Origin of the sequence: Aeromonas sp. 55A (assembly GCF_051919665.1) — a bacterium.
GTDB lineage: Bacteria > Pseudomonadota > Gammaproteobacteria > Enterobacterales > Aeromonadaceae > Aeromonas > Aeromonas veronii.
Window position 1 is genome coordinate 513410 of sequence record NZ_JBQBEH010000008.1, and the last position, 57671, is coordinate 571080.

Consider the following 57671-nt stretch of genomic DNA (forward strand, 5'->3'; position numbering starts at 1 on the left):
GGCTCGGCTGCTGCCACTTCACCGCCAGCAACCAGTAGAGGTTGAACCCCAGCAGGTGAGCCCACTGCCACATGGTCAGTGACCGCTTACTGGTACATCACCCGACCAGCCAGCGGGCCCCGGCTTGGCGGCCTCCAGCTGCACCAGACTGATGGTGCGCTCCCAGAATCCCCCCTCGCAATAGGCAAAGTAGAAGTGCCACAGCCGGATGAAATCCTGGCTGTAACCGAGCTTGGGCAGCTCGGGCGCCAGCGCCAGAAACCGCTCGCACCAGTGAGCCAGGGTACGGGCATAGTGATGACCGTGATCGTGCAACCGCACCAGCTGCATGTCGGTCTCCCGCGCCAGCAACCCCGCCATCTGGGAGACGCTCGGCAGGCAGCCACCGGGGAAGATGTAGCGCTGGATGAAATCGACTCCGCGCAGATATTGGGCATGGCGCTGATCGGCGATGGTGATGGCCTGAATGAGCAGGCGGCCACCGGGCTTGAGCAGCCGTGACAACTGGCGGAAATAGTCGGGCAGGAAGGCGTGCCCCACCGCCTCGATCATCTCGATGGAGACCAGCTTGTCATAGGTCCCCTCCAGCTTGCGGTAATCCTCCAGCAGCAAGGTGATGCGATCCCCCAGCCCCTCCCGCGCAATCCACTCCTTGGCATAGTCATGCTGGGCCCGGGAGATGGTAGTAGTGGTCACCCGGCAGCCATAGTGGCGGGCGGCATAGACAGCGAGGCCGCCCCAGCCGGTGCCGATCTCCAGCAGATGATCTTCAGGGCCCAGCTCCAGCCGTTCGCAGATGGTGCGCAACTTGGCTTGCTGCCCCTCTTCCAGAGTGGCGTCGGCGCTCGGATAGATGGCGCTCGAGTACTGCATATGGCTGTCGAGAAACCCCTGATAGAGGGTATTGCCGAGATCGTAGTGGGCGGCGATGTTGGAGCGCGAACCGGTCAGGGTATTGCGGTTGAGCCAGTGGCGCACCTTGTTGAAGGGGAAACTGAGCCAGCCGAGGCGCCGCTCGAGGGAGTCAAGCAGGGTCAGGTTGCGGGCCAGCAGCCGCACCAGCGCCACCGGATCCGGGCTGGTCCAGAGCCCCTCCACCCAGGTTTCTCCGGCGGCAATGCTGCCCCCCAGCAGCAGGCGGCGATAGAAGGCCGGATCCTGCACCACCAGTTCGGCATGCAGATCGGTGCCCGCCACGCCAAAGCTGTGGCGCTCACCGCCATCCCGCAGCAGCAGCTGGCCATGTTCGAGGCGCCCCAGCAGATTGAGCAGCAGTTGTCTTGCCCCCTTGTCGATGAAAGAGGCAGAGAGGGTTGATTGAGCAAGTTCCATTAGCGGCTCTCCGGATGGGTAAAAATCGGTGTTCGTTTGATAAAAAGACGCAGGGCCTGCCAGTAGATCCCGAGCAGCACCTTCATGGTCATCCATGGCCAGCGGGCCAGCAGGGCCACCAGCCCCTTGCGCGACAAGGGTTCGCGCGTGAGCGCCAGGGTTGCGTCAAACAGCTTGGCTTCACCGGATACGGGATGACTCTCGATATGGATCAGTGTCTCCTGCGCGGGCGGCCTGATGCGCCAGTGATAACGCATCGCCAGCCCCATGAAAGGGGAGACGTGAAAATCCTTGTCATGGGGTGCCAGCGCCGCCAGATCCAGCAAGTAGTAGTGACGCTCGTTCCAGGGGGTGTTGGAGACCTCTGCCAGCAGATAGCGCGCCTCGCCCTGCCGGTAGCAGAAGTAGAAGTTGACCGGGCTGAAGTAGAACCCCAGACAGCGCACGTTGCCGAGCAGCAGCACCCGCCCCTCGGGGTCGGCATCGCCCCCCAGCTCGCTCACCTTCTGCCACACCGCCTGCTTGAGGCTTCCCTCACTCCCCTTGAGATAGTCATGGCGGTGAAACGAAAGCAGCCCCGAGCGCTCCACACCGAACCAGCGCCCCTGATCGAGCTGCGGCAGCTCGTCGAGATCCAGTCCCAGCATAAAGAGGCTGTAGGAGAAGGCGTGAGCCCGCGGTGCAAAACGGCGGTGGCGCACCGAGCCCTGCCAGATGGCGCTGGTCACGCCAGCCAGTTCGTCTGTACGCTCATGTTCGGTGGCCACGGTGGCGCCGTTCATAGCTCGGCCCCGAAGCGCCTGGCGACATCCAGCGCGCTGCGCACCCCATCCTCATGGAAGCCGTTGTACCAGTAGGCGCCGCAGAAGTGGGTGTGCTGCTGACCACAGATCTCCGCGCGCCGCTGCTGGGCGGCAATAGAGGCCTGATTGAACACTGGATGGTGGTAGACGAAGCGGCGCAGTACCTTGCTCTCATCCACCTTGCCCTTGGGATTGAGGCTGACACAGAAGGGCTCCGGCGAGTTCACCCCCTGCAGGATGTTCATGTTGTAGCTCACCAGTGGCCGCGCCTCGTCATTGCCATCGAGCTGATAGTTCCAGCTGGCCCATGCCTTGCGGCGGGTGGGCAGGCAGCGGGCATCGGTATGGAGCCAGACATCGTTGGCCTGATAGGGCATGTCGCCGAGAATAGCCTGCTCCCGCTCGCCGGGATCCGCAAGCAGCGCCAGCGCCTGATCGCTGTGGCAGGCAAAGATCACCTCGTCAAACCGCTCCTCGCCGTAACGGCTCTGGATCACCACGCCATCCGCGTCCCGCCGTACGCTCTGCACCGGACAGGCGAGGCGGATCTGCGACTGCCAACCCGCGGTAAGGGGGCCGATATATTCCCGCGAGCCCCCCGGGATCACGTACCACTGGGGGCGATTGGCCACATCCAGCAGGCCGTGGTTGGCAAAAAAGCGCAGGAAGAAGCCAAGGGGGAAGGCGCGCATATCGGCCAGGGTCGATGACCAGATCGCAGCTCCCATCGGCAAGATGTAGTGGCGGGCGAAGTAGTCGCTAAACTCCCCCGCCAGCAGAAAGTCTCCCAGCGTCAGCTCGGGGCCAGCACCCTGATGTTGACCATCTGCCAGCCAGGCCCGTGCCTCCCGGTTGAACCGCAAAATCTCGCCAACAAAACCGTAGAAACGGGGGCTCAACAGATTGCTGCGCTGGGCAAACAGGGTATCAAGGTTATGGCCGTTATACTCCAGCCCCTCCGGGCTCTTCACCGAGAAGCTCATCTCGGCCGGTTGGCGCGCCATGCCGATCCGTGCCAGCAACTTCAAGAAGTTGGGGTAGGTGCGATCGTTGAAGACGATAAAGCCGGTGTCGATGGCATAGCTGCGGCCAGCCTGATTCACATCGACAGTGGCGGTGTGACCGCCCAGAGTCGGCGCCGCCTCGAACAGGGTTATGTCATGGAGTTTGTGGAGCAGAAAACCGGCGGTGAGCCCCGAGATCCCTGAACCGACGATGGCGATCTTTTTCTTCATGAATGGCTTCCTTTCGATACGAGTGCGCGGCCAAGGCGCAGCCAGAGCCCCACCGGCAGCGCACCGAGCAGGCGCAGCAACCAGATGAAACGGCGGGGAAAGTGGATCTGGTGACGACCAGCGGTCAGCCCGTCCATGATGGTGCGGGAGGCCTGTTCCACCGTCACCAGACAGGGCATGGGAAAATCATTTTTAGCGGTGAGCGGCGTCTGGACAAAGCCGGGGCGGATCAGGGTCACTCCGATCCCTTTGCTGGCCAAATCGAGGCGCAAGGTATCCGCCAGATAGTCGAGGGCCGCCTTGGAGGCACCATACGCCTCGGCTCGCGGCAGCGGCAGCCAGCTCACCGACGAGCTGACGATGGCCAGCCGAGATCCCGCCCCTAACAGCGGCAAGAAGGCGGCCAGCGCATGGCCGGTGGCGGTCAGATTGGTCTCAATCACCCGGGCAAACAGCTCGCTGTCAAACCCCTCAGCCACATCCATGTACTCGCAGTTGCCTGCGTTGAGGATTAGCAGATCAAGGGATGGCAGCATGGCGGCCACCCCGCTCATTGCGGCCATATCCCGGGCATCGAACTGCAGCGGCGTGACGCCATCCAGCCCCAGCGCCTGCAGCCGTTCGCCATCGCGGCCACAACCCCACACCTGCCAGCCTGCCCGCCGGTAATCGAGCGCCAACTGGCGACCGATGCCGGAGGTCGCGCCTGTAATAAGCACCCGGCCGCTCATGCGCCAAGCCTCATCTTGATGGTGCGCACCACGGGCCCGAGCAGCGGCAACTGCTCGTAGAGCATGGCGCCCAGGTCAAAATAGTCCCTGTGCTGGCACACCTTGCCCGCCTCGTCAAATTCGAGGCGGGTGGCCCCCTCCACCGTCACCGGCTCACCACCACGCAATCTGGGGTGAGAGAAGGTCATGGTCCAGCCGAGCCAGGCCTGCGGCCCCTGCTGCTGCTGACTGGTGATGACGAAGCGACAGTAGGCGAGGCGCTGATAGAGAGCGGCAAAATAGTCGCCAAGGGCCGCCAGCCCCTCGATACGGTGGGCCGGATCGGTAAAGAGCACCTGTTCGGCATAGACCTCGGGCAAGCGGTGCAACTGCTGTTTGTCCAATTGCTGATAGAGGCCAATAAAGCGGGCCAGCGGCTCGTTCATCCTATTTCTCCAGAGAGCGAAACATCTCGATGGCTCTCACCCGGGCAACGGCGTGATCCACCATGGGAGCCGGATAATCCTGTCGCCCCTTGAGTCGCAGCCAGTCGTGGGGCTGATGCACATAAGCGGCGGGAATATCGGCAAGTTCAGTTACCCAGGTACGGATAAACTCCCCTTGTGGATCAAATCGTTGCCCCTGAGTAGTGGGGTTGAACACCCGAAAATAGGGCGCCGCGTCGGCGCCGGTCCCCGCCGCCCACTGCCAGCCACCGTTGTTGGCCGCCAGATCCCCGTCGATGAGCCGACTCATGAAGTAATCCTCCCCGAGCCGCCAGTGGATATGGAGATCCTTGGTGAGAAAGCTCGCCACTATCATCCGCAGCCGGTTGTGCATCCAGCCGGTGGCGTTGAGGCAGCGCATCGCCGCATCGACGATGGGGTAGCCGGTGCGCCCCTCGCACCAGGCGGCGAAGGCATCTGGGTCCCAGCTCCACGGCAAGGCCGCCGTCTCGGGCTTGAAGGGGCGATTCATGGAGAGGGTCGGGATCAGCACCAGCAGGTGGCGATAGAACTCACGCCAGATAAGTTCGTTGAGCCAGACAAAGCCGGGCTGAGCCTTGGACTGGGGCCGATAGCCAAGCCGCTGCTGAAGCGCCGCCACACACTGACGAGGACTGATGATGCCCGCCGCCAGATAGGGGGAAAGCACAGAGGTGCCCGCGATGGCAGGAAAATCCCGGGTCTCGCCATAGTCGAGCACCGCCTGCTCCAGAAAAATGTTCAAACGACGCAGAGCTTCCACCTCGCCCACAGGCCAGCGGGGGTCTGCCGTCAGTTCGCCAAGGGCGGCATCGACGAAGTCCCGCTCGGCCAGCGGCTGCCACGGCAGCGGCTCACCACGAGCAGTGGGCGCGCGATGAATGACAAACCCCTCCTCGTCGAGGGCCTTGAGCCAGGCACGGCTAAAAGGAGTGAAGACCTTGAACATCTCACCCGACCCGGTCAGCACCCGCCCCGGTGGCAACATGCAGCAGCCGTTGAGCCAGTGACAACTCACCGCCTGCTCTGCCAGCGCGGCGCTGACGGCGTGATCGCGGCGCTGCTCATCGATCTCGATAGCCTGATTGGCGTAGAGCTGGGTCACCCCCAGCTCGCGGCAGAGGTCTGCCAGCGCAGCGGGCGCCTCGGTAAAGGTTTCCACTCGCAGCAGATGAAGCGGAATGCCAAGGGCCGCCAGCTCGCGCCCCAACTCATCCACCTGCGCCAACATAAAGCGCTGACGGACGGGGGCCATTTTGTGCTGCCGCCACTGGGCAGGAGAGATGATAAAGAGCGCGGCGACCGGTTCATCACCGGCGCAGGCACTCTTGCCACAACAAGCGCGTAGCGCCGGGTTATCGGCAAGGCGCAGATCGTTGCGAAACCAGACCAGCTTCATGATTTTTTCCTCCCGCGTCCGCTGGCGCCAGCCGCAGCAGGCGCGTTCGCCATCAGCTCGGCAAGGCTCGCCTGCCAGCCGTGTGCTTTAAGCCACTCATCATCGTAGAGACGGCCCAGTTCGCCAAACAGGCGCGTGCCTGCAGGCCACCCGGCGGCCAGCTCCGGTTTGCCAAGACCAGCTCCCAGCAGTACCAGCCAGGGGGTAACGGCACGCCCCTCCAGCAAGCTGGCATGGCGAGGCTCTACCGCTCCCAGCAGTTGCACCTCATAGCCTTGACCGATCAGCTCGTAAGCGGCCCACACCAGATCGAGGGGGCCGACCTGTCCCCAGCTCACCAAGGTGATCGGCACGCCCTTCTCCTGCTCGATCAGGTGGCGGGCGAAGCGGGTATGGAACCAGCCCAGCCACACCTGTTGCAGCAGCTCGCCATCGGGCCGCTCGCGCCACAACCCCAGCAGCCGCTCCACCAGCGGTTGCAGTATCCGGCTGCGCACCAGATCGAACGGGTAGCTAGCCAGCAAATCGTTGAGCTCAGCCTCCGCCTTGCGCTGGTTGAAGGCGAGTAACGCCTGACTGAACTGCTCCAGAGTCTGCTGCCAGTGATCGCTCACCGGCTCGGAATGGGGTTCGCTCAGGAGCCCCTTCACCTGCCCGATACTCACTCCCCGCTCCAGCCAGCTCAGGATCTCGCCGATTTGGCGGATATCCTGCTCGCTGTAGAGGCGGTGGCCCTTTTCGGTGCGGGCCGGTTGCACCAGACCATAGCGGCGCTGCCAGGCGCGCAGGGTCACGGCGTTGACGCCAGTGAGACGGGAGACCTCGCGAATGGGGTAGATCCCCTCATCAGCGAGATGAGCAACTTCTTGCGATAAATCAGACATACAACGTCCATCAAACAGAGGTGTAAAGCGCCCGGTGCAAATCATGCACCGGGGCAACAGAACGGATTCAGAGTCCGTAACGCAATTTGAGCGTATCGGGGTGCGGATTGAGATAAACCTGCTCGGCGAGATAGGGATTGGGGTACTCGCGCAGGTAGTGGCGGATCAGGGTGAGCGGCACCAGCAAGGGGAAGATGCCGGTGCGGTACTTGTCGATGGTATCGGCAAGCTCCTGCTTCTGGGCCGGGGTCAGCACCCGCTTGAAGTAGCCCTGCAGGTGCATCAGCACATTGGTGTGGCTGCGACGGTTGGCCCGCAGGGTCAGCGCGGTCATCAATCCCTTAATGTAGTTGTCAGCCACCTCCTGCAAATTGGTGGACTTGCCCAGATTGCCGAGCAGCTTGCCGAGCGCCCGGTAGTGGGTGGTTGCGTGGGAGAGCACCAGATACTTGTAGCGGGAGTGGAAGCGGATCAGCGCAGAGGCGGTGATACCGCGGGCACAGAGTTGCTGCCAGTCGTGGTAGGCGAAGACCCGCAGCACAAAGTTCTCCCGCAGGATGGGATCACAGAGCCGACCATCCTCTTCCACCGGCAGCAGGGGGTTGGCCTCCATCAACGCCTTGGCAAAGAGGCCGATCCCCTCCTTGGCGCTCCCCTCGTTGTTGGCGCCATAGACCTTGACCCGCTCCATACCGCAGCTGGGTGATTTGGCACAAAGGATATAACCGGAGATAAAGTCGAGCTGGCGTGCCTTCTGCTCGCTGAAGGCAATCAGCTTTTGGGTGACATCGAAACTACCGTTGCTCGCCTCGGCACGGATCTCGCCGTTGCGCTTGACCAGCCGGATGGCGGCACGGGGCGCCCCCAGACCAATGGCCATCTCGGGGCAGACGGGGTGATAGTCAAAGTGAGCGCCAAGATCCCGTTCGCAGAAGCTGGAGCGCTTGTGGCCCCCGTCGAAACGCACCTCTTGTCCCAGCAGGCAAGCACTGATACCGACTTTAATCTTGTACATGATGGCACTCCTTGTATAAGTCTTGATTCAGTTATAGCAGTTATACAAAAAAATGGAAGTTGTATAACTATTGCCGACTGATACGACACAAGGAGAAAAAAGAGATCACCGGAAAACGAAAAAACCCATGGCGAACGCCATGGGTAAAAATCAAGACACTACGGACTACTGGAAGGAGGATCAGAAGCTGTACTTCACACCCAGGCTGGAGATGGAGCCTTTCTGCAGATCCCAGCTGCGATAGGTGTAGTCGGCAGTCAGCGCCCAGTTCTGGTTGAGCTTGTAAGCACCGCCTACCTTGAAGTCATGCATATCGTCGGTCATGTTGGCGTAACGGTAAGCCGTGGAAAGCTCGATGTCGCCGATGTCGTAGCGCAGACCCACTTCACCGTACATGCTGCCACTGCTCTTGCGGCTCACCAGATCCCAGCCCTTGACGTCATACGCCTGCTCGCGCTCCATGGTGTAACCCATCAGACCGGTTTCACCGTAGAGGTTCAAGCCGGTGCTAAGCGGGGTGAAAACACCGATACCCAGGCTGCCGATACCCATGCTGTCATTGCCGTGCTGGGCAGAGGAGCCCTCGGAGAGCAGACGACCGTAGAAGTTGTTGGAGAACGATTTGGAGAGATCCAGCGTCACACCGCCAAAATCGCGAGTGCCCTGATTGCTGGCATCACGTGGGAACAGCGGGTTGTTGTTCAGATAGTCGGATTTGGTGTGCGCCCAGGTGGCGGAACCCTTGGCGTAGCTGAAGGCATCCTGCGCCATGACGGAAGTAGAGGCAAACCCGGCCAGAACCAGAAGAGAGACAGTTGCTTTTTTCATGATGATAACTCCATGTGATTGGGCCCGTTGCTAGCGAGCTGGTATGGAGTCATTGTGCGATCAGGTTCCCGGCTTGCCGAGCTGCAAGCTGTTGCAAAACCATGTCAGATGTAAGCAGATATTGCAGGGGGTGTCAGCGGCAACAAGTTGCCGGCCCAAGCGGTTTGCATGGGCCGGAACAACGCCAAATCAGCGGAAGACCACCTCGTCAATTTCGACCCGCACCAGCGGCTGACCAGTCAATCCGGCAGGACGGGGGATCTCGAGGGCCAGTGACGGACGGGCTTGCCCCTTGCGCAGATAGGTTTCCGGCAGGCGATTCTCGGCAACCCAGAAGCGGGCCTCCTGACGGCTCAGCTGCACCCCGTCAGCACTGAACAGGGTCACCATGCCACGCACCCCGACCACATTGCGGGTACCGGTATTGCTCACCATAAAGGTCAGCACCAGCGGGTCAGATCCCTCGATCTTGTCCAGCTTGACCACCACACCGTCACGCGCCATCTGGGCAAGCAGTTCCGGATTGGCCTTGGCCTGATCGGTCAGCACCGGAGCAGCGACGGCCACCACGGCCCCAGCCTTCCCATCAGCAGCCACGCCCTGCACGGGCTCGGCCGGTTTGACCACCAGATACTCCCAGGTGAAGTCGTCGTTGAGCTGAACCTGCCGACCATCGGGCAGCGTCACCTGAGAAAGAGGGGCAGCCTGCGCCAATACGGGGGAGAGGCACAGGGCAATCAGCAGACGGGAGAAGGGTTTCATAGGGCGAAGCTCGGTAACGGGTGAAAAGGCGACAGTATAAACAGTCCCGTCGCCCCTTGCCTATGACAGCACTCACGTTCTGACCCCCGCATCGCTTGCCCGCAGGCTAGATGGCGAGATCGTGCCGCTCTTTCTGTGCCATATCTAGGGTCACCAGATCGAACTTGCTCCCCTTGAGGGCAGACAAAATATCCGATTGCATATCAAAGGCCTGCGCACGCTGATGCTCGGGCAGACGCACCCGGGCCAGGGTGGTGGAACAGTCGCACAGGGTATGGAAAAAGACTTGTGCCTCGTCCAGCCCCATGTCGGCCAGCATCTGCTCGGCCTGATCCACCATTCGCAGATAACGCTGCTCAAGCTGCCGTGGATTGGTGAAGCGATTGCTGAGGCAACCGTTGCTCCCCTTGCCCCAACGACCGAGCTGACGCTTGTTGAAGCCGTAACGATAATCGCGGCGCATCAATCCGTTGTCGGCAAAAAACCAGATGGAGTTGGCAGGCAGAGACCCGAACTGGGCAAGATAATCATCACGCTCCTCCACCGCTGCCGGAACCAGCAACGACAGATGAGCCCATTCCGGACGAGTCTGCACATACTCACCAATGCGACGAACCGGGTCGATCAGCCCTTCAATATTTGGCAGGCGATCGCAAAAGACGATCTCGTCACTCTTGATGACCCAGTGATCGATGCCATAACGCTGGCAATAACGGCGGGCTCGGGCCACTTCACTGCGACTGCGGGTCGGATTATCGAGGGTAATTGCGTGGATTTTCACACCGGCAGCGCGGCACAGCTCGATGCTGTAGCAGGATTCCAACCGTCCCGAAAAAGAGACAACCAGCTCGTCAAAACTTGCCAGTCGCTCAATCAGCAGCTGTTCCCTGGCTTGAAAAGAGTGATCATATCCCTGATTCAGTACAACTACATTGGCACCCATTAAACAGCTCCGGATGATGAACAGGTGCAGTATTGTGCGGCAAACAAACTGAATAGACCCTTAAAGAGTCTGGTTAAAATTAAAACTTGATGATTATTTCCTGTGATTCTGCTGCTAAATCTTCATTTTGGGCGTCATAAATTCGTAATCTTGCTTGGTGAACCCGATGGGCTCGCAAGAAACCCTGCGCCTGATCCAGCGAGGTGAAGGTCAGGAGCCCTCCCTCGCTGTCGGTCAGGCAGAGGCACTCCCCTTCTGCCTCAACACAGAGCTGATAACCGCTGCCATCCTTGCAGGCGATGATCAGGGTCGCCTCGGGATAGTGACTGAGCCAATTGCGAAACCGGCCATGCTCCATAGTGCTCCTAGAGGGGCATCACCCCCTGCCGGTGGCGGGCAAACAGCCCAGCTCACCCAGTTGCTGGCGGCAACTCGCCGCGTCGGTAAAGACGATCCCCCTGATACCGAGGGCCTCGGCGGCCGCGATGTTGGCGGGACTGTCATCGATGAAGATGCACTCTGCCGGTTTCAGATCGAACGACACCAGCAGATAGCGGTAAATATCCGGCTCCGGCTTCATCATCCGCACCCGCGCCGACACCACCTTGCCGCTGAAGAAGCGCCAGAAATCCTGATGCTGCTCCAGCCAGTCGATGCTGGCATGACCCATGTTGGAGAGGGCATACAGGGTGTGCCCCGCCCCGTGCAGCTCGGCTATCAGGGTTAGCATAGCGGGATCTGGCAGCAGGGAAGCGGGAACTGCCTGTAAAATAGCCAGATTCTCCGCCGTCGAGAGGCCAGTGCGCGCTTGCGCTTCCCGGGCCATGGTGTGGAGCGACATGGTGCCTCTGTCTACCTCCAGCCAATCCGGGTGGTTAAAGAGCTGCTCGGCCAACTGTTCGGCCCCTTGCGGACCACGCACGGAACGCACTATGCCTACCGGATCCCAGCTCACCACCACCCGTCCCAGATCGAAAATAATCGCCATCGTCTTTACCTCCCCCACTGGGTTTCAGTCATAAAAACAGAGTCAATAGAACATCATTCATACGCCATTTTCTTAACCGGATACCCTGCCCCCATCCCCGCCCGCGGGCAAGTTTTACTTGCATCAGACCGGCAAATCCCTTAATGGTTATGACGTTACTTCAAGGACACACCTATGCACGCACCATTCTTCTTTGCTTTCTCGTTTATCCGGCCCGCTTGAGGGAAGGCCTGTCGTCGTGTGAACAGAAAGCAAAGACGAATCGAGCCTCCCCTAGCGGAGGCTTTTTTTTGCATTAATATCAATCGATTACTTGGATAGGGAACAATCATGGCAACGCTCGACGAGATCAGACAAGACATCACCCGGTTGGATCAGGAGCTGCTTGCCCTGCTGGCGAAACGCAAAACCCTCAGCATCGAGGTCGCCCGTGCCAAGCAAGCCAACCCGCGCCCCATTCGTGACCACCAGCGGGAGCAGGAGCTGCTGGTCGCCCTGATCCAGAAAGGGCGCGTGCTGGGGTTGGATGCCCAGTACATCACCCGCATCTATCACACCATCATCGAAGACTCTGTGCTCTCCCAGCAGGCCTATCTTCAGAGCCTGCTCAACCCGGAGCAGCAGGAGCCGATGACCAGCGTCGCCTATCTGGGACCGCGCGGTTCCTATTCAAGCCTGGCCGCCCGCAAATATCTGGCGCGCTACAAGGATCAGGTGATCGAAGTAAACTGCCAGAACTTCCGTGAAGTACTGGATGCGGTGGAGTCAGGCCGCGCCGCCTTCGGTGTGCTACCCATCGAGAACACCAGCTCGGGCTCCATCAACGAAGTCTATGACGTGATGCAGCATACCAGCCTCTCCATCGTTGGTGAGCTCACCTACCCCATCGAGCACTGCATTCTCACCGCCGTGCCGACCGAGTTAAGCCGCATCAAGACCTTCTATGCCCACCCGCAGGTGTTTCAGCAGTGCTCCCACTATCTGAGCAAGCTGGAAGGAGCTCGTCACGAGATCTGCGACTCCTCCTCCAGCGCCATGATGAAGGTCAAAGAGCTGGCGAGCTCAGAGGCGGCAGCCATCGGCAGCGCGGCCGGCGGCGAGCTGTATGGGCTGGACGTGCTGGCCGAGCAGCTGGCCAACCAGAAGGAGAACTACAGCCGCTTCATCGTGGTGGCGCGCAAGCCCATCGACGTGGCACCGCAGATCCCGGCCAAGACCACCCTCATCATGTCCACCTCCCAGAAACCGGGCTCGCTGGTGGAAGCGCTGCTGGTACTGCGCAACCACGAGATAAACATGACCAAACTGGAGTCCCGTCCGGTGCAGGGCAACCCGTGGGAAGAGATGTTCTACCTGGATGTCTCCGCCAACCTGCAGACCCCGGCGATGCAGGCAGCACTGGTGGAGCTGACCAAGATCACTCGCTATATCAAGGTGCTTGGCTGCTACCCGAGCGAGGATGTGAAACCCACCGCAGTGCCGCCGGTGCTGATGGGGAGCTAACCAGTCCACAACGACAAAAGGCGAGCACCCTGCTCGCCTTTTTTTGATGCCTGTTTTCAGGTCAGGCAATAACTCAGAACTGACCGGCCATCAGCTGATTGATGTTGTAGAGGGCGCGGGTATCGAGCTCCATCTCGGTGGCATAGGTGTTGCCGCGTGGATAAGAGGCCACCACCCGGGCACCGCGCACCACGCCTGCTACCGACACATCGAGTGAATTGGAGGTCTGGGTCAGGTCACGATAGCTGCTCTGACCGCGCACCTGCTGACCATTGAGCTGCTCGGCCAGCTCGCGATAAGCATCCATCTTGGAGGCGCGAATGGCTTGCAACATTTTCTCAGACTGGGAAGGGCCGGGCTGGATGTCGATCACCGCATACCCCACCGCCTTGAGCACCGGAAAATCATCGGGCTTGCCACCCTGGGTGTAATCCACGACCCGGTTACCACTGCAACCGGTGAGCAAGAGTGCCAACAGGCAACCAAACAGGATCTTCATGACTCGCTCCTCACGGGGTCAGATTGACCAGATGACCGCCCGGCCGCGCCTGGCTGTCACGCATCAGATAACCGCGATTGATCGATGCCCGACCAAACGAATTGTTGGCACCGAACAGATATTTTTGCGGGATCAGGCTCTGAGCCGTGGTCTCCACCATTTTGGTACGCATGTCGATGATGCGTGCGTTGACCAGAATCCCCTTGCTGTTGCGGCTGAAGGTGCCGACCAGAATGCGGGAGATGGGCAGGCGGGAAGAGAGCTCCTTGTAGTTGCGGCTCAAAACAAAGTCACCCTGTGGCGTCACCTTGATGCTACCGGTCAGCTTGAAGTCCACCACCACCTCGCCGCGGCGGTTGAGCTCGTAGATAAAGCTCTCCTCAATCTGCTGCCCCATCCAGTTGGTATCCTGCAGGGTATCGAGATCGACGAATGAGGCTACCGCGATGGGCTCGGTCAGGGTGGTCAGCGATTTGCGCTCCATCAGCTGATCGGTCATACGCGCCACCAGCCAGTTGAGCTCCATCCCCTGCGCCGCCTGGCGGGGGTCACCCTGATCCCGATTGATAGGGTCGGAGCCGCACCCGGTCAATGCCAGGGCGATCGCCAACGCCGTGATGAGTTTGTTCATGGATACCTTTCCTGTATCTGCACCTGACTTATTATCGGACGCGCCGGACAAACCTTGAGCCGGGAATGAGGCATGATTCTTGCTGAAAGCTTCGCTGTTGAGCCAATCTCTGGCGGATGGTCAGAAAAACGTCATCGAACAACTGGTGTGATCCATGTCGGCCCGCCATGTCCTCTTCAAGAGAAGGGGCTACGAGTCGCCTAATCAAGGTATCTGTTATGAAATTACCGCTGCTGTTGACCCTGCTGCTGGCCAGCCTGAGCGCCCGCGCCGAGCTTATCGAAGCGCAGGGCAGCGCCGCCATTCTGGGGGGCGATGAGGTCTATGCCCGCGAGCAGGCGACCCGCGACGCCCTGCGTCAGGCGCTGCTGGCTAGCGGCGCGGCCGTTTCCAGCGTCCAGCGTCTGGAAAATGGCAGCCTGCGATCCGAGCAGATCCAGATCCGCTCCGGCGGCGACATTCGCCAGTACCGGCTCAAGCGGGAAGAGGTGCGCAACGGTCGCATGTATATCACGCTAGTGGCCGACATTCAGGCCGAGCGCCAGATCTGCCAGACCCAGCACTTCGCCAAGGATTTGACATTGGTCAGGCTACGCCTGCGCTACCCCGATCAGGCCAGCTATGGCGCCATGGACGACATGCCGGAAAATCTCTCGCGCCGGCTGTTCGAAACCCTCGCCAACGCACCGCAAGGGGTCGCGGTGCGCCAGTGGCTGGATGAAAACCTGCGCATTGATCCGCTCCACCTGCAACAGGGAGATCGCAGCGCCCTCGAAGAGATCAAGGCGCTTAGCCTGCGCACCGACAGCCAGTATCTGGTACTCGGCAGCATCGATGATCTCTCCATCGAGCCACAGGGCAACCAGCTGACCAGCTGGTATGAGGATCCGGTGCGCAACTTTCGCATGCAGCTCTACCTGTTCGACGGTATCAACGGCAGTCTGATCAACCGCAAGGTCTACGAAGGACGTGCCACCTGGACCTTTGGCAAGCGGGAACAGGTGGGCAGCAGCAGCGGCCAGTTCTGGCAGTCGAGCTATGGCCAAGAGGTCAACTACCAGTTGCAGCAGGCGGCTCAGGATCTGGTGGCCCAGCTTACCTGCGCCCCGGTCACCGCCCGGGTGGTCGGCCAGAACGAACGCGGTCCCTACATCAATCTGGGACGGCGCAACGGCGTCAAACTTGGCGACCAGTTCCGCATCCAGCACAACGCCGACTTCATCGACCCCTACGGCAAGTCGCGCATGATGCGCAATCCGGCCGACGGTCTGTTCGAGGTGGTGCAGGTATTCGACGATGGCGCCATCATCAGCAGCCAGAACAAATATACGCCGTTTAACATCCAGAATGGGGATTTGGCTGTATTGGAATAGGTGCCAGAGAGTTACCGGCGCTTACGGCATCTCCCGAGTTTCCCGTTGTTATGGTTCACCAGTGGATTGGTATCGGTCAGTTTCCCAACACCTGACGCAACCTCTCCTGCGCAACGCCCACCAGCAGGTCGGGCTGGAACTTGGAGATAAAGCGATCACAACCCACCTTCTTGACCATGGCTTCGTTGAAGTTGCCGCTCAGGGAGGTATTGAGGGTAATAAAGAGATCGGACATGCGCGGATCACTGCGCACCTCGTGGGTCAGCCGGTAGCCGTCCATCTCAGGCATCTCGGCATCGGTGATCATCAGCAGGATCTCGTTGGTCACCTTCTTGCCAGCATCGCACCACCCCTTGAGCAGGGTCAGCGCCTGCAAGCCATCCTGACACTCGATAACCTCGAGTCCCAGCTGGCCAAGAGTCTCACGCACCTGGGTGCGGGCGGTGCTGGAATCATCGACGATCAGCACCTTGCGGCCGTGCATCTCGGGCAGGATCTCCCGATCCAGCACCTCTTCAGAGATCCGGATGTCATAGGTGATGATCTCCGCCAGCACCTTCTCCACATCGATGATCTCGACGATCTGATCCACTCCATCTTCGGGAATGCGGGTGATGGCGGTGAGGTAGTTGGCGCGCCCGGCGGAGCGTGGCGGCGGCAGTATGTCCTTCCAGGTCATGTTGACGATATTGGCCACCTGCCCCACCAGAAAGCCCTGAATGGTGCGGTTGTACTCGGTGATGATGAGGTTGGATTCACTGTCGATGGGCATGGGACGCATGCCGATGGCGCTGCGCAGGTTGATCACCGGGATCGAGGTACCGCGGATATTGGCCACCCCGCTGATATTGTGATGAGAGCCCGGCATCTTGCTCAGATGGGGCAACTTGACCACTTCCCGTACCTTGAAGACGTTGATGGCGAACATCTGACGGGTGCCGAGACGAAACATCAACAACTCGAGTCGGTTTTCACCCACCAGTTGAGTTCGTTGATCAACGGAATCCAATATACTCGCCATACGCTGATATCCATCTGATTATTAATCGACTCTATTATAGAGGCTGCCCGCCAGGAAAGGCAGGCGCATTTTCAACCAGAGCGACCAACCAGACAAAAAAAGTGAGGCCGAAGCCTCACTTATCTCATTGATTTTAAAATCAATAGCTACAGACAGACTTCCAGCTGCCATCGGTTGCCTTGGGCTCGCTGCTGGTCCACCAGTTCGCCTGCCACACTACCTTGTTATGGGTGATGCGATCGCCGCCATTGGCATGATCCCCCTGCGGCCAGCTCGGATAGGCCTTGTAGGCCGCCGGATTGACGTTCTGGCTGCTGCAGCTGGTACCCGGATTCTCGCCGCCACCCGAGCCCAGCACGGCCTCCGGCAGGGTCGGGAACTCGGCCTTGAGACCAATGGTCTGGCTGCCACTGATGATGCGCATACCGCTCGGCACGCCAGCGGCGGGCAGGTAGTAAGTCATGGCGACTTCAATCTCGGCCCCCGGCGCCAGAGTCTGCCAACCCGGCAGGTTCATGGCGACCTTGTGGAAGTCCTTCTCATTGGCAATGCCTTCCGAATTGTCGTTGCCACCGCTCTCCACCACTTTCAGGCCCATGCCACTCTGATCCGTGATGGTGTCAGAGGTGGAAGTGGGCACCAGAAACTCGATGCGCGCGCCGCCCGGAATAGTCTGGGTCGACTTGTTGACCAGCTTGAGTTTCGGGTTGATCGGGTAGTTGGAGTCCCCTTCCTTGAAGCCGGAGAGGCTGACCTGGATGTCGAGCTGGGCACTCGGCGCGGCCAGATCATTCTGCTTGGTGTTGTAAGGGGTTGCCTTGGCAAACTTCTCATAAGCCAGGGTGGTCAGGGTACTGCCCATGCCGTACTCGTTCTTGGCCGGATCGAAGGCGTAGTCACCCGCCATCTCCCAGAACATCACGCCACCCAGACCACGCTTGATGATGTAGTCGAGCTTGTGGCCCATGGACTCTTCATCTTCGGTTGAGAGGAACACCTTCTTCTCTTCATTCCACAGCCAGGGCGCGTGGGCCTTGTCATCGTAGTAACGCACATACTTGCCCTGCATCACGTGAGCCGGATTGTTGGGATCCAGACCCCAGGCAGTGCCATAACTTGGCAATGTGGTGATGCCGAGGCTGGCCGCATTCTCCAGGTTCTTGGCATGCCACATCGGCACGGCGCCACCGCCGATCTCTTTGCCGTTCTTGTCGAGATCATGCCAGATGTTGTCGATGCCGACCGCCCCGTTGCCGCACGGAATGGTGCTGCCACCTGTGCCCGGCTGGCACTCGTTCTGGCTCGGCAGGGCTGCCTTGCCACCCAGCCCATGACTGCCACCGCTCACCCCCTGCCAACCGCGGGTGTAATAGGGCACGCCAACGTTGATCTTGCCAGCCGCCAGCGCACCGCGGAAGTAGTGGGCAGACCAGGCGGCGTTGAGGTAACCGATACCGCCAAACTGGGTCTGGGTATAGACGCCCCAGTGAGAGAGCTCGGGGTCAGCATTGTTGTCGAACAGGGCCGCATTGTGACCGACAAAGTGGTTCCAGGCGCCGTGGAAGTCGTAGGTCATCAGGTTGACGTAGTCGAGGTACTGGGTGACCTGGAAGTTCTCCATCCCGCGTAGCAGATAGGCCGAGGCCGGTGAGGCGATGGTCAGCATATACTTGCGGCCATCTTCGTTACCGGCGTTGTCGAGCCGCGCCCGCAAGGTCTTCATCAGCACCTCGTAGTTGGCAAACAGCTTGGCCCGGCACTGGTTGGAGAGCGGGAAGTCGTTGGGGTTGCCCGCATCCTTCATCGAGGTGGGGTATTCGTAGTCGATATCGACCCCGTCAAAACCGTACTGGCGGATAAAGCTCACCGCCGAGTCAGCCAGGGTGTTGATACCGGTAGTATTGACCGAGCAGTCACCCTTGGTAGTGGCGGTGTAGAAGCCGCGGGTATCGGCCCAGCCGCCGACCGAGATGAGGGTCTTCACGTCCGGATACTGCTTCTTGTACTTCGACAACAGGTTGAAGTGGCCCTTGTAGGCGAATTCAGGATCCATCTCGGCACCCGGCACGCCATCCCAAGTCATCTTGGTGGCTGCATCGTCCACCTTGATGGTGTGGCTCTGCTCATCCACCGCCGCAAAGGCATAGTTGATGTGGGTGATCTTGTTCCATGGAATATCGCTCACCAGATAGGCAGGCAGGCCGTTCTTGCCGGTGCGCCAGGAGGTGAAGTAGCCGATAACCCGACGGGCATGGTCATCCCCCATGCACTCGTAACCATCCGGACGATAGATCTGGCGAATGTCACAAGAGAGGTTGCCACCGGTGGGCGGCAGCGCGGCCTCCTCGACATTGACGGTCACCGCCGCCGACTCACCGCTCAGATTGGTCTTGTCAGTAGCCACCAGCTTGAGGGCGGCACTGCCTTTGACATCCGGCGTCCAGTTCACCTGCCAGGGGGCAGTGGTATCTTCGCCCACCTTCTTGCCGTCGACATAGAGCTCGACTTTGGCCACATCGTTGTTGGCATCGGTAACGTTACCGCTCACCGCCACACTGCGACCCAGCGTCACCTTGGCGCCATTGGCCGGGCTGCTGATGCTCGCCTTGGGCGCCTCTGGCGCGACCACGGCGGCGACGTTGAAGCTGGAATCCGCCTCGCTCAGCACCTTGCCATCTTTATCCAGCGCGCGAGCTTTGAGGGTATGGGCCCCTACTCCGGCGGCGCTCCAGCTGGCACTCCAGGGCGAGGCGCTGGCCGTGGCCACCAGCTTGCCGTCGACAAGGTATTCCACTTTAACCAGCGCCGTCACCGGGCCGCTCAAGGTCACCGCCAGCGCCACACTGGTACCTTCGTTGAAGCTGGCGCCAGCAGCTGGCGAGCTGACGGCTACGCCGAGTGCAGGAGGGGGCACCTCGCCACCATAGGGCTTCCAGGCATCTGCCCAGACTACACCTACCCCCGGCTCATAGTGATAGGGGGATGCCCCGCACCAGCCTGAATAGGGAAATTCTTTGCATTCATAGAGGGCACCGACGTTGCTGACGATATCGCCAGCCTTGTAGGCAGTACCGGATTTATAGGCGGGATAAGCGGCCTGAGCCCAGGCGGGCGCAGCCGCAAGGGCGACCAGCATGGCAAGCCTGCTGGGTCTGAAGAGCTGTTGCATATTGTTATCTTCCTTGTTTTGTCTTGGCTTGGTCACCAAGGCAAAGAACAATCGCAACCTGCATGATGGGCGCAGACAACTGGCAATGGACCTGCCACAAAAACCACCCCTCACCCAGGGAAACCCCGCTATCTGGATCCACGATCGAGACCGGAAGCATTGCGCCCCCGCATCACTGCCGGTTTGCCCTTTACCTGGGTTCCGTGAGGAACGAACCCTGTATAGGAAGGCGACAAAATCCCCTCAATCTTTATTCTCAAAGAGAATTATCCCCTGCCACGAAAGCGTCATGATCACAGGGTTAAAATTGATTTAATTATCAAAAAAATCATATCGTTACTGGGATCATAAAAACGCTTTCCCGCACCTTCCCAGATTCATTTAATGTGCGTTGGCTCACTGGTACGACATGCCAGAAATGTGACAATGCGCGCCCTTGGTCAACGAGCCAAGGCTATGGAATCACTGGCAAAAATAAAAAGGAACACCTATGAAAGGTACTCGTACCCTGCTGTCGCTGGCCGTGGGGCTGGCACTTGCATCCTCAGGTGCCCATGCGGCATTTGTCTGCCCGTCCGATCCGGCTCAACTCACCCCCATCCCGACCATTCAGGGCACAGGCTCCGCCAGCGCGCTGGCCACCCAGACCGTGACCGACAAGAACGGCAATGTGACCGGTAAAATCAGCACGGGCACCTTCAACGTTCGCGGTATCGTGACAACGCTGGGCCAAAGTCTGACCAAGGGTTTCTATCTGACCGACCCGGTGGGTGATGGCAATCCGGCCACCTCTGATGGCATCTTTGTCTATCTAAACGACAAGGAGTTTGCGACCAACTATGCCGACATCAAACCGGGGGCAGAACTCTGCCTTGAAGCCAAGGTCGAGGAGTATTACGGCGGCACCCAGCTCAAACCCACCTTCGAATCCAGCAAAGCCCGCCTGCAGGTCACAGCGCAAGGACTGGCGGTGCCGACCAGCGTACTGCAGGTCAATGAAGGGGAAACGCTGGCGCAAGCGCTCAATCGCCACGAAGGGATGCGGGTACGTCTCGACAGCAGCAGTGACCTGCACCTGACCCGCAACTACGGCTTCGACTACAAGGTCTATCGCAACAACGTAGAGTTGGCCCACAAAACCCCGCTGATCAAACCGACCCAACTTCATGTTGCCAGCAGTGCGGACGCTGTCGCACTGGCTACCAAAAATGGCAGCAACCGTCTGGTAGTTGAGTCTGATTACAAAGCACCGGATGGCGTACTGCCCTGGTTCCCGAGCTGGGATGCCGATCAGGGATATCTGCGCATCGGTGATCAACTGACAGGGCTGGAGGGGGTAATCGTCTATAACAAAGATGCCTTCCGTCTGGTAGTACCGAGCGATGTCACCCTGACTGCCGGTGCTCTGCTGCGCAGCCCTGAAGAGGATCGTCAAGACGCGCCGGCTCGCCTCGCTGGCAGCGATCTGCGGATCGGCAGCTTCAACGTACTCAACTACTTCACCAGTCACTCCAGCATTGGCGGCGCACTCAATATCCTGTGCAAGGATCAGGCGGATGCCGACAACGCCAAAGGTTGCAACCGGGGTGCCAAGAGCCAGCCCGAGTTCGAGAAACAGCGCACCAAGATCGTCAATGCCATTACCGCAATGGATGCCGATCTGCTCGGCCTGATGGAGATGGAGAACAACGGCTTCGAGGATAACTCGGCCCTCCACAATCTGGTGACCCGCCTCAACGAACAGCAGAAGGATGCGAGCAAACACTACGCCTATGTGCGTCTGCCGGTCACGGCACTTACCGATGGCAAGTTCTTCGGCGGCGATGCCATCATGGTGGCGATGCTCTACCGTCCTGCCCTGCTCACCCCCAGCGGAGATGCCAGCGTCATCAAGCTGCCGGAGCAGCGCTACACCACTGGTGGTGTGGCCAAGACAGCCGGTCAGCGCGACTCGCTGCTTCAGACCTTCACCCTCGCCAAGAGCAAGGAGCCGCTGACACTGGTGGTCAACCACCTCAAATCCAAGGGGTCAGGCTGCTACGAAAATGGCGATGGCAAGACAGAACCGGCCGACCTGCAGGGCAAGTGCACCGAGTTCCGGGTCTCTGCCGCCAAGGTGCTGGGTGAGGCGGTCAGCAAACTGCCGGGCCAGGTGCTGCTGGTTGGCGACTTCAACTCCTACGCCAAGGAAGATCCGATCCGGGTGCTGACCGACTACAACCCGGCCACCAGCGAGCGGAAGATCGTATCGGCCTCCCACACCTTTATCGGTGAGCAGTCCTATGAACAGCTCGGTCGCGAAGTGACTCGCAGCTACGGCCTGATCGATCTCAACGTCAAATTCAACAAGGAGAAAGCCATCTCCTACAGCTACGACGGGGAACTGGGCACCCTGGACTACGCCCTCGCCAACCCGGCGCTGGCCAGCAAGGTGGCAGGTGTCGCCGACTGGCACATCAACTCCTTCGAAAGCTCCCTGTTCGAATACGGCAGCCAGTACACCGGCTCCCTGCTCAAGTCTGACAACCCCTTCAGTGCCTCCGACCATGATCCCATCATCGTCGACCTGAGACTGGAGAGCGATGCCACCAAACCGGACACCTCCTCAGGCGGTGGTGCACTGGGACTCGGCCTGCTGGCCCTGTTGCCGCTGGCCTGGCGACGTCGCCGTTAACCACAGGCGCATTTGAAGAGTGCAAGCAAAGCCCGCGACTCTCGCGGGCTTTTTCATTCAGGTCATTGGATTTACAAATGAAAGGCGCAGAGGTATGGAGAAAATAAATGATGGAGTGTCTAGTCCTGAAATAGGTTTACACATTTTCAACTAGCATTTCTCTACTCAGAACCCCCTATGCACCGCATCGGGGGTTCTGTATTTCAACGCATGATGCGGCCGCTCTGCGTTGTAAATATCCACCGCTTCACGCACCATTTCCCGCGCTTGCGTCAAATCCTGCGGGCTTTGCAGCAATAACTCTCCTTTCAAAATCCCGTTCACCCGCTCCGCCAACGCATTCTGATAACAGTCATACCCATCCGTCATCGAGCATTTCACCCCGTACCGTTCATGCAATGACTGATACAGTCCCGAGCAATACTGCACGCCGCGGTCAGAGTGATGGATGAGTTCACCGTCGCCACGCCGTTGCTTCAGTGCTTTCCTGAACGCCATCGCCACCGACTCGGCATGCATTCCTTCGTGTACGTGGTGGCCTACTATCTTGCGTGAGTACGCATCCGTCACCAGGCTCAGGTACAGCGGCCCGCTCCTGGCTGGCAGATAGGTGATATCAGCGACCCAGACCTGCTCCGGGGCCACCGGTGTGACCTGCCCTGGCCCCGCCTTGAGCAAGTTGGGATGACGGTAGAAACGGTGAAAACTGTGGGTGGTCTTGTGATACGCCCGCTTAGGCTGCACTAGCAGGCTGTGCTCGGCCAATATCTGAAACAGCCTGTCCCGCCCGACCTTGAGCCCGCCATCATCCTGACCCTGGAGCAGATAATGCAGCTTGCGAGTGCCCACCCGAAGTTGTCGCAGTCGAACCTGACGCACAAAATGCACCACCTGCAATCCCTGTGCATGGCGCTCGTCGGCGACCCGATTGCGCTTGTAGTAAGCCTGCCGGCTTATCCCCAGAAACAGGCAAGCCCTGACGATGGTCAGCTTCTCGACTTGCCGCTGCGAGAGGACTTGCCGGGTCGCTTTTTTACGATGGAGACGCCGTAGTCATTCTTCAGTACATCGACGACGGCCTCAAAGAACCGGGCCTTCTGGCTCATCAGCGCCAGCTGCTGCTCGAGTTCCTTGATGCGCTGTTCGGGCGTCTGGTTGTCGGGGTCAGGCATGGTGATGCTCCTACCGGCGCGTACAGAAGCCCCCAGGCTCCAATCTTGCCGACCATGTTTACGCAACCATACCAGAACGGTGGAGCGGCCCTGAATGCCATAACGCACCTGAGCCTGTTTGTAGGTGAGCTCGCCTTTTTCAATCTGCTCGACCAGTGACAGTTTAAAAGTCAGCGAGTAATCGCGCTGTGTCCGTTTCACACCTTGTCCCATCGGGTTCTCCATTTATTGGGGGGGAAAGGTGTAAACCATATTCAGGACGGGACAGGAGAAAACAAAAAGGCCACCGCGATGCGGTGGCCTTTTTGTTTCTTGTAACAAGAATTTGGTGGAGCTACGCGGGATCGAACCGCGGACCTCTTGCATGCCATGCAAGCGCTCTCCCAGCTGAGCTATAACCCCGATTTTTGTGAATGACCGGCAGTCACTCTGAATTTGGTGGAGCTACGCGGGATCGAACCGCGGACCTCTTGCATGCCATGCAAGCGCTCTCCCAGCTGAGCTATAACCCCAAATTCGGTACTGAATGAATGGTTCTGGCGGCCATTCATCCTAAATAATGGTGGAGCTACGCGGGATCGAACCGCGGACCTCTTGCATGCCATGCAAGCGCTCTCCCAGCTGAGCTATAACCCCACAAAGGTCGGCCTGGGTGATACACACCACACTGCCCTGGGTATTCACTACAACAATCAGGAATCTGGTGGAGCTACGCGGGATCGAACCGCGGACCTCTTGCATGCCATGCAAGCGCTCTCCCAGCTGAGCTATAACCCCTTTGATTCCAGATTGTTCGAGGAGAATTTGGTGGAGCTACGCGGGATCGAACCGCGGACCTCTTGCATGCCATGCAAGCGCTCTCCCAGCTGAGCTATAACCCCAACTCACCTCGGCGCTGACGAAGTTATCTCCGGCAACGGAGGCGCATGATAGGCATCACCCGCTTTGCTGTCAACCCTAAAATAACCGCGATTGATTCGTTTAGTCAAAATTGCAGCAGTTCGCTGTTTTTACCAGCAAGGCGCGTGCTATCTCTCTGTTTTATGTCACAAATCGGCTCAAGCACCCATAAAGGAGAGGCCGTGCAGCAAGCCTCTTTCCCCGTGCAACGCCCCCGCTCTCAGGCATCTTTTGCTGGCTGATCATCAGCTTCTTCCCCGTCACCTCGGGAAAGCCTTTCCATAAAGGGCATTACATTTGAAAACCCTTTCCATGATTTTTGTAAATTTACAACACAGAAAGTTGATCTGGCTCACAAATGACCATAGGATCAAACCGTGACCCAGGTCACACACCATAACCATAAATGACAGAGCGATGAGGTAAACCATGTTTGAGAATCTGGCAGTCCTGTTCCACCTGCGCGGTGCAACTACCAAGAACGGCGTTGTAGAGAAAGATGCCTATGCCCCCTCCACCCGTGAATACTACTTCCGCTACGGCAAGTAATTGCTGAAAGCCTTTCACGGAAAATGTAATAAAAAAACAACACACATCATCACACAGCCCTTTCGAGGCGCTGTCCTGTCCGGGCCAGATGTTCCACGGCCAAACCTGAACTCCACCAAACAAGAATGGGGCCCGCAGGCCCCATCTTTTATTGCATCGGTTCATTGCAGGATCTCGGCCTGATCCAGGTATGACACCATGAAATCCCCTTGCCGGGAGCGCTGGCTTGGATAACACCAGCATCCGGGAAGCTGGCTATGATGCTTGCCATCCTTGTTCAACAGCCAAATGCCGTCGATTAGGTACTGCATGAAGGGACAGCATGACGACGGACAGAGATTTAAAAAGAGCAAGCGAAGTTGAGCAAGCCCTCATCCTGGCGATACCGACCCGCTGGCCTGTCTCGCCAACAGCGGGATGCTCGCCTCTTGGGCAACCTGAAAATATTCGGCCGCAGACTTTCCAGCAGTGTAATTACAACAGCGGAAAGGTTACCACGAATCAGGTTCACACCTTATCAGAGAGCAGTGCAGCCATCACTTGGGGAGAGCCTTCATGCCGGCACCACAAGTCGGCCTGACCGGATACAAGACAGAGCAGAAAAAGAGGGATTGGCAGAGCAACCAATGTTCAGCGCCGCGGGTTGCAAAAGCGGGGCATGACCAGCATGCCCCGCCACAACTCAAGCCTTATTTACAGCTGGCGGCCCCCACATCCTGCCAGACGTCGTGTTTGCCGGGCTCGTTGCCCTTGGTCCAGTATTGCGCTTTCCATTGACGGCCATTATGGGTGGTGATCTCGCCACCGTTGTAAGCTACATTGGCATCCCAACCCAGTTGCACCTTGCTCACCAGCAACCACTGATCCGCGGTACGGCTCGGCTCGTTGCCCTGAGTCCAATACTTGGCCTGCCACACCAGCTGGTTGTGACTCACCTTGTCACCGCCGTTGTAGACCTTGCTCGCCTGCCAGGCAGGCCAGTTGGCCGCATCCGGATCGGTGGCCGAGCAACCGCCACCACCGCTGACCGGCTTGACCGTCAGACGGGTTGCCGCGCTGGCATCCAGCGCGCCGTCGGAGACGGTGAGGCTAAGGTCATAGGCGGTGTCGCTGGTGACGCTCGGGCCGGTGACCACCAGGGTGGCACTGTTCTGACCGCTGGCGGTGAGGCCGGCCGGTACCGTCCACTGATAGGTGAGCGGATCACCGTTCGGGTCAGACGCGGTCGCCTTGAGGGTCACCTGCTTGCCAGACTCCACGGAAGCGGTAGCCGGCAGGCTCACCAGTGGCGGCAGGTTGGGCTGCGGCGCCTTGTTGGTGACCACCACCTGATCCTTGGCACTCAACTGCTGGTCATCGGTCACTGTCAGCTCGAACACCAGATTGATGTCGGTGGACACGGCATCGAGTACAACGCGGGCCTTGGCCTGAGTGGCATCAAACAGGGTGGCCTGCGGGCCGGATACCTGCTTCCAGCTATAGGTGAGGGCGCCATTTTCCGGGTCGTGGGACGCGGAACCATTCAGCGTCACCTCGGTCGGGCCAGTGACACTCAGATCGCTGCCCGCGTTGGCCACCGGCGGCTTGTTAGCTGGCGGAGTGGTTCCCTCGCCGTGACCCAACCCCTCGTGCATGGCATTGAGGATGTCGCCGTTGTCGGCATCAATCTCCCAGGAGAAGAGGCCGCCCAGCTTGTTGGCTAGCACATACTGCCCCTTGGCCTTGACCGAGCGGTCGTTGTCATAGGTGATGAGATTGCCGGTCGAAGCCTTGAACAGATAGGGAGCCTCGGCCACCTCGTCGTAGCTCTTCTCCCAGCCAGCTCCCATCCGGTTGTTGACGATGTCGCGGTAATCGACCACGCCATCTTCCCAGGTGCCTTTCACCTTGCCGGTCGCCTTGCCGGTGAAGGGGTTGTTGCCCTGATAGCCGCTCACGCCAGTCCAGCCACGGCCATACATGGCGGCACCGACCACCAGCTTGCCGGGGTCAACCCCTTGCGCCAGCATCAGGTTGACTGCCTTGTCAGTGGTGTACTTGGTATCGGGATCCCAGCTCGCCGCGTAGAGGTTAGTCTGGTGACCCAACTCGGTGTTGCTCCAGGCGCCGTTGTAGTCGTAGGTCATCATAAAGATGTGGCTCATGTACTGCTGGGCCGCGCGGTAATCGACATCTTCAATCTTGTCGTAACCGGCGCCAACAGCGGAGGTGAGCTCATACTTGCGACCAGTCTGCGACTCCAGCTCGTCGAGCATGGCGCGCAGCTCCTTCATCAGGGCCACGTAGGTGGCACCATCACTCGGGCTACCCAGCTTCGGGTTGGCACCCTGTCCGCCCGGATACTCCCAGTCAATGTCCACGCCATCGAAGAATTTCCAGGTCTGCAGGAACTCTTTGACCGAGGCGACGAAGGTATCGCGCTTGGTTTTGTCACCGAGGAAGTAGAAGGGGTCGGAAAGGGTCCAGCCGCCGACGGAGGGGAGGATCTTGAGGTCAGGGTAAGCCTGTTTGAGCGCCATCAGGGCACCGAAGTTACCCTTGTAAGGCTCGTCATAGGCAGTCAGGCCACTTTGCGGCATCTGAACGGCGGCCCAAGGATCGTGGATCGCAACCTTGAAGTCGGCACGACCGGCACACGCACGTTGCAACGCCTGGAAGCTCCCTTCGATCTCCTTGAGGCTATCGTTGAGGCCATCCCCGCCACAGATGGGGGTGAAACCATAGAGGATATGGGTCAGGTTCTGGGCCGGGATCTTGTCCACTGTGAACTTGCGACCATAGACGCCCCACTCCACGTAGTAGGTACCGACCACCTTGCCGGACTTGTTGGCGTAGGGCTTGTTGTTCTCCTGCAACGCAGCCTTTAGCGGCGCCAGGTGGCTGCCATCGGTATCGGCGACCACGATCTCCTTGGCATCAGAGAGAGTACAGCCATCGGCGTTGCACAGCGCCACCTGCATCTGGTAGCGCCCCCCTTTCTTCACCTTGAATTTGGCGCTGCCCGCCGCGGTGGAGGAGCCGGACCACACCTCCTGACCATTTAGCAGTACCTTGGCACTCTGGCCCAGGTCACCGCTCCAGAGGTTCCAGTTCACCTCCACATCGGCGGCATCCTTTACCCTGACCAGATTGTTGTAGGAGGTTGCCGCCTGATCGACTTCAACGATGGAAAACTTGGTGGGGCCCCATCCGATGGAGGGTTTGCCCGGAGCGGCCGCATAAACGCCGGATGAGGCAAGCAGGGAACCGACCATCATGGCCAGCAATGTGGGTTTTGGACTTAGCATATTGTTTTCCTTTACGTTATGGACAAACGAAAGGGCGACACAACACGACAGACAGCACAAACATGACTACCCCTTGGCAAAGGCAGTCAACATAACACTGTGGTGGCCCCGCTATCCCAGATCAACAGCGCCTTTAGACCGGAGGCTTTGCGTCCCGACTTTTCAATCGGTTTGCCCTTGTCACAACTTTATTTTCGGCGATAACTAATCGCGAATTAACTCTATGGCAATTTATATAACTACGCAAACAAGACCATTCCAAACCCGCTACTGACCGTACCTGACGCTGAGCCATGGCCTCATGATTCATCTTTAAAACACAAGGGAGCATTGGCCATTATTAATAGCTAACCAACTGATTAAGCTAAAAATTTCACTAAAACAAAATAAAGCGACAAAAGCTCAACACCTGTGGCACAACACAACAAGAGGTAGCCATACCTCACGGCAACAAGTGAATTAAAAGTCAATTTATTGCATACCAGTTTCTTCCTCCCCCCACCCCTTCTTATTCAGACACCACAAACTTGTTTATCTGACCCCCAGAGCACAAACGCACAATCCGGCCAGAATGTAAGCAACTGGATAGAGAGACATACGCAGTTGTTTATTTTTATTGGCATTTTTATATAATGCCCGCACGTCCCAGTGGCACAGCTGGATAGCGCGCGCCCCTCCTAAGGGCGAGGTCGCAGGTTCGAATCCTGCCTGGGACGCCACCCATCATCCCCTTTTCGCATTCACTCATCTCTTTGGCGATTAGTTCGACGTCCAGCAGCACTCTGCTTGCACCATCAAAATTCTCACCAAGTCACAAGTAATTGTATTCACGCGGCATTCGGCATCTCTCCTCTCTCTGATAGACTGCTTTTTTTGGCTGAGCCCTGCGGCAAAGCCAGCAGCTTCATCTTGCAAAGGAGTGTTGGATGTCCGGATGTTCCTGGTGGGATAGATCCACCGGTTTTGCACTGCTGACCATTGTGCTGTGGGCCTCGCTGGCGGCGCTGACGTCACGAGTCACCAGCGTGTCACCACTGGTGCTGGTCGGGCTGGTGCTGTTTTTCTGCGGGGTCGGGGCCTTGCCGTTCTGGCGCCAGTGGCGTGCTCGTCCGATTACCTGGCTGGTGACGGTTACGGCATTGCTGCTCTACCATCTGCTGCTCTTTATGAGCTTTCGCCATGCCCCGGTGCTGGAAGCAAACCTCATCAACTACCTCTGGCCGCTCTGCATCATTCTGTTCACCCCACTGTTGTTGCCCGGCCATCCACTCCATGCCCGTCACCTGCTGGCTGGCGCCTTTGGTCTGGCAGGCTCCATGCTGGTGATGGTCGATGGCGAGCTGCAACTGCAGCAGGCCTATCTGCTGGGATACCTGCTGGCACTGGGCGCGGCAGTCGTCTGGGGAGCCTATTCGGTGCTGTCACGCCGTCTGCCACCGGCACCTGCCGTGGTCACTGCGGCAGCCTGCCTGCCCGCGGGTTTGCTGGCGCTGCTGCTTGCCCGTCTGCTGGAGGGGCCCCTGCCGCTCGCGCAGATCCCCACCAGTGACTGGTGTCTCATCATCGGGCTGGCGCTGGGCCCTATGGGGGCGGCCTTTGTGACCTGGTATCTGGCACTGCGAGACGGCGATCCACGCCGGATCGGTGCCCTTGCCTACCTGACACCTCTGCTGAGCACCTTGCTGCTGGTGTTGCTCAATGGAGAAACGCTGACCTCGCGCCATCTGCTGGCCGGTGCACTTATCATGGGAGGCGCCCTGCTCGGTATGCTTGGCCAACGCAACAGCGCTCAGGTATCCCCAGCCAGTTAAGCCGGCAAGATAGGGCTACCTGACCATGCTGTCATAAAAACGCCATCATCCCTGTTTAGGCTCTGGCCACGCTCCCCCATGGTCTGTGCTGACAGGAATTACCCCGTGAAAATCGCCCATTACGCCACCCTATCCTCCCTTGTTTTGTTACTGGTTGCGGGAGGACAGGCGCTGGCCCTCTACCACGGCTGGCAACAGCTTGCCCATACCAATCAGGCCCAGCATCAGCACGAGACGCTGCAACAACTGGTGACAGTGACCCTGCAAAACAGCCTGCGTGACTATCTCAACAGCGGCGATCCACAACAACTGACCGCGGCGGAGAAGATCCGCCAGCAAGCGCTCTCCTCGCTGGCCGCTCAGGACGATGCCGTGGCGGCCCCGCTCAGACAGCAACTCGAACAGATGGCGCAGCGCATCGCGCACGACTATCAGGCCGCAGGCAAGCTCTCGGGCAACAGCCAGCTGCTGCTGCAAAATGCGGAGAGTGAGCTGGGCAGCCAGGCCATGGCGCTGATCCGCTATGGGGAGCAAGGCGCCAGCACGGAACAATCTGCCGCAGCACAGCAATATCGCAGGGGGGCGAGTGAGATCCTGGCGGGCCTGCCGCGCCTCGCCCATTTGCGCCAAAGCTATATGGAACAGGGCAATGAGAAGCTGCTCGAAGGGATCCGCTTCGAGCTGGAGGCACTGCAAAAACAGGCGCAAGCACTGCAAGCCTTGCCGCTGCTCAGCCTGTATGAAGAGGCGCCTGCCGATGAGTTCACCTTGGGGGAGCCGGTACGCAAGGAAGTGGGAGATCAACCGCGCAGCGAATTACGCTCGCTGCTGGGCCGCTATCCGCAGGAGCTGGCCAACAGCCGCACGGCCCTACAACAGCAACAGGCTGGCCGCCAGACCGTGCAGCAAGACATCATGACGATGTTGCAAGCGACCAGGCAGATGGGGGAACAACTTGCCCGCGAACGGCAAGCCGTCAATCAGGAGCTGGCCACCATCCTCGGCACGCTGGCGCTCTGTCTGGTGATAGTCGCCCTGCTGTTTGCGCTGGTGCAACGACGCTGGCTACTCGCCCCCTTGTTGCGACTGCGCGGAGCCTTTATGCAGCTCGATCAGACAGGGCAGGCCGAGCCGTTGCCTGCCGGGCGCGATCGCAACGAACTGGCTGATATCGTTGCCAGCTACAATCGGCTGATCGGTCGTCTGCAACAGGATCAGCAACAAAAAGAGGGGCAGCTGTCAGCGGTATCCCTCAGTCTGCAAGGGATGGTCAGTCAGGTTGACGAGATCCACCACAGCACCCGCACCACCGAACAGGTGGTCGACGAGAGCGGCCAGATGATGGATGAGCTGAACCAGCTGGCAGGAGAGGTCCATCAGGTCGCCGCCGACATCGCCCAGCATGCCCACCATAACGAACAGGCGATGAGCCAGAGCGAAGATCTGGTGGGGAGCATGCTGCACGCCACTCATCAGACCGGACTGGCGATTGACGAGAGCGATGAGGCGCTGCAAGCCCTTACCCGCTCGGTTGCCGATGTGACGGCCATTGTCGATGTGATCGGTCATATCGCTCAGCAGACCAACTTGCTGGCCCTCAACGCCGCCATCGAAGCGGCCCGCGCAGGGGAACAGGGACGCGGTTTTGCCGTGGTTGCCGATGAAGTGCGCCACCTCTCAGCGAATACCCAGCAATCCCTCAACCAGATCACCGATATTCTGGGGCGCCTGACCCAATCCGGTGAACAGCTTGGCACTGTACTGAACCGGATCACCAGCGAGTCAAGCCGCCAGCGGGCGCAGGCGGAACAACTGCGTCAGACCACCCAGGCGGTGCGGGAGATCGCCCGCAACACCGCAGTGATCGCCCTGCAAGGCGCCGACAACGCCAAAAGTCAGGAACACAAGCTGGCCAGTTTTGCCGATCTGATCACCCGTATCCATCAGCATGCCCGTCAGGTGAGTCAGCTCTCGGTGCAGGTCTCCTCCCATATCCACCATCAGGCGCAGCAGATCCCCCGCATCCTCGGCCAGCAAGGCTGAACCCTATTCGCCCCGCCTCCCCACCAGATCACTTTCCCTCAACCAGAGGGAAAGTTTTTTTGTAGCACAAAATTATCTGTTATCGGCAGGTTAACCGACACCTCTTCCGCCGTACCGGATGAAAACCCGCACTGGCGCTGGTCGCAGCCTCAAGAAAACGCTCTCATCACCGTGATACCTGCCATGAGGCTGTTTACGACCTTGCCCATGATTATTTGCACTCGGTCATACTTTTGAAACGTTGAGGGAACTTTTCATTGATATTTCGCACCGCGAACGTACTCTTGGGGTTGTCCGATAGCCAAGAATCGGAACATAAAAAAACAACATGTGATGATCAGGACTGCCAACTACAGATGTGCCAAGACATCCGGGTTTGCAGGTAGCCAAGACAAGATTTTTTGCCCTTCGGGGTTTTGATTGCAATGCCAATACCGAGCGGTAGGCCCGATGCCAACTGCCGGAAAAAAAAGCTAAGTCCATAAAATCAGGAGCAATAAAAATGGAAAAAGTGATCTTCAAGCGCGCCGCTTTGAGTGCCGCTGTGGTAGCCGCTCTGGTCGCCCCCGGTATGGCGTTGGCAGCTCAGGACATGATGAGCCCGGAATACGGCCAGTCCTATGAAACCTTCGTTAAAGACTCCAAACTGACCGGCGGTCTGTTCTACTTCCAGCGTGATCGCGACCGCAAAGATACTGGCGGCACAGGTGAGTACGCATCCAATCTGAGTCACGCAACGACTCAAGCCGCACTGAACTTTAACTCCGGTTACGCCTGGAATGTCGTTGGATTGGACTTGGGTGGCTATGGTGCCTATGACCTCACCGATGATCGCTCTCCGGCCAACCAAGAGAATGAATTTTCTTTTGCCGGTAGAAACTGGGATAACAACTTTAAAGATGGAAATGCCGGCAACGGTTTTAGCGTCACTAACGCAGCTCTGAAGTTCAAATTTGGTGACAGTGTTACAGCCAAAGGCGGCTATACCCAGCTCTATGTTCCAGGCGTTATCGGTGTTAACTGGTCTTATCAGCCGGGCACCTACCGTGGTGGTCAAGTCGAAGGCAACTTTGGCGGTCTCTACCTGACCTACGCCATCGCAGATGAATACAAAGCACCATGGTTCAAAGAAACCCAGAGCTTCTCACGCGCAAAATCCAAACCATGGATCACGACTGGTTATAGCCCGCAAGAAGAACAATACAAGATCGATTACATCCATGGTATCGCTGCTCGTTATACCTTCGAAAATGGCACTGCTGTAACCGGTTCTTTCGGTCAATCCAAAGACTATATGGATAGCTACCACTTCAAACTGGCTCACAAGTTTGATGTGATTGGCGGTCTCTCCACCAGCTACCAATTCTACGGTTCCGAAACTTCTGACTTTGATGCAAGTGCCGTTGCTGGCGGCGATTCAGGCAAGACCTACGATGGTCTGGCATGGCAACAAGCGCTGACAGCGGCCTGGGGCATGGGCCCGTACGGCTTCCGTCTCGAAGGTCTGTGGACCAAAGCTGAGGGTGATGAAGGCAACTACTTGCCCCGTCTGACCCGTGGCTATGCCAACTCCCAGGGTGCCAACGAAATTTGGTGGGACTCCCGCTCTGACTGGAACGCCAACAACGAGAAAGCGCTGTTCTTCGGTGTGACTCGTTCTCTGGATGATCTGGTGGGCGCTCCTGGCTGGTCCGTCGGTGTATCCGGTGCTTACGGTTGGGATATTGAAGACGGTCAAGGCAAGAAGCACGCTTCCGGTGAAGATACCGAATGGGCTGCCAACTTCGATGTCAGCTATACCGTACAGGATGGCAAGCTGAAGGGCACCCTGTTCAAGCTTCACTACACCGACTACAACAACGATCTGCCTAGCTGGGCATACCCGAACGTATTTGCGTCAGAGAAAGACGTCAAGTTCCACATCATCATGCCGCTTACCTTCATGTAATCAGGCAATACGATGTCAGCAAACCGGGCCACTTGGCCCGGTTTTCTTTTTGCCGGTTGACAGGCTAACATGCGAGCCGGATAGGGATTTTATCCACTCACCAGCCCTCACGCTTTTGTCAGCAGTCACAAGGACGCCATCATGCCCCGTTTTGTTTTGATCACCGGTTGTTCCAGCGGTATTGGCCTCGCCGCCGCACAGGCGCTCGGGCAGCACGGTTTTACCGTGATCGCTTCGGCGCGCAAGGCGGAAGATGTGGCCCGTCTGCAGCAACAGGGATTGCTGGCAGTACAGCTGGATCTGGCGGACCCTGCTTCCATCGAGCTGGGTGCCAGTGCGGCGCTCCATCTGGCAGGCGGGCGCCTCTATGGCCTGTTCAACAATGGGGCTTATGGCCAACCCGGGGCGCTGGAAGATCTGCCCACCGAAGCGCTCAGGGAGCAGTTCAATACCAACCTGTTTGGCTGGCACCATCTGATCCGTCAGGTGCTGCCGCCGATGCTGGAGGCCAAAGAGGGGCGGATAGTACAGAACAGCTCGGTTCTGGGACTGGTTGCCATGAGGTATCGTGGCGCCTATAACGCCAGCAAATTTGCGCTGGAAGGTTATAGCGATACCCTGCGCCTCGAACTGGCGGGTAGCGGGGTACATATCAGCCTGATTGAACCGGGCCCCATCGATACCCGTTTTCGTGCCAATGCCCGCAGCGCCTTCTTGCGCCACATCGATCCGGCTCAGAGCCGTCATCAGTTAGCCTACCGCCAGACCCTGACGCGGCTGGAAAAAGAGGGGGCCACCAGCGGTTTTACCCTCCCGAGCGAAGCCTGCATCCCGCCGCTGCTCCATGCGCTGACCCACGCCCATCCCAAGGCACGCTATCCGGTGACCACTCCGACCCGGCTGTTTGCCTTCCTGCGACGGGTATTGCCCACTCGCTGGCTCGATAAACTGCTGGTCAAATCGGCCTGATCCCGTGATTGGCGACCAAGTACCCGGTCGCCCAAGTGGCGTTAGCCGGGTAGCGGCGTCACCCGCCCCACCAACCTGGTTTGTCCCTCTCTTCAATAGTGCTCGCCATTGCTGTAGTAGGCGCTCTTGACCAGAGGGATCACCTGCACCACCACATAGGTCTGCTCCCCCAGCACCCGTTTCAAATGGCGCGTGATAAGGCGCGCGGCGGCGTCCTGCATCTCTTGTGGCCGCTCGAACCAGTGCAGCTCGACAAACGGAAAACCCGCCTCGGGCTCGCCGTTGCGTATCCAGCAGCTATCAATCCGCTCCATGGTGACAAACTCCGGCTTGCCGCCGGTCAGCTCGCAAAGCTCGGCCAGCAGCGGGCCGCTCAGCTGTTGCAGGGTCTCGAGCGTCACGGCGCGAAAACGAAGATGGGGCATGGCAAACCTCTTGGTTATCTGAAATGAGGACTTATCATAGGAGTTATTGTCAGCAAGAGAAGTCACCCGGCGCACATTAAGGATCCCCATGAGATTTCATCGCACCCTCTTTGCCTTTCTGATCTGCCTGCTGCTACCGCTGCACGCCTTTGCCGATCCCGCGTTCTATCGGGTGAGCAAGGGCAACCAGCAACACTGGCTGCTGGGCTCCATCCATGCGGGCAAACCAGCCCTCTATCCTCTGCCCGAGCCGGTGGAGCGTGCCTGGCTGCAGAGTCACGCACTGGTGATGGAGGTGGACATGAACAGCATCACGCCGGATCAGTGGCAACAAACCGGCTCCCTCACCCGACTGGTGGATGGCAAGCCGCTCAAGGATCATCTGCCTGCCGAGCTCTATCAACGCACCCTGATGGCGGGCGCCCGCTATGGCATCGACGAGGCGACCCTCGCCACCCTGCGCCCCTGGTTTGCCGCCATTACCCTGACCCAGGCCGCCATGGCCCGCTCCGACTTCAAGAGTGAACTCGGGATAGACCAGCACTTTGCCGTCCGGGCCGCCAAAGAGGGCAAACCGGTAGTGGGTTTTGAAACCCTGCTGGAGCAGCTCGGTTATCTGGCCAGCGTGGGTGACAACCAGACCCTGATGCTCGCCAGCACCCTGGATGAGCTACCGATGCTGGAGAGTGGTTTCGCCGCCGTGATGAAGGCGTGGCAGCAGGGAGATGAGGCGACGCTGATCAATCTGCTCAAGGAGGAGATGGCCCCGCCCGCGCTACAGAGCTGGATGGAGCAGACCCTACTGGCCGAGCGCAACCATAACTGGCTGAAAAAATGGTCCACCCTGCCCAACGAGAGCTTTATCGTGGTAGGCGCCATGCACCTTTACGGCGAACAGGGGTTGCTGGCGTTGCTGGAGCAGCAGGGGTGGCGCATTACCCCGCTCACCACACCGGGCCCTGTGCAGGCTCGGTCGCAAGGAGTCCAGTGAGAACGATCACAGATCGCGCTGGTTATTAAACAACCTGCAAGGGAGTTGATCGGGATCATCTCGGACGGGACAAAGAGGTATTTATCATACCTGTCATCAACCGGGTGACAGGAGCAATAAAATGGATTTTTGGCTGGACCTGATGTTTGGCAACAGCGTGGGATTGATGTCGATGCTGGTGATTATCGGCACCTTCTTGCTCATCAGCTCTTACGCGGCCTACTTCATCTACAAGGTGATGCACTCGCAACCGCCTCATTCACAGCAACCCCATTCTCAACAACCCAAAGAGGGCAAATAATCCTCTGACCACAGGCGGCAGTTCACACTGACCGCCTGTGCTGCTTTATGGTTCGCGACTGTGATTCCCGGGCCAAGCTGCACTGGTATCCATGCTGGGCCTCCCTTATCCCCCTCCCCCCTTTCCCCGTTTTCTGTGCCGGTTGCGACCGTTATAATGACCCCCACTTTTTCTTATGGGGAGCCTGCCGTGTCTCATAACGACGAACTCTCGCTATTCATGAATGAAGTGGCCGACGTGCGGCCCATTCGCAGCGACAACATCCATCCCCATGCGGCCAAATCCGCCCCGACCGAGGCGCAGCTCGCTCGCCGCCAGGCTGCCACTGCCGAACAACTCGCCCTCGACCACCTCACCATGGAGGCCATCGAGATGCGCGATCCGCACGAAATCGTCGGCTTCAAACGCGATGGGGTGCAGGAGGGGGTCTACAAGAAGCTGCGGCTCGGCAAATACGAGCTGCAGGCCAGCCTGGACTTGCACCAGAAAACCCTCAACGAAGCGCGCCAGACGCTGGTGCAGTTCATTGCGGATTGTGAAGTCCGGGATATCCGCTGCCTGCTTATTCTGCACGGCAAGGGGGAGCGCAGCACCCCACGCGCCCTGCTGAAAAGCTATGTGAGCGCCTGGTTGCCGCAACTGCCCGCCGTCATGGCGATCCACAGCGCAGAGCGTCGCCACGGCGGCAGCGGCGCGCTCTATGTGCTGCTGCGCAAAAGCGAACGCAAAAAAGCGGAAAACCGCGAACGGCACCAGAAGCGGCTCGGCTAATCCGCGTTTCGCCCCCACGCCTTTGGCCCGCCTGCGTGAAGGTGGTCAACTATACAGCGGCGGTGTTAGCATCGAACGGCCCCGAGCATGCCAGGTACGGGGCGGCATACCATCAGGGACGATAATAAGGACAATCCCATGTCATATCAAAAGCTTGAACAACATCAGCAACAGATCCACCGCTTTAGCCACCTCGCCGCCATCTGCGGCTGGGATCAGGCGGCCATGATGCCGGAGGGGGGCAACGATGCTCGCGCCGAAGCGATGGCCGAACTCGGTCTGCTGATCCACCAGAAGCGTACCGCCCCCGAGCTGGGTGACTGGATTGCCAGGGCCGAGAGCGAACCGCTCGATGAAGTGCAACGTGCCAACCTCGGCGAGATCAAGCGCCAGTGGCAAGATGCCAGCCTGCTGCCCGGTGAGCTGGTCGAAGCGCTATCGCTCGCTGGCAGCAAGTGCGAGCACGCCTGGCGCAGCCAGCGCAAGAACAACGACTGGGCCGGTTTTGCCCCCAATCTCGAGGAGGTGGTGAAACTCTCCAGTGAAGTGGCGCAACTGCGGGCCGATGCCCTTGGCGTGCGCCCCTACGACGCCATGCTGGCGCTCTATGAGCCGGGCATGACCAGCGCACGGCTCGATCAGATCTTCGGCGATCTCGCCAGCTGGCTGCCGGCTCTTATCCAGACCGTGAGTGAACAGCAGAAGGGCGATGCCCTGCTGCTGCCGCAAGGCCCCTTCCCCATCCCCACCCAGCAAGCGCTCGGTCAGGAGGTGATGGGACTGCTCGGCTTTGATTTCGCCCACGGCCGCCTCGATGTGAGCAGTCACCCCTTCTGTGGCGGCGTGCCGACCGACGTGCGGATCACCACCCGCTATAACGAGCAGGAGTTTGTCTCCAGCCTGATGGGCATAGTGCACGAGACCGGTCACGCCCGTTACGAGCAGGGGCTGCCGCGCCATCTGCTGGGTCAGCCGGTGGCCGAAGCGCGCTCCATGGCGATCCACGAGAGTCAGAGCCTGTTTTGCGAGATGCAGCTGGGGCATCATCCGGCCTTCCTCGCGCTGCTGGCACCACGCATTCGTCACCACTTCGGCGAGCAGGCGGCGTTTGCGCCGGACAATCTGGCCAAGCTCTACAGCAGGGTCGAGCCGGGCTTTATCCGGGTCGATGCAGACGAGGTGACTTATCCGGCCCACGTTATCCTGCGCTACGAGCTGGAGCGCGATCTGGTGGAAGGGAAGATCGAGGTGGCCGATATCCCCGAGCTGTGGGACACCAAGATGCAGCAGTGGCTGGGGCTCTCCACCAAGGGCAACTACCGCAATGGCTGCATGCAAGATATTCACTGGACCGACGGCTCGTTCGGCTACTTCCCGAGCTACACCCTGGGCGCCATGTATGCCGCCCAGCTGCGTTTTGCCCTCGAGAAAGAGCTGGGCAGCATGGGGGAGGTGATCGCGGCGGGTCGCTTGCCGGAGATCTTCGGCTGGCTCGGGCGCCAGATCTGGTCACAGGGGAGCCTGCACAGCACCGACGAGCTGGTGCGCCGCGCCACCGGTGAAGCGCTCAACCCGCACTGGCTGCGCCAGCATCTGGAACAGCGTTATCTGAAGTGATGCTTGCTACACGGGTAACAAAAGACGGGGGCCCTTTTAGTTGACCACTACAGGGCCCCGTTTTTATGGCGGTGCATGGCACAGCACGCCGCCACAACCATGCTGTAAAAAGAGAAAATTCAGAGAGGATCAGGGGAACCCAGCAACTCGCGCAGTTGCAGGATATTGCCCTCAGGGTCGAAGGCGTTGCGCACCACAAAGCCGGGCCCCGTCCACTGCTGTGGCAGCAGGCCGCCGCCGAGATCCGCCGCCTTCGCTTCTGCCCAGGCGAGGCTGGAGACGGTGAAGAACAGCTTGATGGCCCCCTCTTCCCGCAATTCCGGCGGCCGCTTGATAACAACTTGCCCGGTATAAGGCTCGGGAATGGCGTGGATCAGCAGCTGGATATCGCTGTTTTCCAGCACCACCAACTGCTCATCCTGACTGCAGACCACCATCTGCAGCAATGTACGGTAAAAGTGGGTCAGCAGGCCCGGATCCTTGGCATAGATCAGGGCACCGGCACGAGCTGGGCCTGGCATGGAGCACTCCTCAACAGTGAACGACTGGGTGGACAGATCTCCACCTTCTCACAGTTGCGCGCCCCATTCGATCCTTTTTAGCGGCTCGCCAGCCTCACTGCACAAAGTGCCACTGCCGCAGTGCCAACGTCGGAGGCGGCCCCTGATCGTCCCCCAGATCTGCCATGCCCAGCGCCTCGTCATAGTGCACACCGCCCGCACCGCTCTCGGTCAGGTGCTTGGCACGCACCGCCCCGTACAGACCGCCACTTCCGCTGATCTTCATCTCGGTGAGCGGGGCATAGAGAGCGGCATAGAGCGGCGTATTGCCCGACAGCTTGACCCCATCCTTGCCGCTATACGCGGAATAGATGGAGATAGCGGGCGTACCGCCAGCGGTCAGCCCCTGTTTGGCTGCCGTCACCTCGGCACCGGCCCCAAGATCGACCTTGCCGCTGACGATCAGGGTCAGGCTGCTCCCCTCGCTCACCGTCAACTTGTTGCTGCCTGTCATGGTGAAATCCTTGTCGATCAGCAGCACCACATCCCCCTTGATGGTGAGCTTGGCATCGGCCCCCATATTGAGGCTGTCGAGCTTGTAAATAGTCTGTTCCTTGCCAAACAGCTCCCCTTTGCCGGGGAACGGTAGCCCGGGCTTGTGCTGGTTGCTGCTGGTTACCGAGCCGGTGGAGGGATCCGTGGTCAGCACCATCTGCTGGGTGGCCCCGAGCGTCAGCGGGCCATTGATGGGCAGCGTTGCAGGGGGGAACGATTTGGGCAACGCGGCCACATTGAGCGGGTCACACACCTGCCCGGCCACAGGCGGTAGCTTGGGATGAGTTCGGTATTGGGGATCCAGATACTTCTGATGCTTGGCATCAAGGAATGCCCCGTTCCCACCATAGTTCAACTTGTCGTCAGCAATGCTTGTGCCATGACCCATAGAAACATCACCATTGATCGCAACAGCTCCGGCAATATGCCCCCCTTGCAAGGCAAAATTTCCACTCCCGTTTACGCTGCCCTCAACCCTGACCACCCCATCAGAGGGAGAAATGGTGATGTCGCCACCAGCAAGTACATTACCCGCAACAGGTGAAGAACCGTTCAAGGTCACCGAGCCGGTCGCCCGCACATCACCCCAGATGGGGGAGTGCCCGGCGAGCACCACATTGGCCTTGTCGCTGACGGTCGCCACCTTGGCGTTCTGCCCCTGATTAAGAGTCCCGGAAACAGACTCCTTGTACGCCCCCTTGCGCGAATCGTAGCTGTCGATAAAACCGCTCCCAGAGAGGCTCAACCCTTCACACGCCACCACCGAATCCTGAAAGATGAGATTGCCCGGCTCGCGCTTGAGGGCAAACAGGGCGTTGAGGCTGGCATTGCCCTCCAGATAACGGCCATGGCTCTGCAACGCCAACTTGCTGCCTGTAGAGGCATCCAGCTGATCGATGCGAAAGCGGCTGCCCGCCATGGCCCCTTCCCCCTTGCCAGGCACCTTCTGCACCAGTTGATCCCACTCTATCCGTGGTTCGGCGCCGAGCGCCTGATGCAGGGCGCGATAACTGTCGTTCATCCCCTGCTCGGCACTGAGCTGCGCATTGATCTTCTTGTGAAAATTGCCGCTCAGGCGGGTTTGCAGCTGATTCTCCTGAATGCTGGTAAACACCAGCAGGCTCGACAGCAGGCTCACCACCAGCACCACCAGCAATACGGCTCCCCGCTGCCCCTGCAATCCCTTGTTCATCCTGCTCCTCCTGCACCGGATGTGGCCAGTGCTGCCGCCCAGACCGCCTTGCGGCGTGCCACCTGCACCTCGACCCCCGGCGCCAGATAGCTGGGCAGCCCTTCGGGCAAGATGCGGATATTGACCAACGCACCCTGCTGGCCGAATTCAAGATCCTGAAGATGGGCCAGCAACAGACGCGGGCCATCCCCGTCATCGCAACTGAGTACCGGCGGCGTGAAGCGGTACTGCTCGGTAAAATCGGCGGTTTTCTGGTTGCCAAGGCAGGAGAGCACCTGACTGCCCCCTTCCACCTTGAACGCCAGCGTCAGGCGATCAGGGGTGACCGCTATCAGCTGATCCGCCTGCTTGATGCTGTTGGTAAAGGTGAGAGTGGCAAAGCGCAGCACCTCGTTCGCCTGCTCCAACGCCTTGCTCTGCTCGACCGTGCTCTTGATGGGCACGTAACCGGCAAAAATCGCCAGCATCAGCATCAGACCGAGCACCATGGAGATCATCAGCTCGACGAGACTGACACCTCGCTGTCGGAAGGGAACGTTCAGCATAGTGGTGGAAATCCTGCGTTCAGCTCCACCCGCTTGGCGCCGGAGACCCGCTCATCCTGCCACTCGATAGCGACCACAAAGTTGTCGCTATAACGGTTCGGTAGCACCAGCCGGTGGCCCTCGAGCAGGGTGAAGCGGGCAAGAAAATCGCCCTGGGTGAACCGCTCCGGCTTGCGCTGCACTTCGCACAGCGAACCCCAGATCTGCTCCACACTGTTGCTCGCCTCAATCGTGGCCAACGTACTCTGCAGGCTATAGTGCGCCTGCTGCAACGAGACCACCTGCCCCTTGGCGAGACCGAGAAACACCATCACCGCCAACACCATGGAGACCATGATCTCCACCAGATTGAAACCCTGCTGGCGAGCAAGTGCGGTGTGTCTCATGAGCAGCTCCCTTGCAGCAGCTGGCCGCTCGGGGCCACGCAGAGCACCCGCTGCTCACCGAGGCGATTGGCCAGAATGATCTCGGCGTGGCTGCTACTGCCGGTTGGCGCGATCTTGATGGGGTCAAACGGCTTGATCACCACGCCGCCAGCAGGTGCTGCCGTCTGACGCAGCAACTTGCTGTCAGCCATCACCTCCCAGCCACCGTTCTCGGTGCCCTGCAGTACCACCGGCAGGGTCAGCTTGACCGCTTCGCTGCGGGCAAAGCGGTAGGCTGACGCGAGCTCGGTCGCACTGCGATCGAGTCGTTCGGCCGCGAGGCGCTGACTCATGGAGGGCAACCCGACTAGCAGCAAAATAGCGGCGATGCCGACCGTGATCATCAACTCAATCAGAGTAAATCCGCGCACGTTCATCTTATGATCCCCAGCAGTCATGGCGATTGGCCGCGCGATAACCGGTCTGATCGAGGGTCAGAGTGCCGCATTCATCCTGTTGTCGCGTCGTTGGAATGGCTTTGAGCAGATAGTCGCCAGCATCTTGCTGGCTGTAGCTGAACTGGTAGAAATCCGTGTTGGAAGGGGTGGCAAACGTGGCGGGATAACGCCCCTGTTGGGTATAGATACGTTCGAGGGCGAGCGCCTGCTCCAGCAATTGCTGCTGTGCTTCGTAACGACGTCCCTGTTGCAGATAACCCTGATACGCTGGCAACGCGATGGCTGCGAGAATGCTGACAACCGTCATGGCGATCAACAACTCGATCAGACTAAACCCCCGGCAATGGGGCCATGCCTTACAGTCGTTCACTTATCATCCTTGGCAAGTGTTGTTATTGGTCGGCCTTGAGCCGCAGATGTGATGACTTAATAATCACCAGAAATTAACCGACTCAATTGAACAACACAAAATCACCACATTCAATGTAAAAAAGATAATTATGTGATCTTTTATTAATTTATAAGCAGTTTTCGCCGCCACTAATCTCGCTAAGCAAATAAAGCTAGACCAATCGAGCCTCCGACCCCATCCGTTATGAGCTCTTCTGCCGAGCATTGCCAAATGGACAACAACGGAGCGAAGAGTGAAACCCAACCGTGCAACGAAAGAGTAAAAAAACCTTTCGCCAATTTTTGCTATCCCTGTCCGTTTCTGGCTAGTCATGGCCCCCGAGCCCCCTTACTCTCTTGCCATCTATTCCAGCAAAGCCGCCAACACCATGAATGCAAAGCCCAGCCCAGAGTCGTCACCGGATGAGGTGATCAACACCCTCAGCCGTGAACAGTGTCACGCCGCACGGCTCGCCCGCGACGCTCGCTTTGATGGCCGTTTTTTTACCGGCGTCATCTCGACCGGCATCTACTGCCGGCCAGTCTGCCCGGCACGGCCACCGCACGAGCACAATGTGCGCTACTTCCAAAGCGCCGCGGCCGCCGAGCAGTATGGGCTGCGACCCTGCCTGCGCTGCCGTCCTGAGCTGGCCCCCGCCGCCCGTGGCGATCTGCCGGTTGAACTGGCACGTCTGCTGGCACGCATCGATCGCGGCGAGCTGGCGGAAGGCACGCTCGCCAAACTGGCCACTGAGGCAGGGATAAGCGAACGCACCCTGCGCCGCCAGTTCGAGCAGCACCTCGGCGCCTCGCCAAAACAGGTGGAGCAGACGCGCCGCCTGCTGCTCGCGAAACGGCTGCTGACTGAAACCGGGCTGCCCATTACCGACATCGCGTTTGCCGCCGGATTTGCCAGCATCCGCCGCTTCAATGACGCCTGGCTCAACGCATACGGACTGGCCCCACGCACCCTGCGCCAGCAGGAGCAGCACGCTGACGCGCCAGAACACATAAGTGCGGAGCCGCGCGGCGCCCCCCTGACCCTGCAACTGCCCTATCGCCCCCCGTATGACGTAGCGGCCATGCTGGCGTTCTACCGGATGCGGGCAATCCCGGGGCTGGAGCGGGTAGATGGCGAGGTGTATGAGCGGCGCTACCGGGTCGGCGATCGGGTCGCGCTGGTGCGCATCGCGCAGGGCAAGGGGCATAGCCTGCAGCTTACCGTCCATGATCTGCCGCTCGCGGCGCTGCCCGATCTGCTCTATCGAGTGCGCCGGATGTGGGATCTCGATGCCGATATGCAGCGGATCGGTGATCTGCTCGGTCAGGATCCGCTGCTCGCCCGCTTGCAAGCGCGCTGGCCCGGCGTACGGCTGCCTGGTGGCTGGGATGAGTACGAAGTAATGCTGCGCGCCATCGTCGGCCAACAGGTCTCGGTCAAGGGGGCCATCACCATACTCGGGCGACTGGTGGCCCGCACCGAGGCGCAATTCGGGGTGGCGCAACTGCCGACCCCCGCTCAGTTGTGCGAACTCGATCTCGACGGTATCGGCATGCCCGGCAGCCGTATTCGCACCCTGCGGGGCTTGGCACAGGCGCTGGCCAGCGGCGAGCTGACCCTCACGACAGCCAGTGACGAGCAGTTGCTGGCGCTGCCGGGCATAGGCCCCTGGACGGTCTCTTACTGGCGGCTGCGCTGCGGGATGGATACCGACGCCTTCCCCGCTTCCGATCTGGTGCTGCAAAAGGCACTCGGAGGCGGCACCAAGCTGCCGGTGAAAGAGGTGTTGGCGCAAAGCACAGCATGGCAGCCGTGGCGCAGCTACGCGGCCAGCTGGCTGTGGCACGCCATGAGTGAAGCGCCCAATTTGCTGATCCATGCCACCAGCAACGAAAACCAGCCAGATAACCAACAACAGGAGATAACCCCATGATCCGCTACGATACCCTGCCGACCCGCTGTGGCGATCTGCTGGTCGCCATCAATGAATCGGGTCTGATACACGTGGACTTTGTGGCGGGCCTGCGGGCACAGCCCGATATGAGCGGCTGGCTACAAGAGCGCGAGGCGCTGGCCCCCTTCCTCGCCGAGTTTGACGCCTATTTTGCCGGTCGCTTGCAGCGCTTCTCCCTGCCCCTTGCCGCCCGTGGCACTGCTTTTCAACAAGCTGTGTGGCAAGCGCTGTGCGACATCCCCTACGGCGAAACTCGCAGCTACAGCGATATTGCCCGAGCCATTGGCAAACCGGATGCGGTGCGAGCAGTGGGCGCGGCAAACGGCCGCAATCCACTCTCGATCATCATTCCCTGCCATCGGGTAATCGGCCAAAACGGCAGCCTGACCGGCTATGCGGGGGGATTGGAGATTAAAAAAACGCTGCTGGCGCTGGAGAGGGACAATTAAAGGAGGGTAGGCAGAGAACCTGCGATAAAAATTGCCCCTTTCCGGATGGAGAAAGGGGCTCATTGATCAGCGTTTCAGGCTGCCCATCACATGCATTTCGCAGCGGTTGCAGTCAAAACGCAGGCGGAAGGTGTCTTTGCCCATTTTGAGTTCCAACGGCTCGGCCTTGAGACCGGGCACCTCGTTCGGGCAGAGGTTCTGGCTATAGCGGATGCAATGCTTGGTGATCATCAGCACCACTTCCCGCTCCTCCTTGTTCGCCTCATAGGCGGGAGCAATGCGCTCCACCCCGTGTTCGCGGAAGAACTGCTCGGCCGCGCTGTTCAGCACGTTGCCAAGGTAGGAGAGACGGTGCTGGGGATAGTTGATATCCCGCAGGGCGATACGTCGCTCGGGGCGCTGGTAGCTGGCCACCCGCGCCGCCTCCAGCGCAGCGATGCCATCCCGGCGCAAACCGTTGAGCTGTGATGCGGCGATAAATAGCGGGTGAGTGAATGCCAACTCAATCTTGCGCGCCATAAACAGGGTATTGCCGAGTTTACCAAGCTGATCCCGCGCCTGTTGCAGCGCCCGCTCCGGATTGTCGGCAGACTGTTTGTCGCAAGGCAAGATCACTGCGGCACTGATGCCCTGCTCGTCGGTGAGCGTGAGGCTCACGCCCTCATCGCACTCTGCCAGCACCATATCGACCCGGATGCGGCGATCCGCGCTCGCCTTCTCCAGCATCTTGCTGAACGCCTGATCGTGGTTGCGGTAGATTTCGGTCCCCACCTTTAGCCCCGGCATGCGTTCTGACAGGAGTAACAGCTTACCTTCGACCTTGTTGAGGCGCATACCCACCAGCTCGTTATTCGGCTTGAAGAAGCCCAAACCGTCGCCGTTGTTGAGGGTGACCGGTTTGCCATCGATCTCGATACCGTCACGGGTCACCTTGGTGACACGCCCCAGCGGTTCACCCACATATTTAGGGCTTTTGGTGGAATCGATCCCCTGCTGGCGGCCATGGAGGAAGTAGTCGGTGCTGCCGCGGTTGAAGCTCTTCTTGGGGTCAGGCGTGAAGCTGTAGCTGCAACGACCCGCAGAGGCGGCTACCAGATCGGAGCGGCTATCCAGAATGGCGTCCAGCTTCTGGCGATACCAGGCGGTGACGTTCTTGACGTAGTCGAGCCCCTTGAGGCGCCCTTCAATTTTGAAGGAGCGGATCCCCGCCTCGATCAAGGCCTCTAGGTTGTCAGTCTGATCCATATCCTTGAGTGACAGCAGGTGGCTGTCGGCCACCAGCACTTCACCGTCCGGCTTTTGCAGCGAGCAGGGCAGACGGCAGAGCTGGGCACACTCGCCACGGTTGGCGCTGCGGCCGGTACGGGCATGGCTGATATTGCACTGGCCGCTGTAGGAGACACAGAGAGCGCCGTGGATAAAGAACTCCAGCTGCACATTGCTCGCCGCGCTGATCTCGCGGATCTGCGCAAGAGACAGTTCGCGCGCCAGCACCACCTGAGAGAAACCCACATCCTGCAGAAACTTCACCTTCTCCGGCGTGCGGTTGTCGGTCTGGGTACTGGCATGAAGCGCGATGGGTGGCAGATCGAGGGCCAGCAGCCCCATATCCTGCACAATCAGCGCATCGGCACCGGCTTCGTAGATCTGGTGGGTCAGCCGCCGGGCCTGCTCCAGCTCGTGATCGTGCAGCAGGGTGTTGAAGGCGACAAAGACCTGGGCGCCGAAACGGTGGGCGTGGCGCGCCAGCGCCTCGATATCCTCGATGGAGTTGCCCGCCGCACTGCGGGCGCCAAAGGCCGGCCCCCCCATGTAGACGGCATCGGCACCATGGTTGATGGCTTCGATGCCGTAGGCGAGGTTCTTGGCCGGAGCCAGCAGCTCCAACCGGTTGTTGTGGCTTAACGGGTGCTTGTTCTGGTGCATGGTCTCGGGATCAGGGCGGACAGCAAATGGGCGCTACTCTAGCCCATTCACCACCCGCGTGCCTTGATCCCGCTTAAGGTATCCGAAAAATGCAGGATTAGATAACCACCTTGAGTGCCAGTCCCAGCAGCACCAAGCCGCTCACCTTATCGATCACAAAGGATTTGGCTTTAAGCCACGCCAGCACCGGCCCGCGCGAGAGCACCAGTGCCACCAGCACGTACCAGACGGCATCGATCCCGCCCGCGGTTAGCATCATGATGCCCCCTTCGCTCCAGCCGGTATCGGCCCGCACAAACTGGCTGAACAGAGCGATGAAGAAAACCGCCAGCTGGGGGTTAAGGAAGGCAACCATAAAACCTTCAAAGGCACCTTGCCGACCGCGCAACTGGTGCACCTCTTCACTCGCTTCACCACTGGCTGGTTTTGCCAGCAGGGCTTTCATCCCGAGCCAGGCAAGAAATGCGGCGCCGCCGTAGCGGATCAGATCAAACAGGATAGGGGTCTGGGTGATCAGAATGGAGAGGCCAAGCGCGGTGACCAGCGCATAGATACCAACCCCGAGGCCATGACCAAGCGCAGTGGCGACGCCGTGCCCCTGCCCACCCTGCACCGTGTTGCGGATGATCAGCGCCAGACTCGGCCCCGGGCTGATGGCGCCCATCACGCAGATTGCGGCCAGTGCCAGCCAACTCGTCAGTTCCATGCATTTCCTCTTTATATACTCGATATGATGACCTGCATTCAGGGTACCGGCTGAGCCATTATGCCAGTAGTGAAAGTTATGAATAGAACCCATAACCCATGGCTATAACGCCACACAACTGACCGAGGCTAACCGCCGAGATCGAGCAGCTTGCGACTCTCGCCGACGGTACGTTGCAGGTGATCCCGCAGGAATGGGTAGGCCAGCTCGCGAAACCAGCGGTGGGCCGGATCCTGATGATGGCGCTGGTGCCACAGCAGATGATACTGCTGGTCGCGGGTAGCAAAGGGCAGGTCGACAAAGGTGAGCTCATGGCCGCAGGAGAGCTGCCAGGCGATATGAGCCGGGGTGGTCATCAGACAATCAGTGCGCAGCAACACCTCTACTGCCGCCTGAAAGAAGGGAACGCTGGCAAACCAGCGCCGACTCAGTCCCTGCGGTGCCAACACCTGCTCAACCGGACTGTCTTTGTCGCCTCCCCCGCTCACCTGCAGGTGAGGCCAGGCGAGATAGTCATCGAGACTCAGCGCCTTGCCCACCAGCGGGTGATGACGTCCCATCAACACCGCCAGCCGATCTTCCCCCTGATGCAAACCACGGATCTGATCCGGTACCAGCTCGGTGATGGTAGAGACCAGATCGAGCTCGGACTGCCACAGCTGCGGCAGCTGACGCTTGTCCCACAGGCTGTACTCCAGCGCCGCCAACGGCGCCTCTTTGGCGAGCGCGGCACAGATATCGGGCAGGATATGCTGAGCCACATAATCGGAGGAGGCGAGCCGAAATACCCGCTCGCAGCGGCTCGGGTCAAATCCGGGCGCCTCGTAGAGCCGCTCAAGCGCACCGAGAGAATCCGCCAGTTGAGCGGCCAGCACTTCGGCCCGTGGCGTCAGCAGCCAGCGTTGCCCCTCCCGCACCAGCAAGTCATCGCCAAACTCGCTGCGCAACTGGGCAAGCTGCTTGCTGATGGAGGGCTGACTCAGGTGCAACAGCTCGGCGGCGCGGCTGATATTGCGGATCTCCAGCAACACCTTGAGGGTCGGCAACAAGTTGAGATTGGCTCTGAGCAAGGAGATACCCTCATCGGTGGCGAAATGCCTATCTTAGGGCAGAGGAGTCCCGCGTTTTAAGCAAAATTTCCTGCCATGTTCAGCACGTTGCGGCCCTTTGCGACCAGATGGCACAGCGGTTCCCCCCGCACATAACCATGACCACAAGATGACAGTGGTTGTCTCGTACGGCATAATTGCACGATTTTCCGCCCGCGGGCGATCCACTTTGAGAAGCGGTAACAAGATGAAATACGCCAATATCACCGGCTGGGGCAAATGCCTGCCTCCCTCCGTGCTGACCAACGATGACCTCAGCACCATCATGGATACGTCAGACGAGTGGATCTATCCGCGCACCGGCATCAAGGCCCGCCGGATCTCCCATGTCAGTACCTCGGATCTCGCCACCCTGGCCGGTCGCCGCGCGCTGGCTTGTGCCGGTCTGGAAGCCAGCGATCTCGATGGCATCATCCTGGCCACCGCCACCCCGGACAACCTGCTGCCAAGCGCCGCCTCTGCGGTGCAGAAGAAGCTCGGCGCCGTCAACGCCGCCGTGTTTGATCTCAACGCTGCTTGTACCGGTTTTGTCTACTCCCTCTCGGTCGCCACCTCGCTGGTGCAGACCGGCATGATGAAGAAGGTGCTGGTGATTGGTGCCGAGCGCCTCACCTACCTGCTGGACTGGGCACGCCGCGATACCGCCGTGCTGTTTGGCGATGGTGCCGGTGCCGTGGTGATCGAGGCAAGCGAACAGGAGTGTGGCCTGATCGCCAACAAGCTCGGCTGTGACAGCGAAGCCCGAGAGATCCTGCACGTACCGAACTTCGGTACCGATCGGGTGCGTTTTGCCGATATCGATGGGCTGTTCACCTTCAACTTCGAAGGGCCGGAGATCTTCAAACGCGCCGTGCGCGGCATGGGTGAGGCCACCAGCACTGTGCTGGCGCAGGCCGGTATTGCGCCGGAGCAGGTCGACCTGATCGTTCCCCATCAGGCCAATATCCGCATCATCGAGACCCTCGCCAAGCGGATGAATGCGCCGATGGAGAAGGTGATGGTCAACATCGAAAACTACGGCAACACCTCCGCCGCCACTGTGCCCATCGCCCTGTGTGAAGCGCTGGAGCAGGGCCGCGTCAAGCCGAACTCCTATCTGCTGACCGCCGCTTTCGGTGCCGGCCTGACCTGGGGTGCCGCCATCATCAAGTGGGGCGATCGTGTTACCCCTATCAACAAGTGCGAGGCCGAGTTGCCACCGTGCGACCAGAGCGCACTGGAACTGATTGCTCACGCCGTCGAAGGGTGTCAGAAGGCCCACGCCAACGAGGCCTGATCCTTATCAGGAGCCTGAATCCTCAGGCTCCTTTCTCCCACCCCGTTCTCCCTCCCCCTTCGCGATACTTTTCTAACCTGACCTCTTGAGGCTCCGGCAATGCCCACCACATCCTGAGCAAAGAGCCAACTTCGGCGTGATGAGTCTGAGCGCATAAAAAAGTCCGGCGCCCCAAAGGGCGCCGGACTTTTTACTGCAACCGGAGAACCCGGTTCAGGAGGACAGATTACTCTGCGGCAGGCGCTTCGGCAGCAACCGGAGCATCAGCAGCCGGGGCTGCATCAGCCGGAGCGTTCGCTTCCTTGATGGAGAGACGTACGCGGCCCTGACGGTCCACTTCCAGTACCTTCACCTTGACCACGTCACCGATGGTCAGATGGTCAGCCACGTTCTGCACGCGAGCGTCGGTGATCTGGGAGATGTGTACCAGACCATCTTTGCCCGGCAGAATGTTGACGAATGCACCAAAATCGGCCAGACGGACAACTTTACCTTCATAGATGCGGTTCACTTCGATCTCGGCGGTGATGGCCTCGATGCGACGGATCGCTTCCATGGCAGCTTCGTTGGCCACGGCGGAGATACGTACAGTACCGTCATCATCCAGCTCGATGTTGGTGCCGGTCTCTTCGGTCAGCGCACGGATCACGGAACCACCCTTACCGATCACGTCCTTGATCTTCTCAGGATTGATCTTGATGGTGTGGATACGCGGTGCGAAATCAGAGATCTGGGCACGGGGAGCCTGGATTGCTTCATCCATCACTTTGAGGATGTGCAGACGGGCGCCACGAGCTTGCTTCAGGGCAATCTCCATGATCTCTTTGGTGATGCCTTCGATCTTGATGTCCATCTGCAGCGCGGTCACACCTTCGGTGGTACCGGCTACTTTGAAGTCCATGTCGCCCAGATGATCTTCGTCACCCAGAATGTCGGACAGCACGACGAAACCTTCTTCTTCCTTCACCAGACCCATGGCGATACCGGCAACGGAGGCCTTGATCGGCACACCGGCATCCATCAGCGCCAGAGAGGAACCACAGACAGACGCCATGGAGGAGGAACCGTTGGATTCGGTAATTTCAGAGACCACGCGCACCACGTACGGGAACTCGGCGGCGCTCGGCATCACGGCAGCAACGCCGCGCTTGGCCAGACGGCCGTGACCGATTTCACGACGCTTCGGGCTACCCATCATGCCGGTCTCACCGACACAGTATGGTGGGAAGTTGTAGTGCAGCATGAAGCGATCGGCACGGTTGCCGGTCAGCTCGTCGATGTTCTGGGCATCACGCTCGGTACCCAGAGTGGCGACCACGATGGCCTGAGTTTCACCACGGGTGAACAGGGCAGAACCGTGGGCACGGGGCAGAATACCGGTACCTACGCTCAGGGCGCGGATCATTTCCGGATCGCGACCATCGATACGCGGCTCACCACGTACTACGCGACCACGAACGATGCGGCTTTCCAGGCTGTGGAACTCTTCGCCGATCTTCTTGGCATCTTCTTCCACGCCGGACGCGATAACTTGCTCAACCACACGACCCTTGATGGCCGCGATGGTTTCGTAACGAACTGCCTTCTCGGTGATGCGGTAGGCTTCACCCAGTTCGGCGCTCGCCAGCTCGGCAACCTTGGCTTTCAGAGCTTCGTTGACGGCAGGCGGAGTCCAGTCCCACGGCTTGGTGCCGACGGCAGCGGCAAACTCGTTGATCGCATTGATCACGGTCTGCATCTGCTCGTGACCGTATACCACGGCGCCCAGCATCACTTCTTCGGAGAGGATGGCCGCTTCGGACTCAACCATCAGCACGGCATTGGCAGTACCGGCAACCACCAGATCCAGATCGCTCTGCGGCAGTTCGGTAGTGGTCGGGTTCAGCACATACTGACCGTTCATGTAACCCACGCGAGCAGCACCGATCGGGCCGCCAAACGGGATACCGGAGATGGCCAGTGCAGCAGAGGCACCGATCATGGCAACGATGTCGGGGGATACGGCCGGATTCACGGACATTACGGTCGCAACGACCTGAACCTCATTGAGGAAGCCTTCCGGGAACAGCGGACGAATAGGACGGTCGATCAGACGGGAGATGAGGTCTCGCCTTCGCTCGGACGGCCTTCACGACGGAAGAAACCACCCGGGATACGACCAGCAGCATAGGTACGCTCCTGGTAGTTGACGGTCAGCGGGAAGAAATCACGGCCGTGATCGGCCTCTTTCTTGCCGACTACGGTCACAAATACGCAGGTATCGTCCATGCTGACCATAACGGCCGCAGTGGCTTGACGGGCCATCACACCGGTTTCCAGAGTGACGGTGTGTTGACCGTACTGGAATGACTTTACAATAGGATTCACGTGAATTTCCTTTTTACAATTTGGCTCTTTAAATTCGCGCACAAGTATACTTGATTCGATGCAAAAGGTAAGCGGTGACGCGAATTCTGTGAGGCAGGCAACGGCTTGAAGAGCAATAAAAAAGGGGAACCTGACGGTTCCCCTTTTTCGCGAAATCTGATGGTCGATTAACGACGCAGACCCAGCTTGGCGATCAGAGCAGCATAACGCTCGGAATCTTTACGTTTCAGGTAGTCCAGCAGCTTACGACGCTGGGAAACCATGCGCAGCAGACCGCGACGACCGTGGTGGTCCTTGGAGTGCTCTTTGAAGTGACCTTGCAGATGGTTGATCTGGGCAGTCAGCAGGGCAACTTGCACTTCGGGGGAACCGGTGTCGTTGGCGCAACGAGCGTTGTCAGCAACGATTTGAGCTTTGATCTCAGCATTTAGAGACATGGTAATACTCCAGTAGAGTGTTTAAAGGTTCACAGCCAATCTCTAATTCAGCCGTGAAATGAGGGCGGTATCATAATCGTCCCCGCCCCTTTTCGCAACGATAAAGAGGCGAAACGGGAAAGACGTGCTGATACCGCCTGAGGATCACTCCTCGTCGTGATAACGCACCAGTCGCTTGGGAGCGACGCGGCCATCATCATCAATCTCGCCAACCCCGATGAACTCGCGCTCCGGGCCGACCGTCATGCGAACCTGACCGCTTTGCGGCGCACCCGCCACCTGCACGGCCTGGCCCTGATTCACATAGGCAGCCACAACCGCCAGCATGTTCACCTCGGGCAAGCTTGCCACGGCGGTGTCCATCGGCAACAACAGCGGATCCAGCTGCTCGCGCGGCGGGATGCTCTCGGCCTTGGCCTGCTCGAAGATGCACTCGAGTTGCTCCAGAGTCAGCATCCGCTCGTACGGATAGCTGGCCACCTGGGTACGGCGCAACTGGGTCACGTGGGCGCCACAGCCCAGCACTTCACCCAGGTCATCCACCAGAGAGCGGATGTAGGTGCCTTTGCTGCAGTGCACTTCAAGGCGCACTTCATCACCTTCAAAGCTCAGCAGTTTGAGCTCGAATACGGTGATGGGACGGGCTTCTCGCTCGATCTCGATGCCTTCGCGGGCATATTCGTAGAGCGGACGGCCGTTGTGCTTGAGCGCGGAGTACATGGAGGGCACCTGCATGATGGGGCCGCGGAACTGGTCCAGCGCCTCGATCAGGGTACCGACAGCCACATTCACCGGACGGGTGGAGACCACCTCACCATCAGAGTCGCTGGTGTTGGTGCGCTCGCCCAGTTTGGCGGTCACCTCATAGCGTTTGTCCGCTTCCAGCAGATACTGGGAGAACTTGGTGGCCTCGCCGAGGCAGATCGGCAGCATGCCGGTCGCCAGCGGATCCAGTGCGCCGGTGTGACCGGCCTTGGCGGCGTTGTAGATGCGCTTGACCTTCTGCAACACATCGTTGGAGGTCAGGCCGGTCGGCTTGTCCAGCAGCAGAATGCCGTGCACATCACGGCCCTTGAAACGACGTCTTCGGGTCATCTCAGGCTTTATCCTCAGTCGTGTCATCCGGTGCGGATTCAGCTTCTTCGTCACGGCCGGATTCGGCCATGCGACGCTTGTCTTCACGCACAGTGTTGGTCACCAGGTTGGAGAGACGCATCCCCTCGACCAGGGTCTGGTCGTAGTAGAAACGCAGCTCGGGCACCACGCGCAGACGCATGGCACTGCCCAGCAGACTACGGATATATCCGGCTGCTTCGGTCAGACCCTGCAAGCCTTCCTTGATGCGCTCGGCATCATTTTCCAGCTGCAAGAAGGTGACGTAAATCTTGGCATAGTTGAGGTCACGGGACACTTCCACATCGGAAACGGTCACCATGCCGATGCGCGGGTCTTTCACCTCGCGCTGCAGGATCAGCGCAATTTCACGCTGGATCTGCTGTCCGACCCGACGGGTCCGGCTGAATTCTCTGGCCATATTCTATCCTGCGATAAAAGGGGGCCGCGGCCCCCTATTTTGTCTAACTCTCGGCTTACAGAGTCCGTTGGATTTCAACAGTCTCGTAAACTTCGATCTGGTCGCCTTCGCGCACGTCGTTGTAGTTCTTGACCGCGATACCACACTCGTAACCGTTGCGAACTTCGTTGACGTCATCCTTGAAGCGGCGCAGGGATTCCAGCTCGCCTTCATAGATAACCACGTTGTCACGCAGAACGCGGATACGGTTGGAACGCTTGACCACACCCTCGGTAACCATACAGCCAGCAACGGCGCCGAACTTCGGCGACTTGAAGACGCTACGCACTTCAGCAAGACCGATGATCTCCTGACGATACTCTGGGGCCAGCTTGCCGCTCATGGCCTGCTTCACTTCGTCGATCAGGTCATAGATGACGGAGTAGTAACGCAGATCCAGGCTCTCGGATTCGATAACCTTGCGCGCAGACGCGTCGGCACGGACGTTGAAACCAACCAGGATGGCGCTGGAAGCGGCAGCCAGGGTCGCGTCGGTTTCGGTGATACCACCTACGCCGGAACCCACGATCTTCACCTTCACTTCGTCGGTGGAGAGTTTGACCAGCGCATCGCAGATCGCTTCCACAGAACCTTGTACGTCGGCCTTGATCACCACGTTCACTTCGGACACTTCGCCCTCGGTCATGTTAGCGAACATGTTTTCCAGCTTGGCCTTCTGCTGGCGAGCCAGCTTGACTTCGCGGAACTTGCCTTGACGGTAGAGCGCCACTTCACGGGCTTTCTTCTCGTCACGAACAACGGTGGCTTCGTCACCGGCAGAGGGAACGCCGGAGAGACCCAGGATTTCCACCGGCAGGGACGGACCCGCTTCCTTGATCTCGCGACCCAGTTCGTCACGCATGGCGCGAACACGGCCGTACTCGAGACCACACAGAACGATGTCGCCCTGACGCAGAGTACCTTCTTGTACCAGTACGGTAGCAACCGGACCACGACCTTTATCCAGGAAGGATTCGATCACGACGCCGTTGGCCATACCGTCAACCACCGCTTTCAGCTCCAGTACTTCAGCCTGGATCAGGATGGCTTCCAGCAGATCGTCGATACCCTGACCAGACTTGGCAGATACGTGCACGAACTGGCAGTCTCCACCCCAATCCTCGGACATGACGTTGTAACGAGCCAACTCGGTCTTGACGCGATCCGGATCCGCTTCCGGCTTGTCGATCTTGTTGACTGCCACAACCAGCGGCACACCGGCAGCCTTGGCGTGCTGGATAGCTTCGATGGTTTGCGGCATCACGCCGTCGTCAGCAGCAACGACCAGAACAACGATGTCGGTCGCCTTGGCACCGCGAGCACGCATGGAGGTAAACGCCGCGTGACCCGGAGTATCCAGGAAGGTGATCATGCCGCTATCGGTCTGAACGTGGTAAGCACCGATATGCTGGGTAATACCACCGGCTTCGCCAGCAGCAACCTTGGCTTTACGAATGTAGTCGAGCAGCGAGGTCTTACCGTGGTCAACGTGACCCATGATGGTAACGACAGGTGCGCGCGGCTTGGCTTCGGAGGTCTCGTCACGATCGGACAGTACCGCCTCTTCCAGCTCGTTCTCGCGGCGCAGCACAACCTTGTGACCCATCTCCTCAGCGACCAGCTGAGCGGTCTCTTGGTCGATCACCTGGTTGATGGTGGCCATGGCCCCCATCTTCATCATCGCCTTGATGACTTCAACGCCCTTGACGGCCATCTTGTTGGCCAGCTCGGCCACTGTGATGGTCTCACCGATGACAACGTCGCGGTTCACCACGGCAGCCGGCTTGTTGAAGCCGTGCTTCATGGCGTTCGGGGTAGCGACCTTGCCACGTTTGCCTTTACGGGCACGCGGATCACGGGAGTTGCGATCATTGCGATCATCATCGCGACGACCCGCCTTTTTCGGGGCCTTGACAGCGGCAGCGGCAGTACGACGGCTGGTCTCTTCTTTGCGATCCAGCTCGTCTTCTGCAGCTTGCGCATGCTTGTTGGTTGTCAGGTGATAATCGCTGCTCTCTTTGGCACGAGCGGCTTCTTCTTCAGCCCAGCGGGCTGCGTTCTGTTCCGCCATGATGCGAGCCTCTTCGGCTTTCTTCGCGGCGAGTTCTTCAGCTTTTTTCAAAGCTGTCTGTTCCTGTTGGCGCTTCAGTTCTTCTGCTTCGCGCTTGGCCATCTTTTCTGCCTCTTGCTGAGCTGTGCTACTGGCTGCTTTGGCGGGCTGTTGAGCCTGTCGAGCCTTTTGTTGTGCCTCGATCCGCGCCTTTTCCTCAGCTTCACGACGAGCCTGCTCAGCCTCACGGCGAGCCTTCTCTTCAGCGTCGAGGCGAGCCTTCTCTTCGGCTTCACGACGAGCTTTTTCTTCTGCTTCCAAACGCGCTTTTTCCTCGGCTTCCGCCTGACGCTGTTCTTCTTCCAGCGCCGAGCGTCTTACATAGGTGCGAGATTTGCGAACTTCCACCTGCACTTCTTTGTTCTTGCCGCCGGTTCCCTGAACACTGATGGTGCTCTTGGTCTTGCGCTGCAAAGTCATGCGGGCAGGAGCGGCGACCTCGTCACCTCCATGCTGTTTCTTCAGGTGTGCCAGCAGAGTCTGCTTTTCAGACTCGCTGACCATGTCGTCGGCCTTGCTCTTGCTGATACCGGCATCGACAAACTGCTGGAGAAGACGATCAACCGGTGTGTCGATGTCAGTGGCAAGTTGTTTGACTGATACTTCTGCCATTCATTTTCCTCCGTTTGATCTTACTTAAGACTGCTCTTCTCCGAACCAACAGATATTGCGAGCAGCCATAATGAGCTCACCCGCCTTCTCGGCAGTCAGCCCTTCAAT

Annotated in this window: 50 protein-coding genes, 6 tRNA genes, 1 pseudogene, 2 riboswitches and 1 other annotated feature (2 of these 60 running past the window's edge); of the genes and pseudogenes, 16 read left to right on the forward strand and 41 right to left on the reverse strand. The window is 59.2% G+C overall.

What is annotated here, in order from left to right:
- The 14 genes from ACTG2G_RS06250 to ACTG2G_RS06315 form a co-directional block, all read right to left on the reverse strand.
- On the reverse strand, positions 1-73 hold the start of the coding sequence (locus ACTG2G_RS06250) for a DUF2878 domain-containing protein (RefSeq protein ID WP_421386933.1). 404 nt of this gene lie to the left of the window's left edge; 73 of the gene's 477 nt are visible here — the first part of the coding sequence; the start codon lies at positions 71-73; its stop codon lies beyond the left edge, outside the window.
- A gap of 2 nt (positions 74-75) precedes the next feature.
- On the reverse strand, positions 76-1332 hold the full coding sequence (locus ACTG2G_RS06255; RefSeq protein ID WP_421386931.1) for a class I SAM-dependent methyltransferase: 1257 nt from the start codon (positions 1330-1332) through the stop codon (positions 76-78).
- Positions 1332-2114, reverse strand: coding sequence for a DUF1365 domain-containing protein (locus ACTG2G_RS06260; RefSeq protein WP_139473991.1), 783 nt, complete (start codon positions 2112-2114; stop codon positions 1332-1334). Before ACTG2G_RS06260 ends, ACTG2G_RS06255 begins: the two co-directional genes overlap by 1 nt.
- Positions 2111-3370, reverse strand: coding sequence for an NAD(P)/FAD-dependent oxidoreductase (locus tag ACTG2G_RS06265; RefSeq protein WP_439985292.1), 1260 nt, complete (start codon positions 3368-3370; stop codon positions 2111-2113). Before ACTG2G_RS06265 ends, ACTG2G_RS06260 begins: the two co-directional genes overlap by 4 nt.
- Positions 3367-4101 carry an SDR family NAD(P)-dependent oxidoreductase gene (locus ACTG2G_RS06270; protein WP_421386928.1) on the reverse strand — a complete coding sequence of 245 codons (735 nt, stop codon included), beginning with the start codon at positions 4099-4101 and terminating at the stop codon, positions 3367-3369. The genes ACTG2G_RS06265 and ACTG2G_RS06270 overlap by 4 nt, the downstream gene beginning before the upstream one ends.
- Positions 4098-4526: a nuclear transport factor 2 family protein gene (locus tag ACTG2G_RS06275; RefSeq protein ID WP_255909351.1), complete on the reverse strand. Its 429-nt coding sequence runs from the start codon at positions 4524-4526 to the stop codon at positions 4098-4100. The genes ACTG2G_RS06270 and ACTG2G_RS06275 overlap by 4 nt, the downstream gene beginning before the upstream one ends.
- Before the next feature lies 1 nt (position 4527).
- The gene (phrB, locus tag ACTG2G_RS06280) at positions 4528-5964 is read right to left on the reverse strand and encodes a deoxyribodipyrimidine photo-lyase (RefSeq protein WP_421386926.1); all 1437 of its coding nucleotides are present in this window, start codon (positions 5962-5964) and stop codon (positions 4528-4530) included.
- Positions 5961-6848, reverse strand: a complete 888-nt coding sequence (locus tag ACTG2G_RS06285) for a MerR family transcriptional regulator (RefSeq protein ID WP_421386925.1) — start codon at positions 6846-6848, stop codon at positions 5961-5963. The genes phrB and ACTG2G_RS06285 overlap by 4 nt, the downstream gene beginning before the upstream one ends.
- A 67-nt stretch (positions 6849-6915) precedes the next feature.
- Complete coding sequence (locus ACTG2G_RS06290; protein WP_266134143.1) at positions 6916-7863, reverse strand: YbgA family protein; 948 nt, start codon at positions 7861-7863, stop codon at positions 6916-6918.
- A gap of 180 nt (positions 7864-8043) precedes the next feature.
- A complete protein-coding gene (locus ACTG2G_RS06295) occupies positions 8044-8691 on the reverse strand; it encodes an autotransporter (protein WP_421386923.1) in 648 nt (215 codons plus the stop codon).
- A 189-nt stretch (positions 8692-8880) separates the two neighbouring features.
- Positions 8881-9453 (reverse strand): DUF3157 family protein, encoded by a 573-nt coding sequence (locus ACTG2G_RS06300; protein WP_118854234.1) that lies wholly within the window; start codon positions 9451-9453, stop codon positions 8881-8883.
- A gap of 106 nt (positions 9454-9559) precedes the next feature.
- Positions 9560-10396 carry a hypothetical protein gene (locus ACTG2G_RS06305; RefSeq protein ID WP_439985293.1) on the reverse strand — a complete coding sequence of 279 codons (837 nt, stop codon included), beginning with the start codon at positions 10394-10396 and terminating at the stop codon, positions 9560-9562.
- Between the two features lie 79 nt (positions 10397-10475).
- Positions 10476-10754, reverse strand: coding sequence for a DUF6482 family protein (locus tag ACTG2G_RS06310; RefSeq protein ID WP_421386922.1), 279 nt, complete (start codon positions 10752-10754; stop codon positions 10476-10478).
- Positions 10755-10772: 18 nt separating this feature from the next.
- Complete coding sequence (locus ACTG2G_RS06315) at positions 10773-11384, reverse strand: HAD family hydrolase (protein WP_227274350.1); 612 nt, start codon at positions 11382-11384, stop codon at positions 10773-10775.
- Positions 11385-11554: 170 nt separating this feature from the next.
- Positions 11555-11676 (forward strand) — a sequence feature (Phe leader region).
- A gap of 38 nt (positions 11677-11714) precedes the next feature.
- On the opposite strand from ACTG2G_RS06315, the gene pheA reads away from it, so the two are divergent.
- Positions 11715-12887 carry a prephenate dehydratase gene (gene pheA / locus ACTG2G_RS06320; protein WP_421386921.1) on the forward strand — a complete coding sequence of 391 codons (1173 nt, stop codon included), beginning with the start codon at positions 11715-11717 and terminating at the stop codon, positions 12885-12887.
- A 73-nt stretch (positions 12888-12960) separates the two neighbouring features.
- Here the strand turns inward: pheA and ACTG2G_RS06325 are convergent, their stop codons facing one another.
- Positions 12961-13386, reverse strand: a complete 426-nt coding sequence (locus tag ACTG2G_RS06325) for an LPP20 family lipoprotein (protein ID WP_005338717.1) — start codon at positions 13384-13386, stop codon at positions 12961-12963.
- Between the two features lie 10 nt (positions 13387-13396).
- Positions 13397-14017, reverse strand: coding sequence for a FlgO family outer membrane protein (locus ACTG2G_RS06330; RefSeq protein WP_421386920.1), 621 nt, complete (start codon positions 14015-14017; stop codon positions 13397-13399).
- A 218-nt stretch (positions 14018-14235) separates the two neighbouring features.
- Between ACTG2G_RS06330 and ACTG2G_RS06335 the strand changes: the two genes are divergently transcribed.
- On the forward strand, positions 14236-15390 hold the full coding sequence (locus tag ACTG2G_RS06335) for a flagellar assembly protein FlgT (RefSeq protein ID WP_421386919.1): 1155 nt from the start codon (positions 14236-14238) through the stop codon (positions 15388-15390).
- 76 nt (positions 15391-15466) lie between these two features.
- On the opposite strand, the gene ACTG2G_RS06340 is transcribed toward ACTG2G_RS06335, so the two are convergent.
- Complete coding sequence (locus tag ACTG2G_RS06340) at positions 15467-16411, reverse strand: chemotaxis protein CheV (RefSeq protein WP_216951924.1); 945 nt, start codon at positions 16409-16411, stop codon at positions 15467-15469.
- A 139-nt stretch (positions 16412-16550) separates the two neighbouring features.
- A complete protein-coding gene (locus ACTG2G_RS06345; protein ID WP_429204772.1) occupies positions 16551-19580 on the reverse strand; it encodes a glycosyl hydrolase family 18 protein in 3030 nt (1009 codons plus the stop codon).
- 115 nt (positions 19581-19695) lie between these two features.
- A riboswitch (cyclic di-GMP riboswitch) is annotated at positions 19696-19778 on the reverse strand.
- A gap of 292 nt (positions 19779-20070) precedes the next feature.
- Between ACTG2G_RS06345 and ACTG2G_RS06350 the strand changes: the two genes are divergently transcribed.
- Positions 20071-22254: an ExeM/NucH family extracellular endonuclease gene (locus ACTG2G_RS06350; protein WP_421386915.1), complete on the forward strand. Its 2184-nt coding sequence runs from the start codon at positions 20071-20073 to the stop codon at positions 22252-22254.
- A gap of 165 nt (positions 22255-22419) precedes the next feature.
- Here the strand turns inward: ACTG2G_RS06350 and ACTG2G_RS06355 are convergent.
- The 6 genes from ACTG2G_RS06355 to ACTG2G_RS06380 form a co-directional block, all read right to left on the reverse strand.
- A protein-coding gene (locus tag ACTG2G_RS06355; protein ID WP_439985294.1) for an IS3 family transposase occupies positions 22420-23639 on the reverse strand; the annotation gives its coding sequence in 2 pieces (ribosomal slippage) (positions 22420-23291 and positions 23291-23639; 1221 coding nt in all).
- Between the two features lie 113 nt (positions 23640-23752).
- Positions 23753-23828 (reverse strand) — tRNA-Ala (locus tag ACTG2G_RS06360).
- Between the two features lie 34 nt (positions 23829-23862).
- Positions 23863-23938 (reverse strand) — tRNA-Ala (locus ACTG2G_RS06365).
- A 48-nt stretch (positions 23939-23986) separates the two neighbouring features.
- Positions 23987-24062, reverse strand: a tRNA-Ala gene (locus tag ACTG2G_RS06370).
- Between the two features lie 65 nt (positions 24063-24127).
- Positions 24128-24203, reverse strand: a tRNA-Ala gene (locus tag ACTG2G_RS06375).
- Positions 24204-24231: 28 nt separating this feature from the next.
- Positions 24232-24307 (reverse strand) — tRNA-Ala (locus ACTG2G_RS06380).
- Positions 24308-24352: 45 nt separating this feature from the next.
- Here ACTG2G_RS06380 and ACTG2G_RS06385 point away from each other — a divergent pair.
- Positions 24353-24568 carry a hypothetical protein gene (locus tag ACTG2G_RS06385; protein ID WP_421387202.1) on the forward strand — a complete coding sequence of 72 codons (216 nt, stop codon included), beginning with the start codon at positions 24353-24355 and terminating at the stop codon, positions 24566-24568.
- Positions 24569-25564: 996 nt separating this feature from the next.
- Here the strand turns inward: ACTG2G_RS06385 and ACTG2G_RS06390 are convergent.
- Complete coding sequence (locus tag ACTG2G_RS06390) at positions 25565-28162, reverse strand: glycosyl hydrolase family 18 protein (RefSeq protein ID WP_439985295.1); 2598 nt, start codon at positions 28160-28162, stop codon at positions 25565-25567.
- 98 nt (positions 28163-28260) lie between these two features.
- Positions 28261-28348: riboswitch (cyclic di-GMP riboswitch) on the reverse strand.
- 456 nt (positions 28349-28804) lie between these two features.
- Between ACTG2G_RS06390 and ACTG2G_RS06395 the strand changes: the two genes are divergently transcribed.
- From ACTG2G_RS06395 to ACTG2G_RS06415, 5 genes are all read left to right on the forward strand, one after another.
- Positions 28805-28881: transfer RNA gene (locus ACTG2G_RS06395), tRNA-Arg, on the forward strand.
- Between the two features lie 207 nt (positions 28882-29088).
- Positions 29089-29973 (forward strand): DMT family transporter, encoded by an 885-nt coding sequence (locus ACTG2G_RS06400; RefSeq protein ID WP_421387205.1) that lies wholly within the window; start codon positions 29089-29091, stop codon positions 29971-29973.
- 105 nt (positions 29974-30078) lie between these two features.
- Positions 30079-32016 (forward strand): methyl-accepting chemotaxis protein, encoded by a 1938-nt coding sequence (locus ACTG2G_RS06405; protein ID WP_421387206.1) that lies wholly within the window; start codon positions 30079-30081, stop codon positions 32014-32016.
- A 502-nt stretch (positions 32017-32518) separates the two neighbouring features.
- The gene (locus tag ACTG2G_RS06410) at positions 32519-33964 is read left to right on the forward strand and encodes an OprD family outer membrane porin (protein ID WP_421387207.1); all 1446 of its coding nucleotides are present in this window, start codon (positions 32519-32521) and stop codon (positions 33962-33964) included.
- A gap of 141 nt (positions 33965-34105) precedes the next feature.
- A complete protein-coding gene (locus ACTG2G_RS06415; RefSeq protein WP_421387208.1) occupies positions 34106-34933 on the forward strand; it encodes an SDR family oxidoreductase in 828 nt (275 codons plus the stop codon).
- Positions 34934-35025: 92 nt separating this feature from the next.
- Here the strand turns inward: ACTG2G_RS06415 and ACTG2G_RS06420 are convergent, their stop codons facing one another.
- Complete coding sequence (locus tag ACTG2G_RS06420) at positions 35026-35358, reverse strand: DUF1904 family protein (RefSeq protein ID WP_019446286.1); 333 nt, start codon at positions 35356-35358, stop codon at positions 35026-35028.
- Positions 35359-35446: 88 nt separating this feature from the next.
- On the opposite strand from ACTG2G_RS06420, the gene ACTG2G_RS06425 reads away from it, so the two are divergent.
- The 4 genes from ACTG2G_RS06425 (at position 35447) to ACTG2G_RS06440 (ending at position 39038) form a co-directional block, all read left to right on the forward strand.
- On the forward strand, positions 35447-36349 hold the full coding sequence (locus ACTG2G_RS06425) for a TraB/GumN family protein (protein ID WP_421387209.1): 903 nt from the start codon (positions 35447-35449) through the stop codon (positions 36347-36349).
- Between the two features lie 121 nt (positions 36350-36470).
- Complete coding sequence (locus ACTG2G_RS06430) at positions 36471-36650, forward strand: DUF3149 domain-containing protein (RefSeq protein WP_005338733.1); 180 nt, start codon at positions 36471-36473, stop codon at positions 36648-36650.
- Between the two features lie 189 nt (positions 36651-36839).
- Positions 36840-37421, forward strand: coding sequence for a DNA endonuclease SmrA (gene smrA, locus ACTG2G_RS06435; protein WP_005338734.1), 582 nt, complete (start codon positions 36840-36842; stop codon positions 37419-37421).
- Between the two features lie 138 nt (positions 37422-37559).
- Positions 37560-39038 (forward strand): carboxypeptidase M32, encoded by a 1479-nt coding sequence (locus tag ACTG2G_RS06440; RefSeq protein WP_439985296.1) that lies wholly within the window; start codon positions 37560-37562, stop codon positions 39036-39038.
- Between the two features lie 119 nt (positions 39039-39157).
- Here the strand turns inward: ACTG2G_RS06440 and ACTG2G_RS06445 are convergent, their stop codons facing one another.
- From ACTG2G_RS06445 to ACTG2G_RS06470, 6 genes are all read right to left on the reverse strand, one after another.
- Positions 39158-39559, reverse strand: a complete 402-nt coding sequence (locus ACTG2G_RS06445) for a VOC family protein (protein WP_159143128.1) — start codon at positions 39557-39559, stop codon at positions 39158-39160.
- A gap of 94 nt (positions 39560-39653) precedes the next feature.
- Entirely contained in the window at positions 39654-41285 is a 1632-nt protein-coding gene (locus ACTG2G_RS06450; RefSeq protein WP_266134159.1) for a DUF7305 domain-containing protein, read from the reverse strand.
- Entirely contained in the window at positions 41282-41830 is a 549-nt protein-coding gene (locus ACTG2G_RS06455; RefSeq protein ID WP_042656732.1) for a PilW family protein, read from the reverse strand. Before ACTG2G_RS06455 ends, ACTG2G_RS06450 begins: the two co-directional genes overlap by 4 nt.
- Complete coding sequence (locus ACTG2G_RS06460) at positions 41824-42216, reverse strand: type IV pilus modification PilV family protein (RefSeq protein ID WP_421387211.1); 393 nt, start codon at positions 42214-42216, stop codon at positions 41824-41826. Before ACTG2G_RS06460 ends, ACTG2G_RS06455 begins: the two co-directional genes overlap by 7 nt.
- Positions 42213-42632: a GspH/FimT family pseudopilin gene (locus ACTG2G_RS06465; RefSeq protein ID WP_421387212.1), complete on the reverse strand. Its 420-nt coding sequence runs from the start codon at positions 42630-42632 to the stop codon at positions 42213-42215. Before ACTG2G_RS06465 ends, ACTG2G_RS06460 begins: the two co-directional genes overlap by 4 nt.
- A 1-nt stretch (position 42633) precedes the next feature.
- The gene (locus tag ACTG2G_RS06470; RefSeq protein WP_159143118.1) at positions 42634-43023 is read right to left on the reverse strand and encodes a type IV pilin protein; all 390 of its coding nucleotides are present in this window, start codon (positions 43021-43023) and stop codon (positions 42634-42636) included.
- A gap of 409 nt (positions 43024-43432) precedes the next feature.
- On the opposite strand from ACTG2G_RS06470, the gene ACTG2G_RS06475 reads away from it, so the two are divergent.
- Both ACTG2G_RS06475 and ACTG2G_RS06480 read left to right on the forward strand, forming a co-directional pair.
- Entirely contained in the window at positions 43433-44977 is a 1545-nt protein-coding gene (locus tag ACTG2G_RS06475; RefSeq protein ID WP_421387213.1) for an AlkA N-terminal domain-containing protein, read from the forward strand.
- The gene (locus ACTG2G_RS06480; protein WP_421252017.1) at positions 44974-45447 is read left to right on the forward strand and encodes a methylated-DNA--[protein]-cysteine S-methyltransferase; all 474 of its coding nucleotides are present in this window, start codon (positions 44974-44976) and stop codon (positions 45445-45447) included. The genes ACTG2G_RS06475 and ACTG2G_RS06480 overlap by 4 nt, the downstream gene beginning before the upstream one ends.
- 66 nt (positions 45448-45513) lie before the next feature.
- Here ACTG2G_RS06480 and ACTG2G_RS06485 read toward each other — a convergent pair whose 3' ends face one another.
- The 3 genes from ACTG2G_RS06485 to ACTG2G_RS06495 all read right to left on the reverse strand — a co-directional run bounded on the left by ACTG2G_RS06485 (position 45514) and on the right by ACTG2G_RS06495 (position 49149).
- The gene (locus tag ACTG2G_RS06485; RefSeq protein ID WP_421387214.1) at positions 45514-47373 is read right to left on the reverse strand and encodes a peptidase U32 family protein; all 1860 of its coding nucleotides are present in this window, start codon (positions 47371-47373) and stop codon (positions 45514-45516) included.
- Positions 47374-47470: 97 nt separating this feature from the next.
- The gene (locus ACTG2G_RS06490) at positions 47471-48079 is read right to left on the reverse strand and encodes a LysE family translocator (protein WP_043822802.1); all 609 of its coding nucleotides are present in this window, start codon (positions 48077-48079) and stop codon (positions 47471-47473) included.
- 128 nt (positions 48080-48207) lie between these two features.
- Entirely contained in the window at positions 48208-49149 is a 942-nt protein-coding gene (locus ACTG2G_RS06495; RefSeq protein ID WP_421387216.1) for a LysR family transcriptional regulator, read from the reverse strand.
- Positions 49150-49375: 226 nt separating this feature from the next.
- Here ACTG2G_RS06495 and ACTG2G_RS06500 point away from each other — a divergent pair, with 226 nt between their 5' ends.
- Positions 49376-50464: a ketoacyl-ACP synthase III gene (locus ACTG2G_RS06500; protein WP_184234440.1), complete on the forward strand. Its 1089-nt coding sequence runs from the start codon at positions 49376-49378 to the stop codon at positions 50462-50464.
- A 226-nt stretch (positions 50465-50690) separates the two neighbouring features.
- Here the strand turns inward: ACTG2G_RS06500 and pnp are convergent.
- The 6 genes and pseudogenes from pnp to nusA all read right to left on the reverse strand — a co-directional run.
- Positions 50691-52831, reverse strand: a pseudogene (gene pnp / locus ACTG2G_RS06505) (polyribonucleotide nucleotidyltransferase).
- Positions 52832-52998: 167 nt separating this feature from the next.
- Entirely contained in the window at positions 52999-53268 is a 270-nt protein-coding gene (gene rpsO, locus ACTG2G_RS06510) for a 30S ribosomal protein S15 (protein WP_005338797.1), read from the reverse strand.
- 144 nt (positions 53269-53412) lie between these two features.
- On the reverse strand, positions 53413-54363 hold the full coding sequence (gene truB / locus ACTG2G_RS06515; protein WP_005338798.1) for a tRNA pseudouridine(55) synthase TruB: 951 nt from the start codon (positions 54361-54363) through the stop codon (positions 53413-53415).
- A gap of 1 nt (position 54364) precedes the next feature.
- Complete coding sequence (gene rbfA, locus ACTG2G_RS06520) at positions 54365-54802, reverse strand: 30S ribosome-binding factor RbfA (protein ID WP_005338799.1); 438 nt, start codon at positions 54800-54802, stop codon at positions 54365-54367.
- 55 nt (positions 54803-54857) lie between these two features.
- Positions 54858-57563, reverse strand: a complete 2706-nt coding sequence (gene infB, locus ACTG2G_RS06525; RefSeq protein ID WP_216951946.1) for a translation initiation factor IF-2 — start codon at positions 57561-57563, stop codon at positions 54858-54860.
- Positions 57564-57587: 24 nt separating this feature from the next.
- Positions 57588-57671, reverse strand: partial view of a transcription termination factor NusA gene (gene nusA / locus ACTG2G_RS06530; RefSeq protein ID WP_421387218.1) — the 3' end only. Its footprint extends 1416 nt past the window's final position; 84 of the gene's 1500 nt are visible here — the last part of the coding sequence; its start codon lies off the right edge, out of view; the stop codon is at positions 57588-57590.

Coding starts and splice junctions, on each gene's coding strand:
- ACTG2G_RS06255 (WP_421386931.1), bottom strand. CDS start 1,332: ATGGAACTTGCTCAATCAACCCTCTCTGCCTCTTTCATCGACAAGGGG.
- ACTG2G_RS06260 (WP_139473991.1), bottom strand. CDS start 2,114: ATGAACGGCGCCACCGTGGCCACCGAACATGAGCGTACAGACGAACTG.
- ACTG2G_RS06265 (WP_439985292.1), bottom strand. CDS start 3,370: ATGAAGAAAAAGATCGCCATCGTCGGTTCAGGGATCTCGGGGCTCACC.
- ACTG2G_RS06270 (WP_421386928.1), bottom strand. CDS start 4,101: ATGAGCGGCCGGGTGCTTATTACAGGCGCGACCTCCGGCATCGGTCGC.
- ACTG2G_RS06275 (WP_255909351.1), bottom strand. CDS start 4,526: ATGAACGAGCCGCTGGCCCGCTTTATTGGCCTCTATCAGCAATTGGAC.
- phrB (WP_421386926.1), bottom strand. CDS start 5,964: ATGAAGCTGGTCTGGTTTCGCAACGATCTGCGCCTTGCCGATAACCCG.
- ACTG2G_RS06285 (WP_421386925.1), bottom strand. CDS start 6,848: ATGTCTGATTTATCGCAAGAAGTTGCTCATCTCGCTGATGAGGGGATC.
- ACTG2G_RS06290 (WP_266134143.1), bottom strand. CDS start 7,863: ATGTACAAGATTAAAGTCGGTATCAGTGCTTGCCTGCTGGGACAAGAG.
- ACTG2G_RS06295 (WP_421386923.1), bottom strand. CDS start 8,691: ATGAAAAAAGCAACTGTCTCTCTTCTGGTTCTGGCCGGGTTTGCCTCT.
- ACTG2G_RS06300 (WP_118854234.1), bottom strand. CDS start 9,453: ATGAAACCCTTCTCCCGTCTGCTGATTGCCCTGTGCCTCTCCCCCGTA.
- ACTG2G_RS06305 (WP_439985293.1), bottom strand. CDS start 10,396: ATGGGTGCCAATGTAGTTGTACTGAATCAGGGATATGATCACTCTTTT.
- ACTG2G_RS06310 (WP_421386922.1), bottom strand. CDS start 10,754: ATGGAGCATGGCCGGTTTCGCAATTGGCTCAGTCACTATCCCGAGGCG.
- ACTG2G_RS06315 (WP_227274350.1), bottom strand. CDS start 11,384: ATGGCGATTATTTTCGATCTGGGACGGGTGGTGGTGAGCTGGGATCCG.
- pheA (WP_421386921.1), top strand. CDS start 11,715: ATGGCAACGCTCGACGAGATCAGACAAGACATCACCCGGTTGGATCAG.
- ACTG2G_RS06325 (WP_005338717.1), bottom strand. CDS start 13,386: ATGAAGATCCTGTTTGGTTGCCTGTTGGCACTCTTGCTCACCGGTTGC.
- ACTG2G_RS06330 (WP_421386920.1), bottom strand. CDS start 14,017: ATGAACAAACTCATCACGGCGTTGGCGATCGCCCTGGCATTGACCGGG.
- ACTG2G_RS06335 (WP_421386919.1), top strand. CDS start 14,236: ATGAAATTACCGCTGCTGTTGACCCTGCTGCTGGCCAGCCTGAGCGCC.
- ACTG2G_RS06340 (WP_216951924.1), bottom strand. CDS start 16,411: ATGGCGAGTATATTGGATTCCGTTGATCAACGAACTCAACTGGTGGGT.
- ACTG2G_RS06345 (WP_429204772.1), bottom strand. CDS start 19,580: ATGCAACAGCTCTTCAGACCCAGCAGGCTTGCCATGCTGGTCGCCCTT.
- ACTG2G_RS06350 (WP_421386915.1), top strand. CDS start 20,071: ATGAAAGGTACTCGTACCCTGCTGTCGCTGGCCGTGGGGCTGGCACTT.
- ACTG2G_RS06385 (WP_421387202.1), top strand. CDS start 24,353: ATGATAGGCATCACCCGCTTTGCTGTCAACCCTAAAATAACCGCGATT.
- ACTG2G_RS06390 (WP_439985295.1), bottom strand. CDS start 28,162: ATGCTAAGTCCAAAACCCACATTGCTGGCCATGATGGTCGGTTCCCTG.
- ACTG2G_RS06400 (WP_421387205.1), top strand. CDS start 29,089: ATGTCCGGATGTTCCTGGTGGGATAGATCCACCGGTTTTGCACTGCTG.
- ACTG2G_RS06410 (WP_421387207.1), top strand. CDS start 32,519: ATGGAAAAAGTGATCTTCAAGCGCGCCGCTTTGAGTGCCGCTGTGGTA.
- ACTG2G_RS06415 (WP_421387208.1), top strand. CDS start 34,106: ATGCCCCGTTTTGTTTTGATCACCGGTTGTTCCAGCGGTATTGGCCTC.
- ACTG2G_RS06420 (WP_019446286.1), bottom strand. CDS start 35,358: ATGCCCCATCTTCGTTTTCGCGCCGTGACGCTCGAGACCCTGCAACAG.
- ACTG2G_RS06425 (WP_421387209.1), top strand. CDS start 35,447: ATGAGATTTCATCGCACCCTCTTTGCCTTTCTGATCTGCCTGCTGCTA.
- ACTG2G_RS06430 (WP_005338733.1), top strand. CDS start 36,471: ATGGATTTTTGGCTGGACCTGATGTTTGGCAACAGCGTGGGATTGATG.
- ACTG2G_RS06440 (WP_439985296.1), top strand. CDS start 37,560: ATGTCATATCAAAAGCTTGAACAACATCAGCAACAGATCCACCGCTTT.
- ACTG2G_RS06445 (WP_159143128.1), bottom strand. CDS start 39,559: ATGCCAGGCCCAGCTCGTGCCGGTGCCCTGATCTATGCCAAGGATCCG.
- ACTG2G_RS06450 (WP_266134159.1), bottom strand. CDS start 41,285: ATGAACAAGGGATTGCAGGGGCAGCGGGGAGCCGTATTGCTGGTGGTG.
- ACTG2G_RS06455 (WP_042656732.1), bottom strand. CDS start 41,830: ATGCTGAACGTTCCCTTCCGACAGCGAGGTGTCAGTCTCGTCGAGCTG.
- ACTG2G_RS06460 (WP_421387211.1), bottom strand. CDS start 42,216: ATGAGACACACCGCACTTGCTCGCCAGCAGGGTTTCAATCTGGTGGAG.
- ACTG2G_RS06465 (WP_421387212.1), bottom strand. CDS start 42,632: ATGAACGTGCGCGGATTTACTCTGATTGAGTTGATGATCACGGTCGGC.
- ACTG2G_RS06475 (WP_421387213.1), top strand. CDS start 43,433: ATGAATGCAAAGCCCAGCCCAGAGTCGTCACCGGATGAGGTGATCAAC.
- ACTG2G_RS06480 (WP_421252017.1), top strand. CDS start 44,974: ATGATCCGCTACGATACCCTGCCGACCCGCTGTGGCGATCTGCTGGTC.
- ACTG2G_RS06485 (WP_421387214.1), bottom strand. CDS start 47,373: ATGCACCAGAACAAGCACCCGTTAAGCCACAACAACCGGTTGGAGCTG.
- ACTG2G_RS06490 (WP_043822802.1), bottom strand. CDS start 48,079: ATGGAACTGACGAGTTGGCTGGCACTGGCCGCAATCTGCGTGATGGGC.
- ACTG2G_RS06500 (WP_184234440.1), top strand. CDS start 49,376: ATGAAATACGCCAATATCACCGGCTGGGGCAAATGCCTGCCTCCCTCC.
- rpsO (WP_005338797.1), bottom strand. CDS start 53,268: ATGTCTCTAAATGCTGAGATCAAAGCTCAAATCGTTGCTGACAACGCT.
- truB (WP_005338798.1), bottom strand. CDS start 54,363: ATGACCCGAAGACGTCGTTTCAAGGGCCGTGATGTGCACGGCATTCTG.
- rbfA (WP_005338799.1), bottom strand. CDS start 54,802: ATGGCCAGAGAATTCAGCCGGACCCGTCGGGTCGGACAGCAGATCCAG.
- infB (WP_216951946.1), bottom strand. CDS start 57,563: ATGGCAGAAGTATCAGTCAAACAACTTGCCACTGACATCGACACACCG.